We start from the raw sequence: 40452 nt of genomic DNA, 5'->3' as shown, positions 1-40452 counted from the left end.
GGCCAGATGCCGCCGTCACTTCACACCGAAAGCCCTGAGCGCACAGTCAAAGCGCTGACCGTTTCGGGCGCTTGGCGGCTGTCTACCGCTGCCCGCCTGAGCGCACACCGAGCAGCACGTCCTCCCAGGCGGGGATGACCGGCTTGCCGCGCCGGGTGTGCACCGGCTGTTCGGGCGGGGCGGGCGGCGCCGGCTTCGGCTCTTCTTCGCGTTCGAGTTGGGCAACCCGTGCGAGCGGCCGCAGGGGACGCTCGAAGTTCGGGTCGATGAGCTCGCTGGCCGGGTCGTCGATCGCGGTGACGGTGCCGCCGTGCGCGCCGGGAGTGAAGCAGAAGTGCGCGATGTTGTCGGTGCGGCCGGCCTTCCAGGCGAGCTGCACGGTCCAGCGGCTGTCCTCGTTGCGCCAGGCGTCCCAGCTGAGCCGGTCGGGTTCGAGGCCGCGCGCGACCAGTGCGGTGCTGATGGTCTCCAGCAGGGTCAGCACCGCGGGCCCGTCGGCGAGCATCGGGTGCGCGGCCGTTGCCAGCTCGGCGGCGCGGGCGCGTTCCAGCAACACGGGGTGCGCGAACCTGCGGACGCGCACGATGTCCGAGCCGGACGCGGCGGCCACCTGCTCGACGGACGCGCCGGCGCGGATGCGGGCTTGAATTTCCTTGGGGCTCAGCATGTTTGTGACTTGCATGTCGAGCGCCGGCTGCTCGGGTGGTGGCGACTCGCCGCGCAGGGCGGCGCGGAGTCTGTCGTCGGCCGCCAGCTTGAACCGATCCGCGGGGTCATCACCCTCGCAGATGATGTATTTGCCGTCGTCGTCGAGACCAACCACTTTGAGTACCCGCATGGCTTCTCCTCGCAGGCTCCGTCCCGCTGCGCGACGGACCCGTCAGGTGCGCACTCTAGTGCAGCTAACGCCGGTAACCCGCTCTGACACGCTGGCGGGCTGCAGGCCGATGACCGAGAGGTTAAAGCCGCTCGACCACCCAGTCGACGCAGCGGGTCAGCGCGCTGACGTCCTCGGGGTCGACCGCGGGGAACATCGCGACCCGCAACTGGTTGCGGCCCAGCTTGCGGTAGGGCTCGGTGTCGACGATGCCGTTGGCCCGCAAAGTCTTGGCGACGGCCGCGGCGTCGACGTCGTCGGCGAAGTCGATCGTGCCCACCACCTGAGAGCGCAACGCCGGATCGGTGACGAACGGCGTGGTGTACGGCCGCTCCTGGGCCCAGGAGTACAGCCGCTGCGACGAGTCCGCCGTCCGCTTGACCGCCCAGTCGAGCCCGCCGTTGCCCAGCAGCCAGTCCAGCTGTTCGGCCATCAGCGCAAGGGTGCCGATCGCCGGGGTGTTGTACGTCTGGTTCTTCAGGCTGTTCTCCACCGCGATGGGCAACGACAAGAAGTCGGGAACCCAGCGGCCCGACGCGGCGATCGACTCGACCCGCGCCAGCGCGGCCGGGCTCATGACGGCCAGCCACAGCCCGCCGTCGCTGGCGAAGTTCTTCTGCGGCGAGAAGTAGTAGACGTCCGCCTCGGTGATGTCGACCGGCAGCCCGCCGGCGCCCGAGGTCGCGTCGATGAGGACCAGCGCATCGTCGGCGCCGGCCGGTCGGCGGACCGGCACCGCGACACCGGTCGAGGTCTCGTTGTGCGCCCACCCGATCACATCGACCGACGGGTCGCTCTGAGGTTCGGGGGCGCTGCCGGAGTCCGACTTGATGATGATCGGGTCGCCGACGAACGGGTTCTTGGCGACGCAGGACGCGAACTTCGAGCTGAACTCGCCGAACGACAGGTGCAGCGAGCGCTTGTCGATCAGCCCGAACGCCGCGGCGTCCCAGAACGCCGTCGCGCCGCCGTTGCCCAGGATGACCTCGTAGCCGTCGGGCACCGAGAACAGCTCACTGACGCCCGACCGGACCCGGCCCACCAGATCCTTGACGGGCGCCTGCCGGTGCGACGTGCCGAACAGCGGCGCCGCGGTGGTGGTCAACGCCTTGAGTTGTTCGGGCCGGACCTTCGAGGGACCGGAGCCGAAGCGGCCGTCGCGGGGTTTGATGTCGGAGGGGATCTCGAGCTGGTCAGCCATGCCAGCCAGCCTAGTGAGCGCTCCGAGGGTGGCGACGCCGTGGGCCGAACTAGCCGGCCGAGCCCTTGACGTGTGTGAGCCACGCCACACCGCTGGCGTGACCACCGGTCAGGCCACAGTGCCTCCGACCGCTCTAGAAAAATACCCGGTACCTGCGGTACTGTCTGGACATTGCACGTCCGAATGTAAACCTCGTTGGGGAGGCTTGGAATGGACAGGACGCGAATGGTCCGGCGTTGGCGGCGCAACATGGAGGTCCGCGACGACGCCGAGTACGTGAACATGCTTGCCACACTGTCCGAGGGGTCGGTGCGGCGTAACTTTAACCCGTACACCGACATCGACTGGGACTCACCGGAATTCGCGGTCACCGAAAACGACCCCCGCTGGATCCTGCCGCTGACGGACCCGCTGGGCCGCCATCCCTGGTACCAGGCCCAGTCCGAGGAACGCAAGATCAAGATCGGGATGTGGCGGCAGGCCAACGTCGCCAAGGTGGGCCTGCACTTTGAGTCGATCTTGATCCGCGGGCTGATGAACTACACGTTCTGGGTTCCCAACGGGTCACCGGAATACCGTTATTGCCTGCACGAATCGGTCGAAGAGTGCAACCACACCATGATGTTCCAGGAGATGGTGAACCGCGTCGGCGCCGACGTTCCCGGCATGCCGCGGATGCTCAAGTGGCTCTCGCCGCTGGTTCCGCTGGTCGCCGGCCCGTTGCCGGTGGCGTTCTTCATCGGGGTGCTGGCCGGCGAGGAGCCCATCGACCACACGCAGAAAAACGTTCTGCGCGAAGGCAAGTCGCTGCACCCCATCATGGAGCGAGTGATGGCCATTCACGTGGCCGAGGAGGCCCGGCACATCTCGTTCGCGCACGAGTTCCTGCGCAAGCGGCTGCCGGAGTTGTCTAAGCGGCAGCGCTTCTGGACGGCGTTGTATCTGCCGTTGACGATGCGGGTGTTGTGCCAGGCGATCACGGTGCCGCCCAAGGCGTTCTGGCGGGAGTTCGACATCCCACGCGAGGTCAAGAAGGAACTCTTCTTCCGGTCGCCGGAATCGCGAAAGTGGTTGAGCGACATGTTCGCCGACGTTCGGATGCTCGCCTACGACACCGGTCTGATGGAAACGCGTTCCGCGCGGCTGATGTGGCGGCTCTGCAAGATCAACGGCAAGCCGTCGCGCTACCGCAGCGAGCCGCAGCGCCGGCACCTGGCCGCCGCGCCGGCCGCGTAGCGCCGCCCGGGTTTATCCATGCCGCACGTTATTACCCAGTCGTGCTGCAACGACGGGTCCTGTGTCTTCGCCTGTCCGGTGAACTGCATTCACCCCACACCGGACGAGCCGGGTTTCGCGACGTCGGAGATGCTCTACATCGATCCGGTGGCCTGCGTGGACTGCGGTGCGTGCGTGAGCGCGTGCCCGGTCGGCGCGATCGCGCCGGACACCCGGCTGGAGCCCAAGCAGCTGCCTTTCGTCGAGATCAACGCCTCGTTCTACCCCGAGCGACCCGCCGACGTGAAGCTGCCGCCGACGTCGAAGCTGGCCCCGGTGATCCCGGCCGCCGAGGTGCGCGCGCGCCGTCGGCCGTTGACGGTGGCCATCGTGGGATCCGGGCCGGCGGCGATGTATGCGGCCGACGAACTGCTCACCCAAGACGGGGTGCGGGTCAACGTCTTTGAGAAGCTGCCCACGCCCTACGGGTTGGTGCGCGCCGGGGTGGCGCCCGACCACCAGAACACCAAGAGGGTCACCCGGCTCTTCGACCGCGTATCGCGCCACCGCCACTTCCGGTTCTACCTCAACGTCGAGATCGGCGAGCATCTCAGCCACGCCGAGCTGTTGGCCCACCATCACGCCGTGCTGTACGCGGTGGGCGCGCCGGACGATCGCCGGTTGGACATCGACGGGATGGGCCTGCCGGGCACTGGCACCGCCACCGAGTTCGTCGCGTGGATCAACGGGCATCCCGACTTCACCGATTTGCCGGTCGATCTCGGTCACGAACGCGTGGTGATCATCGGCAACGGCAACGTCGCCCTCGACGTGGCCCGAGTGCTGACGGCGGACCCGGAGGACCTCGCCCGAACCGACATCTCGGACCACGCGCTGGAAGCGCTTCGCCGCTCGGCCGTGCGGGAAGTGGTGATCGCGGCCCGGCGCGGGCCCGCCCATTCGGCGTTCACCCTGCCCGAATTGATCGGGCTGACCGGCACATCCGAGGTCGTGCTCGACGCCGCCGACCACCAGCGCGTGGCGCGCGATCTGGAGATCGTTTCGGATCCGCTAACCCAGAGCAAGCTGGAGATCCTGAGCAAGCTGGGCGACGCTTCGGCACCCTTGTCGCGCAAGCGAATCCGGCTGGCCTATCAGCTCACGCCCGAGCGCGTGCTGGGTGAGCGGCGCGCGACCGGCGTGGAATTCTCCGTCACCGGCACCGACGAGGCGCGCCGGCTCGAGGCCGGACTGGTGCTGACGTCGATCGGCTACCGCGGCAAGGCGATTCGCGACCTTCCGTTCGACGAATCCGCGGCCGTCGTGCCCAACGAGGGTGGTCGCGTCGTCGAACCCGGCTCCGGACTACCGGTGCCCGGCGCATATGTGGCGGGCTGGATCAAGCGTGGGCCGACGGGGTTCATCGGCACCAACAAGTCCTGCTCGATCCAGACCGTCCACGCCTTGGTGGCCGATTTCAACGCCGGCCGGCTCACCGAGCCGGTGGCCAAGCCGGAGGCCCTGGGCCGGCTGGTGCGGGCGCGCCGGCCCGCCGTCGTCGACTCGGCGGGGTGGCGCGCCATCGACGCTGCGGAAATCGAGCGCGGCGGCCGCGACGGCCGGCCACGCAACAAGTTCACCGCCGTCGCCGACATGCTCGCCGCGGCGGCCGCCGCGCAACCGGCGCCGCCGATGCGACGCCGGCTGCTGGCCCGGCTGCGGGACTCTTAGCCCGCCTGCCCGGCCATCGCGGCTGCGATCTCCTCGGGGCTGACCTCGCGCACCGGCTGTCCCAGCGACCAGTGGTGGCCGAACGGGTCGGCGACCACGCCGTAGCGGTCTCCCCAGAACTGGTCGTCCAACGGGGCCACCACGGTGGCGCCCGCGTCCAGCGCCCGCTGGAACTTGGCGTCGACGTCGGTGACCGTCAGGTGAATGGTGACCGGGGTCCCGCCAAGCGACTTGGGCGTCATCGACTTGCCGCCGCAGGTCTCCGGGAAGTCGTCGTTGAGCATCACCGTGAAGCCGTTGATGCGCAGCGCGGCGTGGACGAGCCTGCCGTCGGGACCGGGTACGCGGCCGAGCTCCTCGGCGCCAAAAGCCTTGACGTAAAAGTCGATCGCCGCGGCGGCGTTGTCGACCACGAGGTGCGGGGACAGTGCCGGTTCGATGTTGATCGCCATGGTGGCCTCCTTGTTGTCGGTCTGGATACCAGCCCAGGCGGAGGCTGGCTCACGGTTATTGACTTGGCCCGCGACTCCAACTCATCGCGGCCGGAACCATTCAACCGCCGGGCACCGACAACTAACGGACGCCTGCGTGACGCCAGCGCGAAGATCAGGCAGAGGTGAGAACCCGGTCCCAGCCCTCGACCTCTTCCGGGCTGCGCGGGCCCGGTCCGACATAGATGGCCGACGGGCGCACCAGCTTCCCGAGCCGCTTCTGCTCGAGGATGTGGGCGCACCATCCCGCGGTGCGACCACACGTGAACATCGCCGGCATCATGTTGGCCGGCACCCGGGCGAAGTCCAGGATGACGGCGGCCCAAAACTCGACGTTGGTTTCGATGGCCCGGTCCGGGCGCCGCTCCCGCAGTTCGGCCAGCGCTGCCTGTTCCAACGCGACCGCGACCTCGTGCCGCGGGGCGCCGAGCCGTTCCGCGGCCGCCCGCAGCACCCGCGCCCGCGGGTCCTCGGCGCGGTAAACCCGGTGGCCGAATCCCATCAGTTTGTCGCCGCGGTCCAGGATCGACTTGACCAGGCCGCGGGCGTCGCCGGTGCGCTCGACTTCCTCGATCATCGGCAGCACCCGCGCCGGCGCACCACCGTGCAGGGGGCCGCTCATCGCCCCGATCGCCCCCGACAGCGATGCCGCGACGTCGGCGCCGGTCGAGGCGATCACCCGCGCGGTGAACGTCGACGCGTTCATGCCGTGCTCGGCGGCCGACACCCAGTAGGCGTCGATGGCCTCGACGTGCCGCGGGTCCGGCTCGCCCTGCCATCGGGTCATGAAGCGCGCTGTGACGGTGGGGCATTCGTCGATTACTCGCTGCGGAACGGCCGGCTGATAGATCCCGCGCGCCGACTGTGCGACGTAGGACAGGGCCATCACCGAGGCCCGGGCCAGCTGGTCGCGGGCGGTGGCCTCGTCGGTGTCGAGCAAGGGCTTGTAGCCCCAAATGGGGGCCAGCATCGCCAGGCCCGCCTGCACGTCGACCCGGACGTCGCCGGTGTGGATGGGCAGCGGGAACGGCTCGGCGGGCGGCAGACCGTGGCCGAACTTTCCGTCGACCAGGAGCGCCCAGACGTCGCCGAACGTGACCTGCTGAGTCACCAGGTCTTCGATGTCGACGCCGCGGTAGCGCAGTGCGCCGCCGTCTTTATCCGGTTCGGCAATTTCGGTGGTGAAGGCCACCACGCCTTCCAGGCCGGGGACAAAGTTTTCGGGGACAACAGTCATGGGAGAAATTCTCGCACCCCACCTACGGGCGGACGCTACCGGCCGGTAGCTACCGCCGGTAGCGTGGGCGCAATGGCTGGACCAGCGGAGGAACACCTGCAGAGGATGCGCGTCGAGTACGGGTCGGTCGAGAAGGACGGCAGCCCGGACCTGGATGCGGATTGGTTGGCCGACGGGTGGCTTGCCTTGTTCCGCAAGTGGATTGAGGACGCCGAGCGCGCCGGGGTGGCCGAGCCCAACGCGTTCGTGTTGGCCACCATCGCGGAGGGCCGGCCGGTCAGCCGATCGGTGTTGTGCAAGAGCGCCGACGAGACCGGAATCACTTTTTTCACCAACTACGACTCGGCCAAGGGCGTCGAGCTGGCGGCGACGCCGTACGCGTCGGCCACCTTCCCCTGGTACCTGCTGGGCCGGCAGGTACACATCCGCGGCCCGGTCAGCAGGGTCGACTCGCAGGTCACGCAGGACTACTGGGCCCAGCGGCCGCGCGGCTCACAACTGGGCGCGTGGGCGTCGCACCAGTCGCGGCCGATCGCCTCGCGCGCGGCGCTGCTCGAGCAGCTGAACGAGGTCACCGAGCGCTTCGCCGACTCGGAGCGCGTCCCGGTTCCGCCCAACTGGGGCGGCTACCTCCTGGCGCCCGAGGTGGTCGAGTTCTGGCAGGGCCGAGAAAACCGGGTGCACAACCGGATTCGCGTCGTGGGCGGGCGGGTCGAGCGCCTGCAGCCCTGAACGCTGACGCGCGCTATGAGGCCCGTCACACCCCGAGTTCACCTCGGCTTAACCGCCGGACGGGCGCACGACCAGCGGACTCGACCCCGGGCAGGCGCGCCGCCGCCGCAACGACTACCTTCAGCAGTAAGCACCTAGTCAGGGCAGCCATACCAGCCAGAGCGCAAAGGGGTTCTCGTGGCCGACACCGACGACACCGCAACTCTGAAGTACCCGGGGGGCGAGATCGACCTGGAGGTCGTTCACGCCACCGAAGGAGCTGACGGCATCGCGCTTGGCCCGCTTTTGTCCAAGACCGGTTACACGACGTTCGACAACGGCTTCGTCAACACCGCGTCTTGCAAAAGCTCCATCACCTACATCGACGGCGACGCCGGGATCCTGCGCTACCGCGGCTACCCGATCGAGCAGCTCGCCGAGAAGTCGACGTTCATCGAGGTCAGCTACCTGCTGATCTACGGCGAGCTGCCGAACAAGCAGCAGCTGGACGAGTTCACCAACCGGATCCAGCGGCACACCATGCTGCACGAGGACCTGAAGCGCTTCTTCGACGGCTTCCCGCCCAACGCGCACCCCATGCCGGTGCTGTCGAGCGTGGTGAACGCCCTGAGCTCGTACTACCCCGACGCCCTGGACCCGGTGGACAACGGGCAGGTCGAGCTGTCCACCACCCGCCTATTGGCGAAGCTGCCCACCATCGCCGCGTACGCCTACAAGAAGTCGATCGGGCAACCGTTCCTCTACCCGGACAACTCGCTTTCCCTGGTGGAGAACTTCCTGCGGATGACGTTCGGGTTGCCGGCCGAGCCCTACCACGCCGATCCGGAAATTGTCCGGGCGCTGGACATGCTGTTCATCCTGCACGCCGACCACGAGCAGAACTGCTCGACGTCCACGGTTCGTCTGGTCGGCTCGTCGCGGGCCAACCTGTTCACCTCCATCTCCGGCGGCATCAACGCGCTGTGGGGCCCGCTGCACGGCGGCGCCAACCAGGCGGTGCTCGAGATGCTCGAAGAGATCCGCCAGAGCGACGACGACGTCACTGAATTCGTCCGCAAGGTGAAGAACCGCGAGGCCGGCGTGAAGCTGATGGGCTTCGGCCACCGCGTCTACAAGAACTACGACCCGCGGGCGCGGATCGTCAAGGAACAGGCCGACAAGATCCTGTCCAAGCTCGGCGGCGACGACGACCTGCTCAGCATCGCCAAGGAACTCGAAGAGGCGGCACTCACCGATGACTACTTCGTCGAGCGCAAGCTCTACCCCAACGTCGACTTCTACACCGGCCTGATCTATCGGGCGCTCGGGTTCCCGACCCGCATGTTCACCGTGCTGTTCGCATTGGGCCGGCTGCCCGGCTGGATCGCGCACTGGCGCGAGATGCACGACGAGGGCGACAGCAAGATCGGGCGTCCGCGCCAGATCTACACCGGCTACACCGAGCGCGACTACGCGACCATCAACGACCGCTAGTTCCGGCCACCAGACGCAAAAGCCCCCTTTTCGGCGCGGAAATCAGGGGCTTTTACGTCTGCTCGCGACGGAAGCCAGCACGGCCATCGCGGCGTTGTGGCCGCCGATGCCCGACACCGCCCCGCCGCGGCGGGCGCCCGAGCCGCACAACATGATTCGGTCGTGGGCCGTCGCGACGCCCCATTGCCGCGCGGGGGTGTCCAGCGGGTCGTCGTCGGCGGCGAATGGCCACGACAGCCCGCCGTGAAAGATGTTGCCCGCGGTCATGCCGAGCGTGCGGTGCAGGTCCAGGGTGGTCGTCGTCTCGATGCAGGGCCGTCCGCGCGCGTCGTTCATGAGGACGTCCTGAATCGGTTCGGCCAGAACGGAATTCAGCGACTCCAGCACCGAGTCGGTCAGCCGGTCGCGCAGCGCGCCGGAGTAGCTGCCGTCGAACAGCGAGTGCGGGGTGTGCAGGCCGAAAACCGTCATCGTGTGGGCGCCCGAGTCGCGCAGGGCTTCCGACACAATGCTGGGATCGGTCAGCGAATGGCAATAGGCCTCGCACGGCAGCGGATTCGGGATCTGCCCGCCGGCCGCGTGCTGGTACGCGCCGTCCAGTTGGGTCCACGTCTCGTTGACGTGAAACGTCCCGGCGAACGCCTCCTCGGGTGTGACGGCGGCGTCACGCAACCGTGGTAGCCGCCGCAGCACCATGTTCACCTTGACCTGCGCGCCCTGGGCCGGCGCGGCGGGCCGTTCGCCGAGCAGGCCGGCCAGGATTGTCGGTGTCACGCCGGCCAGAACGAACCTTCCCCGGACCACGTGCTCGTCGTCGGCGCGGCGGTAGCACACCTGGCCGTCCGGGTCGACGCCGAAAACCTCGGCGCCGGTGACTATTTCGGCGCCATGTCCGGTGGCCGCAGCCGCAAGTGCCGTGGTCAGCGCGCCCATCCCGCCGACAGGGACGTCCCAGTCGCCGGTGCCGCCGCCGAGCACGTGGTAGAGGAAGCAGACGTTCTGCCGCAGCGACGGGTCGTCGAGGCGGGCGAAGGTGCCGATGAGTGCGTCGGTCGCGATCACGCCGCGCACCAGGTCGTTGCCGACCGCCTCGGCGATGGCGTGGCCGATCGGCTCGTCGATCATGGCGCGCCACGCGTCCGCCGCGCCGGGATCGCCGGCGTCGGTGACGTGCCGGCGGGCCTGCTCGCGGGTGCACAGCGGCTCGAGCAGCGTCGGCCAGAGCCGCTGGGTGACCAGCCGGCAGCGCCGGTAGAACGCGGCGAATCGGGGCTCGTCCTCGGCGGCGCCAATGGCGGCGAACTGGCCGGGCCGCCCGATCAGCAACCCGGTGCGGCCGCCGGTCGCGGGGTCGGGGGTGTACGACGAGAATTTCCGGCCGGCCAACCGCACACCGACCCCGAGGTCCTCGAGGATGCGGGACGGCAACAGGCTGACCAAATACGAGTACCGGGAGAGCCGAACGTCGACGCCCTCGAAGGCCTGCACGGACACCGCGGCCCCGCCGACCTGCGCCAGCCGTTCCAGCAGCCGCACCCGAAGGCCGGCCTGGGCCAGGTAGCCGGCCGCGACCAACCCATTGTGACCCCCGCCGACGATGACGACGTCGACCTCCGAAGGGGACACGCTCAGCCCAGGTAGTCCTCGACCTCGTCGGGCGGACGTACCTGCGCCTCGCGCGGGTCACCGCCGGTTTCGCGCAGCGCCCGGCGCTGCCGCAGCAGGTCCCAGCACTGGTCGAGTTCGACCTCCAGCCGGCGCAGGCGATCGTGCTCCTCGTCCGTGCTGATCTCACCGTGCTGCAGCTGTGCCCGCAGGGTCTTCTCCTCGGCGACCAGTCCCTGGATGCGTGCCAGGGTCTCGCTGTCGGTCGGTTTGTTGCCGTTGGCCATGGGTCCAGTGTGCCCGACTTGGCAGGCGTTGCCGCGCCGACTCGGTAGGCTGCATATCGCCTGGAAGATGCAAACGTCGGGGGAGCTAACCGAGGGGAGACGCAGAAGTGGGGGTAGGCACGGGTTTGCGGCATCCGGCCGCAAGCACCGACTCGGTGCCGGTGCCGGAGATTCACCGGCCCTCGGCCGGCCTGCCCTGGCTGATCGCGGTGGCGGTAATTCCGTTGCTGATAGCGGCGATCGGCTACGGCGCGTTCGATCAACCGCGGCCTGCCCACCGGGCGGGCGGCCCGATGCCGGGGACGTCGAGCACGTCCGCCGCTCCGAAGTTATCCCTGGCACCCCTGTCGATCACCCGCAACGGCAACGACTTGACGCTCGCCGGCGACTTCCCCGACGACTCCGCCAAGGCGGCCCTGCTGACGGCCGTCAAGGGCTCGCTGCCGGGCGTCAACGTCATCGACCAGATCCACATCAACCCCAACATCGACGCGCTCGATTTCGCAAGGGCCGCACCGATATTCAAAGACAGCGCCTCGATTCCCGATTTCAGCCTCGTGGCCGGCGGGGACACGATCACGCTGGCGGGCACCGCGGCATCGCCAGACCAAAAGAACGCCGTCAGCCAGGACGCCGCGCGCACCTGGTCCACTTTGAAGGTCGTTGACAAGCTTGTGGTCAGCGGGCCGGTTCCGCCGCCGGCGCCGCCCGCCGCGGGACAATGCAACGATCTGCAATCGGCGATCAATGCGGTGACGGGCGGGCCGATCACGTTCGCGAACGACGGGTTCAGCCTCACCCCGGCCGACAACCAGATCCTGATTCAGGTGTCGGGCAGGCTCAAGGCCTGCCCCACCGCGCACGCGACGATCAACGGCTTCAGCGACAACTCCGGCGTCGAGGCGATCAACATCGCATTGAGCAGCCAGCGGGCCCAGCGCGTGGCCGACTTCCTGGTTGCCAACGGCGTCGCGGGCACGGTGCTGATCGTCAAGGGTTTGGGTTCGGTCAATCCCGTCGCCTCCAACGACACGGTCGATGGTCGTGCCAAGAACCGTCGCGTCGAAATCGTTGTGAGCTAAGGAGATCCGGCATGGATTTCGTGATCCAGTGGTTGTGGTACCTGCTCGCATTCGTGGCGGGCTCGGCCGTTGCCCGCGTGATCGCCAACATCTTGAACAAGCGCGTCGTCGTTGAGGAAGTCCCCGCCGTTGCGAACCGGCACGAGGGGGATGACGAGTGATGGACCACGTGCACTGGTGGCTGTTCGCCCTGTCCTTCGTGACGGGGTTGGTGTTGACGCTCGCGCTGCGGGTGCGTCCGGTCAAACGTCAAGTGCCAGTGGGGTCGCCGAATGCCGGCGGGGCTGCCGCGGACGCCGAGCCGGATCGGCCCACGACCGTGATACCCGTCGAGCAAGAGACGATTCCGATTGCCGAGGAGCGGCCGACGACGGTTCGCGCCCAGCTCGATTTGTTGACGCCGAAGCCTCCCACCGCGGAAGAGCTTGCGCCGACGAAGGTTCCGGCCACGGAAGAGCCGCCGACGGCGATGATTCCCGCCGAGCAACCGACCGAGGCGACGGATAATTCGCCCGCCGACGAGCCGCCGACCGCGACTCCGGCCGAACAACCGACCGAGGCGACGGAGAATCCGCCCGCGGACGAGCCGCCGACCACGACTCTGGCCGCGGAAGAATCGCCGAAGGCCGGCCGATCCTTCCGGAGATTCCGGCCGAAGCGGGCGCGGACCGCGGAAGACCCGCCGACGGAAATTCTCCCGATCGATCGCCTGGCCGAGCTCGTGGAGCCTCCCGTCGAGCCGGAGTCCGCGGCGACGGAGATTCCCGCCGATCAAGAGCCGACCGCCATGATCCCGGTCGAGCCGGAGCCCGAGACGACCCGGATTCCCGTCGACCAAGAACCGCCGACGACCATGCTCCCCGTCGAGCCCGAGCCTGAGACCACGGAGATTCCCGTCGCTCCCGAGCCGCCGCCGGCGGAACAGCCACGAAAGGCCGGGTTTTCGTTCCTTCGAAGATTCTTTTCCAAGCCGGAGCCGACCGCCGAAAAGCCGTCGAGGGGCAAGCGACCGGCGGCGAAGAAAGCTCCCCCGAAGAAGGCCCGCCCAGGCGCTAAGGGATCCCCGACGAAGAAGACTCCCGCCGGCAAAAAGCCGCCGCCGCGAAAGGTTCCGCCGGGCAAGAAGCCGCATGGCGCCAAGGCGCGCCCGGCGAAGCCGACGCCGGTCGCCAAGCAGCCGGCGACCAAGTGGACCCCGGTGTTGCCGTACGAGCCCTACGGCCCGGGCTCCGCGCGCGCCACCCCGGATGGCGGCGGCCCGGCGGGATGGCTGGTGAAGGGCCGGTCGGATACCCGGCTCTACTACACCCCCGACGATGCGGCCTACGACCCGACCGTCGCGCAGGTCTGGTTCAAGGACGAGGCGGCCGCCGCGCGGGCCTGTTTCACGCCGTGGTGCAAGAGCTCGAGGAAGTAAACGCCAGGACCTACGTCGGCGCGGGGATGTGCAGCAGCAAGCGCGCCCCACCCAGCGGGCTGTCCTCCAGCGACGCCGTCCCACCGTGCAGGTGCGCCTGCTGGGCCACCAACGCCAGGCCCAGGCCCGACCCCGAATGCGACGCCGTCGACCCGCGCGAGAACCGCTCGAACACCACCTGGCGCTCGGACTCCGGGACCCCGCTGCCGTTGTCGTCGACGGCGATATCCACCCCGGCGCGCGAGCTCACCGCCGACAGCTGGACCCGGGTGGCGCCGCCGTGTTTGACGGCGTTGGCGATCGCGTTGTCGACGGCGAGGCGCAAGCCCGCGGGCAGCCCCACGATGATGCAGGTCGGCGAGGGTGCCAGGGAGACGTCGAGGTCGGGGTAGACCCGCATGGCGTCATGCGCCGCACGGTCGAGCAACTCGGTGATGTCGACCGGCACGTGATCGTCGGACGTCGACAGTTCGCCCTGGGCCAACCGCTCCAGCGCGCTCAGGGTGGCCTCGATGCGCGCCTGAGTGCGGATGACGTCGCTGACCACCTCTTTGCGTTGGTCGTCGGACAGGTCCAGGGTCGAGAGCACCTCGAGGTTGGTGCGCATCGCCGTCAGCGGGGTGCGCAACTCGTGGGAGGACACCGCGGCGAAGTCGCGGGCCGAGGCGAGCGCCTCCTTGGTCCGGTTCTGCTCGTCCCAGATCCGCTGCAGCATGCCTCGCATCGCCTCGGCGATCTCGACGGCCTCGCTGGCGCCGTGCACTTCGACCCGCGGCGCCTCGTCGCCCGCGTCGATCGATCGGGTCTGCTGGGCGAGCTGTTTGAACGGGCGCACCGCGAACGCGGCCAGCAGCCACGCGAAAACCGCGGAAGCGCCGATGGCGAACCCGCAGATCAGCATCACCCGGCGGTGCAGGTTGTTGGTCTCGGCGAGGGTGGCGTCGTAGGTGGCGCCGACGGCGAGCGAACTCGGTCCCGGCCCGGGTATCTCCACCGTCCGGACCCGGTAGCGCACCCCGTTGACGTAGGCGTCGCCGTAGTCGACGTCGAGTTTGGGCAGCGTGACGTCCGAATTCGACTTGACGAGGTTTCCGCGCCGGATCGTCATGATCGCGTCTCGGTCGTTCGGTGAGCGCGGGATTTCGTCGAGACCGCGCGGCAGGAAGGGAATCGCGAAACCGGCGGCCTCGTCGAGGCGGCGGTCCAGCCGTTCCTTGCGGTCGTTGGTGATCCCGACCCAGACGACGGCGCCGACGATCAGCACCGGAATCGCCGCGCCGATGGCCGTCGCGAGCACCACCCGGGTTCGCAGCGAGGGCGTGCGGGCAAAGATGCGGGACAGGAGGTTCATGACTGTGCGATCTGGTTACTGCATGGCTACTGCATTCGCAGCACGAACCCGACTCCGCGGACCGTGTGCAGCAGTCGGGGACCGCCGTTGGCCTCCAGCTTGCGACGCAGATACCCGATGAACACGTCGACGACATTGGTGTCGGCGGCGAAGTCGTAGCCCCACACCAGCTCCAGCAGTTGCGCCCGGGACAGCACCGCGGTCTTGTGCTCGGCCAGGACCGCGAGCAGGTCGAACTCGCGCTTGGTCAGGTCGACGTCGACGCCGTTGACCCGAGCCCGGCGACCGGGGATGTCGACCTCCAGCGGACCGACCGTGATGGTTTCGGAGGAAGAGGTCGCGGTCGAGCCGCGCCGGCGCAGCAGCGCCTTGACCCGCGCGACCAGCTCGGCCAGCACGAACGGCTTGACGAGGTAATCGTCGGCGCCGGCCTCCAGCCCCGCCACCCGGTCGTCGACCGAGCTGCGCGCGGACAGCACGCAGACCGGCACGTCGTTGTCCATTGCCCGCAGCGCCGTGACGACGCTGACGCCGTCCAGCACGGGCATGTTGATGTCGAGGACGATCGCGTCCGGGCGCGTCTCGGTGGCGCTGCGCAACGCCTCGGCGCCGTCGACGGCCGTCGACACCTCGAACCCGGACAAGCGCAGGCCACGTTCCAGCGAGGCGAGTACGTCGGAGTCGTCGTCGACGACCAAGACCCGGGGTGAGGTGGGACCAGTGTCCATGCCGCCCATCTTGCCTGATTGTCCGCGGCGGCGGTGGGAGGCGCGGCTCAGCCGCGAGCACCCGCAATCACCGGCGGCTCAGGCCGCTGAGCTGGACCGCGAGCTGCCGACGCACGGCGGGGACTTGCGCGGCCAGCCGTATCCCCGAGTTGCGGATCGGGCGCAACGGGCGCGGCAGGGTGGACATCCGGGTCAGCCGTCCGGTCAGTGTCAGCACCTGCTCGGCCCATCGCCGCTGGGTGGTGACGTAGGCGTCCAAGGCCGTGTCGGGGCCGCCGCCCAGCACCTCGGTGAGCGCCCCGGCCAGTGCGATGGCGTCGGTGATACCCAGGTTCATGCCCTGGCCCCCAGCGGGGCTGTGCACGTGGGCGGCGTCGCCGGCCAGCAACACGCGGCCGGCCCGGTAGGTGTCGGCAACTCGGTGGTGGATGTGGAACCGCGTCCCCCACAGCAGCTCGGTGACCACCAACTCGCCGGGTCCGAAGGTGCGGGAATCGAGCAGCGCCTGCACGAATTCGACCGACGGCGTCTTCGGTGCGTCCGCGGCCGGCGCGACGATGCGGAAGATGCCGGCGGGCAGCGGCGCCACCACCGTCAGGCCTTCCTTGGCGTAGAACAGGATCACCTCGTCGCGGGGCGCCGGGCCGGCCAGCCGGACGTCGGCCAGCGTGAAGGACTCGGCGAATTCACTTCCGGCGAATCCGATTCCGGCCTGTTCACGCACCGTGCTGTGCATCCCGTCGGCCCCGACGACGTAGCCGGCCCGGATGGTGTCGCCGTCGTCGAAGACGGCGGTGACGCCGTTCGCGTCGGGGGTGAGGCGGCTCAGGGTCTTCGGCCGGATCACCCGGCCGCCCAGTTCGTGCAGCCGCTCCAGCAGCAGGCGTTCGGTGTCGGCCTGGGAGAGCATCAAGCTGTACGGATATTTCGTCGGTAGCGCGCTGAAGTCGACCGGGATCAGGATCCGTCGGCCCGCGCGCATGGTGAATCGCGGCGCGATCAGGCCCGCCTTGACCATCCGCCGGGCCACGTCGAGATCTTCGAGCACCTCGAGCGTGCGGGCGTTCACGACGGCCGCACGGGTGGTGTTCTGGCCCTCGGCCAACGCGTCCACGACGACGGCGCGGACCCCCTTGGCGGTCAGGGAAGCGCCCAATGCCAGGCCGGTCGGTCCGGCGCCTACCACCAGGACGTCGGTGTCGTTCATGGTCGGCTCCTCTCATTTCGTTAGTCAACGCTTGTTGGCATAACTCCATGCTGGCGCGCCGGATGTAGTGTGTCAACACTTGTTGGCCTACAATTGTTGACATGCGGAGATCCTCGGAGCAGACCAAGGCCGCGATCCTGGCGGCCGCCCGCGAGCGCTTCGGCGCGTCCGGTTTTCAGGCGGCCACCATTCGGGCGATCGCCGCGGACGCCGGGGTGGATCCCGCGATGGTGATGCGCTACTACGGCAGCAAGGACAAGCTGTTCGCCGCGGCGGCGGACTTCGACCTCAGGTTCCCGGAGTTCGCGGAAGGCGAGCGCTCGCAGGTCGGGCGGTCGGTGGTCCGTCACTTCCTCGAACGGTGGGAGGGTGACGAGGCGCTGGTCATCCTGCTACGGTCCAGCGCCACCAATGGCGAAGCGGCGCAACGCATGCAGGAGATTTTCGGGACCCAGCTGCAGCCGCTGGTCGCCACCTTGGTGCCGGCCGGGGAATCCGGGGTGCGGGCGGGCCTGATCGCCACCCAGATCTTGGGTATGGCGTTGTGTCGCTTCGTATTACGCCTGCCGCCGGTCGTCGCGATGTCGCGCGACGAGATCGTCGACTGGCTCGGGCCGACGATCCAGCGGTATCTCTCCGAGGCGGCTGGCGGGTAGGCCGATGTTGCGGTAGCGGCGCAGCCGCGCGGACAGCCGCTCGGCGGACGGTATTTCGCGCAGCGTGCATACTTCGGCGGCGATGGCGCGGGACAGCCGTTGGGAAAATTCGGCCGGCTCGTCCGCGGCGTCGGGATGCTCGGGGACGATGGCGTCGACAATTCCGGACTCCAAAAGATCAACTGACCGAATGCCTTGGGCCCCAGCGAGTTCCGGGGCGTGGACGGTGTCACGGTACACGATCGCGCTGGCGCCCTCCGGCGGCAGGGGTGCCAGCCAGCCGTGCAGCGCGGCCAGCACCCGGTCGGCGGGGACCATCGCCAGCGCCGGTCCGCCGCTGCCCTGGCCCAGAAGCACCGACACCGTGGGCGTCTCCAGCGTGACGAGCTCGGCCAGGCACTGGGCGATCTGGCCGGCCAGGCCGCCCTCCTCGGCCTCGGCCGACAACGCCGGTCCGGCCGCGTCGATGAGCAGCACCAGCGGCAGTCGCAGTTCGGCAGCCAGCGCCATGCCGCGCCGGGCCTCGCGCAGCGACGCGGGTCCGACGAGCCCGCCGCTGATTCGCTGCTGGCCCAGCACCACCGCGGGCTGGCCGTTGAAGCGGGCCAGCGCCAGCAGGGTGGTCGCAGCTTCGCCGCGGCCGGTGCCGGACAGCAGCACGCAGTCGGTGGCGCCGTGGCGCAGCAGGTGTCCGACGCCCGGCCGGTCCGGCCGTCGCGAGGCCGCGACGGAGTCCCAGGCGGGCACGTCGGGCGTCGGTTCCGATGGCGCCGCCCCGGGCGGCGCGTCGGGCGGATCGGCGATCACCCGCAGGGCGCGATCCAGCATCGGGCGCAGCTCCTCGAGCGCGACCACGCCGTCGATCACCCCGTGCCGCTGCAGGTTCTCCGCGGTTTGGACGCCGGCCGGGAACGGCTCGCCGTAGAGCAGCTGGTAGACGCGGGGGCCGAGGAAGCCGATCAGGGCGCCGGGCTCGGCGACCGTGATGTGGCCCAGCGAGCCCCAGGAGGCGAACACCCCGCCGGTGGTCGGGTGGCGCAGGTAGACCAGGTAGGGCAGGTGTTCCCGCTTGTGCAGCGTGACGGCCGCGGCGATCTTCACCATTTGCAGGAACGCGACCGTGCCCTCCTGCATGCGGGTGCCGCCGGAGCTCGGGGAGGCCAGCAGCGGCAGCCGCTCGGCGGTGGCGCGTTCCACCGCGGCGGTGATCCGTTCGGCCGCGGCGACGCCGATCGAGCCGCCGAGGAAGTCGAACTCGCACACCACAAGAGCGACGCGGCGCCCGAATATGCGGCCCTCGCCGGTCAGCACCGCCTCGTCCCGGCCGGTGGCGGCGCGGGCGTCGGCGAGCTCGCGCGCATAGGACTCGGACACCGGCACGGCCATCGGATCGCTGTCCCAGCTCACGTAGGAGCCCTCGTCGAGCACGGCATCCCGCAGTTGTTCGGTCGTGATACGAGTCACCAGACGAGGCTATATAGGCTGGGTGAATGATCGGCGTCACCCAGACCGAAGCCGTTATGACCATCGAGCTGCAGCGTCCCGAGCGCCGCAATGCCCTGAATTCCCAGCTCGTCGACGAGTTGCGGGAGTCCATCCAGAAGGCGGGCGACGACGGGTCGACGCGCGTGATCGTGCTGACCGGCCAGGGCACCGTGTTCTGCGCCGGCGCGGACCTGTCCGGCGACGTATTCGCCGCCGACTACCCCGACCGGCTCATCGAGCTGCACAAGGTCATGGACGCGGTTCCCGTACCGGTGATCGGGGCGATCAACGGCCCCGCCATCGGCGCAGGCCTGCAGCTGGCCATGCGATGCGATCTGCGGGTCGCCACACCGGACGCGTTCTTCCAGTTTCCGACCTCGAAATACGGCTTGGCCCTTGACAACTGGAGCATTCGCCGGTTGTCTTCGCTGGTCGGGCACGGACGGGCCCGGGCGATGCTGCTCACCGCGGAGAAGCTCACCGCCGAGGAGGCGCTGCAAACCGGGATGGTCAACCGCATCGGGACGCTGGCCGACGCCCAGGCCTGGGCCGAGGAGGTCGCGGGTCTGGCGCCGCTGGCAATACAGCACGCCAAGCGGGTGCTCAACGACGACGGCGCCTACGAAGAGCAGTGGCCGGAGCACAAGGAGCTCTTCGACAGAGCCTGGGCCAGCCAGGACGTGATCGAGGCGCAGGTCGCGCGGATCGAGAAGCGGCCACCGAAGTTCCAGGGAGCCTGACAGTCATGCCGCGGGGGGCGCTGCGACTGGCCGCCGGCACGGCCTCGCTGGCGGTCGGCAGTTGGTTGGTGCGTGCGCTGCACGGTGCGCCGGCCGCCCTCGGTGCGTCACCCGCCTCCATCCGCGCGGTGGCCGAGGGGTCGCCGCACTATTCCGACGGCGAATTCGTCAACCTCGACCCGGCGTCCATCTACAAGATGGACCGCGAGGAACTGCGCCTCATCGTGTGGGAGTTCCTGGGTAACCGCGGCGGCAGCCGTCCGCGCGCACCGATCCCGCTGGCCGCCCCGGAAATCTTCGACGGGGACGCCGCCCGGCTGGCCGTCAGCTGGTTCGGTCACTCGACGGCGTTGCTGGAGATCGACGGCTACCGCGTGCTGACCGATCCCGTGTGGAGCAATCGATGCTCGCCGTCGGACACCGTCGGACCCCAACGGCTACACCCGCCGCCGGTGCAACTGGAGGGGCTGCCCGCCGTCGACGCCGTGGTGATCAGTCACGACCACTATGACCACCTCGACATCGACACCGTCATGACGCTGGCGCACACGCAGCGGGCCCCGTTCTTCGTGCCGCTCGGGGTCGGCGCCCACCTGCGTGCGTGGGGGATTCCCGAGCACCGCATCATCGAACTCGACTGGCATCAAGGCGCCAAGCTCGACGAGCTCACGGTGATTTGCATGCCGGCGCGGCACTTTTCAGGCCGCTTCTTCGACCGCAACACCACGCTGTGGGCGTCCTGGGCCTTTCTTGGTCCCCGCCACCGCGCGTATTTCGGCGGCGACACGGGCTACACCAAGAGCTTCACGCAGATCGGGGCCGACCACGGCCCGTTCGACCTGACCCTGCTGCCGATCGGCGCCTACAACACCGCGTGGCCGGACATCCACATGAACCCCGAGGAGGCGGTCCGCGCGCACCTCGACGTCACCGACGCGGGCTCGGGCCTGCTCGTGCCCATCCACTGGGGGACCTTCCGGCTGGCCCCCCACCCGTGGGCTGAGCCCGTCGAGCGCTTGCTGGCGGCGGCGGACCCCGCCCGGGTCGAGGTGGCCGTGCCGTTGCCCGGCCAGCGCATCGATCCCGCCGCACCGCGGAGGTTCAACCCGTGGTGGCGACTGTGACCCGCTAGGGCTCGGGTTGGCGGCGCTCGTACACCGTCACGCGATCGTGTTGGCCCCACCATTGCACCGGCTGACGGGATTCGACTTCGGTCCAGTCGGTTTCGAGTATTTGGTGCATGCGATCGTCGCCGGTGGCGCCGCCCTGGCCGTCGCCGACGTAGATGACACGATTTCCCTTGTAGGCCAGCAGGATTCGAGCGCCGACGTCCTGGCCGTGGGGCGGCCACGAGAGGAACAGCGTCCGGTCGGGGTGCAGCGCGGCCGCTTCGGCGCAGTCCTTCGCGACGACTCCGACGTGCAGGACTTCGTCGTGCCAACCGTTGGTGGCCAGATCCGCGCCGGGGTTGAGGTCGTAGCAGATGACGCCGACGCCCATCTGCGCGAGCAGGTAGGCCCAGTAGCCCGTCCCTGCGAGCGGATCGACGAGGCCCCCGTGGGCGTGTTTCGCGACGAACGTCACGGTGTCGGGGTCGGGGATGGTCCAGCAGTATTTCCTGACGAGCAGCTGCCGGTTCGGCGTGCGCGCCATGCTTTCTTCCACGCTTCGGTCCAAGCGGAACTCACCGACCACGGGGTTACCCCGAAAGCTGTCGGCCTCGACGCAATCCCTGACGGCCTCCCAATAGGGATTGTCGATGTCCGAATCGTCCGTGTCGAAGACCTCTCGTGCGCTGTCTTGCAGACAAATGTTGCGCCGCATCGTGTCCGCGGGGGGTCCGGAATGTTAAATCGGATGTCGTTCCGGCGGCCATCGTCGCCAGGCTAAAGTGTGCGGCCATGACGAAACGCGCGGCGGCGGCGGCCGCGTCGCTGGCTTTGCTCGCGTTGACGGGGTGTGGGCCTGCGCGTCCGGTGTCCAGCCCGCCGCCTGCGGTGTCCGGCGCGCCGCCCAACGAGGTGTCGGGCCTGGCGATCCCTGCCGGTCGGATCGACGAGGCCGTGGCGAAGGTCGACGGCCTGGTCGGCGACCTGATGAAGAGCACCGGCATCCCAGGCATGGCCGTCGCCATCATTCATGGCGGTAAGACCATATACGCCAAGGGTTTTGGGGTAAGGGATACCAGCAAGGGCGATGCGCAGGGCAACAAGGTGGACACCGACACGGTCTTCCAATTGGCGTCGGTGTCCAAGTCGGTCGGTGCGACGGTGGTGGCGCACCAGGTCGCCGACAACGCCGTCACCTGGGACACGCCCACGGTGTCCAAGCTGCCGTGGTTCGCGCTGAGCGACCCGTATGTCACCGGCCACGTGACCATCGCCGACCTCTACTCGCACCATTCCGGGCTGCCCGACCACGCCGGTGACAAGCTGGAGGCCCTGGGCTACGACCGCCGGCAGGTGCTCGAGCGGCTGAAGTACCTGCCGCTGGCGCCCTTCCGGAACAGCTACGCCTACACGAACTTCGGGGTGACCGCGGCCGCTGAGGCTGTCGCGGCCGCGGCGGGCAAGCCGTGGGAGGACCTGTCCGCCGACGCGCTGTACCGCCCGCTGGGGATGACGGCGACGAGTTCGCGGTTCGCCGACTTCATCGCCAGGCCCGACCACGCCGTCAACCACGTCAAGGTCGGCGACAAGTGGGAGCCGCGCTTCCAGCGCGATCCGGATCAGCAGTCGCCCGCGGGCGGGGTGAGCTCCTCGGTCAACGACATGGCGCACTGGCTGATCATGTTGCTGGGCAACGGGACCTACCAGGGCCAGCGGATCACCTCGCCGGAAGCCCTGCTGCCCGCCACCACCGCGCAGGTGATCTCGTCTCCCGCGGCGACGCCGAAGGCCCGCTCCGGCTTCTACGGCTACGGATTCAACGTGTCGGTGACCTCATCGGGCCGCACCGAGTACAGCCATTCCGGCGCGTTCTCGTTGGGGGCGGCGACGAATTTCGTGGTGCTGCCATCGGAGGATGTGGGCATCATCGCGCTGACGAACGCGGCGCCCATCGGGGTGCCGGAGACGCTGACCGCCGAGTTCATGGATCTGGTTCAGTACGGCGAGGTTCGGGAAAACTGGGCCGAGCTGTACAAGCAGCTGATCGGCTGGATGAACAACCCGGAAGGATCGCTGGTCGGAAAGCAGCCCCCGCCCAACCCGGCCCCGGCGCGACCGCCGCGCGACTACGCCGGCGTCTATGCCAGCGACTACTGGGGCCCGGCCGTCGTGACCGAGCGCGATGGCGCGCTGCAGCTGTCGCTGGGGCCGAAGAATCGGACGTTCACGTTGACACACTGGGACGGCGACACCTTCACCTTCCCGGTGACGGACGAAAACGCCCCGCCGGGAACGATTTCCAAAGCTACATTTTTTGGTTCGCCGGCAACCACCGTGAACCTGGAGTACTTCGACTCCGACAAGTTGGGGACGTTCACCCGATGATCTCGGGCCTCACCGATGCCGAGGTGGCACAGCGGGTAGCCGAGGGCAAGAGCAACGCCGTCCCCGAACGCGCCACCCGCAGCGTCGCGGCCATCGTTCGGGCGAACGTCTTCACCCGCATCAATGCGATCCTCGGCGTCCTGCTGGTCATCGTGCTGGCGACGGGTTCGGTGATCAACGGGCTGTTCGGCCTGCTCATCATTGCCAACAGCGTCATCGGCATGGTGCAGGAGATCCGGGCCAAACAGACGCTGGACAAGCTCGCCATCGTCGGGCAGGCGAAACCGTTGGTGCGCAGGCAATCCGGTACCACCACGCTGATGCCGGGTGAGGTCGTGCTCGACGACATCATCGAGCTCGGCCCCGGCGACCAGGTCGTCGTCGACGGCGAGGTCGTGGAGGAGGAGAACCTCGAGGTCGACGAATCGCTGCTGACCGGTGAGGCCGACCCGATCACCAAGGCCCCGGGGGACGCGGTGATGTCCGGCAGCTTCGTCGTCACCGGCTTCGGCGCGTACCGCGCCACCAAGGTCGGCCCGGAGGCCTACGCCGCCAAGCTCGCCGAGGAGGCCAGCAAGTTCAGCCTGGTGAAATCCGAACTGCGCAACGGGATCAACCGGATCCTGCAGTTCGTCACCTATTTGCTGGTGCCGGCCGGTCTGCTGACCATCTACACCCAGTTCTTCACCACGCACGCCGGGTGGCGGCCATCGGTGCTGCGGACCGTGGGCGCGCTGGTGCCCATGGTGCCCGAGGGCCTGGTTCTGCTGACGTCGGTCGCGTTCGCGGTTGGGGTCATTCGGCTCGGCCAACGCCAATGCCTGGTGCAGGAACTGCCCGCGATCGAGGGACTGGCGCGCGTCGACGTGGTGTGCGCCGACAAGACCGGCACCCTGACCGAAAGCGGCATGCGGGTTTCCCAGGTCGTGCAGGTCGCGCCGTCCGAACCAGTCGGCGACGCGCTGGCCTCGCTGGCCGCGGCCGACCCGCGCCCCAACGCAAGCATGCGGGCGATCGCCGAAACCTATGACCGGCCCCCGGGGTGGATCCCCACTGCGACAGCGCCTTTCAAATCGGCCACCAAATGGAGTGGGGTGTCCTTCGGCGACCGCGGCGACTGGGTGATCGGCGCGCCCGACGTGCTGCTGGATCCGGCTTCGGAGGCCGCCGAACGGGCAGAGGGCATCGGGGCCCAAGGGCTGCGGGTGCTGCTGTTGGGTCGAGCCGAGATGGCCGTCGACTACCCCGACGCGCCGGGACGGGTCACGCCGGTCGCGCTGGTGGTGCTCGAACAAAGGGTGCGCCCCGACGCCCGCGACACCCTGGAGTACTTCGCGGCCCAGGATGTTTCGGTCAAGGTGATCTCGGGCGACAACGCGGTGTCGGTCGGGGCCGTCGCCGGCAAGCTCGGGCTGCACGGCGACACGATGGATGCGCGTCAACTACCTACGGACCCGGCCGAATTGGCCGACGCGCTGGATAGCTATACCACGTTCGGGCGGGTGCGGCCGGATCAGAAGCGGGCCATCGTGCAGGCGCTGCAATCGCACGGCCACAGCGTGGCGATGACCGGCGACGGCGTCAACGACGTGCTGGCGCTTAAGGACGCCGACATAGGCGTCGCGATGGGCGCCGGCAGCCCGGCGTCGCGGGCGGTCGCGCAGATCGTCTTGCTGGACAACAGGTTTGCCACGTTGCCGTATGTCGTGGGGGAGGGCCGGCGGGTGATCGGCAACATCGAGCGGGTCGCCAACCTGTTCTTGACCAAGACGGTGTACTCGGTGCTGCTGGCACTGTTCGTGGGCATCGAGTGCCTGCTCGCCAAGCCGCTCAAGGCCGACCCGTTGCTGTACCCCTTTCAGCCGATCCACGTCACCATCGCGGCGTGGTTCACCATCGGCATCCCGTCGTTCATCCTGTCGCTGGCACCCAACAACGAACGCGCGTACCCGGGCTTCGTGCGCCGGGTGGTGTCGTCGGCGCTGCCGTCGGGACTTCTCGTCGGCGCGGCGACGTTCGCCTCCTACCTGGTCGCCTACCACGGGCGTCATGCCACGTTCCGCCAGCAGGAGCAGGCGTCGACGGCCGCGCTGATCACGCTGCTGGTGACCGCGCTGTGGGTCCTCGCGGTGGCGGCGCGGCCCTACCAGTGGTGGCGGGTGGCACTGGTCGCGTTCTCCGGCGTGGCGTACGTGGTGATCTTCAGCCTCCCGCTGGCGCAGGAGAAGTTCCTGCTCGACCCGTCGAACGCGGTGGTGACCTCGACCGCGCTCGGCATCGGCGCGCTGGGCGCCGCGGCGATCGAGGCGGCGTGGTGGATCCGGGCCCGGATGTTGGGGGTGCGGCCGCGGCTGTGGCGGGAGCCGGTGACGGCCGCCAAGTAAAATTCCGGGCGAATCCTCGGGGAAGGGGAGCGAGATGGGATTCCTGGACAAGGCGAAGGACCTGTTGGCGCAGAACGCCGACAAGGTCGAGATGGCGATCGACAAGGCCGGCGAATTCGTCGACGACAAGACGCAAGGCAAGTACTCCGACACCATCCACAAGGTGCAGGAAGAGGCGAAGAAGGCCGCCGATTCCGCTGCCACCGGCGACCAGAACTAGAGCACATGGCGAAACTCTCCGGATCGATCGACGTGCCGCTGCCGCCCGAGGTGGCCTGGAAGCACGCCTCCGACCTGTCCCGGTACAAGGAATGGCTGACCATCCACCGGGTGTGGCGCAGCACGCTGCCCGACAACATCGAAAAGGGGACGGTCGTCGAGTCGATCGTCGAGGTCAAGGGCATGTACAACCGGATCAAGTGGACGGTCGTGCGCTACAAGCCGCCGGAAGGCATGACGCTGAACGGCGACGGCGTCGGAGGCGTCAAGGTGAAGCTGATGGCCAAGGTGCGGCCCGCGGACGAGGGCTCCACCGTCGGCTTCGACGTGCACCTCGGCGGTCCCGCGCTGTTCGGACCGATCGGCATGATCGTGGCCGCCGCGCTGCGCAGCGACATCAACCAATCGCTGCGGAACTTCGTCAGGGTGTTCACCGCCGCCGACCCGCACACCAACGGCGACGGCGGCGTCCGCCGGTGACCGCGCGATGAGTTTTCTTCTCGGCGGTAGTCGATAGGTGTGAACCCCGAGCACGGGGCCAAGACACCTCAGGAGGAGATCATCGTGCCCATCCGTGACGGCGCGCCGCTGGGCGCTCCCTGCTGGATCGACCTGACCACGTCGGACCTGGACCGCGCCCAGGACTTCTACGGCACGGTGTTCGGCTGGACGTTCGAGTCCGCCGGACCCGAGTACGGCGGATACGTCAACGCCGCGAAGGACGGCCACCCCGTCGCCGGCCTGATGGCCAACAATCCCGAGTTCGGGTCGCCGGACCAATGGGCCACCTACTTCCACACCGGCGACATCAACGCGACCGTTTCCGCGATAACCGCGGCGGGCGGCACGCTGTGCATGGGACCCCATGAGGTGCCGGCCAAGGGCCACATGGGTGTGGCGACCGACCCGTCGGGGGCCTTCTTCGGGCTGTGGCAACCGCTCGAGCACCGCGGCTTCGAGGTTATCGGGGAGGCCGGCTCCCCCGTGTGGCACCAGCTGACCACGCGCGACTTCCGCGCCGCGCTCGACTTCTACCACGAGGTGTTCGGATGGCGCACTGAGCAGGTATCCGACACGGACGAATTCCGCTACGCCACAGCATCCTTCGACGGTCAGCAATTGCTCGGCGTGATGGACGGCACCAGCTGCCTGCCCGAGGGCGTTCCGTCGAATTGGACCGTTTTCCTCGGCGCCGAGGATGTCGACAAGACGCTGGCGGTGATCACCGACAATGGCGGCGCCGTGGTGCAGGCGGCCGAGGACACCCCGTACGGGCGATTGGCCGCGGCGACCGATCCGACCGGCGTCATCTTCAATCTGTCGTCGCTGCAGAGCTAGCGGGCGTTAATCACACCGGCGCAGCGGCGGGTCGGCTACTCTCCCAACCATGACTCGCCGCCTGCGTCCCGGTTGGCTGGTCGCGCTTTTCGCGTTGCTCATCTCGGCCAGCGCCTGGATGCCGTGGCTGACGACGGCGGCGGGCGGCGGGGGCTGGGCCAACGCCATCGGCGGGACGCACGGCAACTTGATACTGCCGAGGGGCTTCGGCGCGGGGCAGCTCATCGTGTTGCTGTCCTCGACGCTGCTGGTGGCGGGGGCGATGGTGGGCCGAGGCCTGTCGGTGAAGGCCGCTTCGGTTGCGGCGCTGGTCATTTCGTTGCTGATCGTCGGGCTGACGGTGTGGTACTACAAGCTCAACGTCAACCCGCCGGTATCGGCGGAATACGGTCTTTACGTCGGCGCCGTCGCCGCGGCCTTCGCGGTGGCCTGTTCGCTCATGGCGGTGATCACGGCGCTGGCTTCGAGCCGGTGACGTTCAGCCCGACGGGAACTCGTGCGTGCCCGAGGCGGCGCTGCCCTCGGGCTCGTTGACGCCGAACACGAAGGGCGCGAACACGATTTCACGCCCGTCGGGGTCGCGATAGGTGACCGCGCCAGTGGCCTCCCAGTACGGGTGCTGCTGCACGGGCGCCAGGCCTGCAGCCTGAAGCCGCGCGATCGCGGCCTGCTGCGCCTCCCGGTCGGGGAAGTACAGGCACAGCTGCTCGTGGGGGTCGACGGCGACGGGCTCGGCCGACTCGACGATCTCCAGCGTCAGGTTCCAGCTGGGCAGGCCGAAGATCGCGCCGTTGCTGCCGTAGCTGGCCTCGAACGTCTCGTAGAGCGGCAGCCCCACCAGCTCACGGTAAAACCGCACTGTCTCTTCGAAGTTCGACGAGCGCCGGGCGAAGCGGAGGCCGCCGAGCGGCGCCAACTGCGGGGGCCAGTGCGTGTGCCGGCGGCGGGATCCGTGGGACATCGTCACAGCCCCACCGCGCTTGCCGCCGAATCCGCGGTATGCCAGCGCCGCAGCTGATCACCGGGCGCCCACGTCGAATGCGTGCCGCTGGAAATGCGTTCGGGGAGTTGGAGTTTGCACACCGGGCCGTCGCCGATGCGGGCGGCGTCGAAGACCACGCAGTAGGAGGCGTCGGCATTCATGTCGGTGGTCAGTGTCACCAGGTAGCCGTCGTCCTCACCGGTCGAACCGACCCGCGGCGCCATCGCGGTCTCGCTTCCGTAGACACCGTCGCCGAAGGAGATGCCCTCTTGCTCCCCGGTGAGCACGTCGTGTTTGACCAGGCCGTCGAACAGGAACCGGCCCGGTTTGCCGGTGGCGGCGTAGGTGTACCGGTAGGCGCTCGTGGCGTGGTCGGGGTTGATCGTCCCGAACTCGGTGATCGATTCCGACAGCTGCTCTTCGATGACCGCGCCGGTTTTCAGGTTGAAGCGCCACCGGTGCAGCCGGGCCTGCAACCGATCCAGAGCCAGGAACCGAAAGAGCTTCTCCCACTTGGTTCCCCCGGTGTCGAGCGGTTGGGGATCGCCCTCGAAGAAGCCGTCGAGCACGATCTCGTCGCCGTCCTCGTAGGCGTTGACGAAGTGCAGCACGAAGGTCGGGTCCGCCTCGAACCATCGAATGTCGCCCGTCGAGCCCCGGCGGGGGAGCACAGCGAAGCGCGACGGGATGTCCGGGTAGAAGCGCGGCAGGTGCACGTCGTGCTCGAGCAGGCGCGGATCCCAGAACAACGGGAAATCGTTGAGTATCACGTAGTTTTCGGTGAACGCCATGTCGTGCGGGAGGCGCGGTCCCGGCAGCGGGATGTCGACGTAGTGGACCAGTTCGTCGCTCTGGTCGACCACGCCGTAACGCATGTACGGCTCCTGCTTGCTGTAGTTGAAGAACAGCAGTTCGCCGGTCTTGCTGTCGACCTTGGGATGCGCCGACACGCCCCAGTCAGTGGGGAAGCGGCCGTTCCAGGTCTCCTTGCCGATCGTGTTGGCCGAGTACGGGTCGACCCGGTACAGGTCGCCGCACTGATAAAAACTGGTCAGCGCGATTCCCCGGTGCACGATCACGTCGGTGCTCGACGCGTCCTTCATCCGGGTGCGAGCACCCCAGCCGTCCTCCCGCTTGGTCAGTTGCACGGCCTCGGCTAAACCCGGCCACAGCGGCTCGCCGGCCTCGTTCTCCGCGAGGAAGCCGTCCGTGCGAATAAAACGGTTGCGGTAGAAGGCTTTTCCATCCCGGAAGCCGACCACGTGCAGCATGCCGTCGCCGTCGAACGGGTGGTAGGTCTTCAGCGCCGGGTGCAGCGGATTCTCGGTGTTGCGCAGGTAGACGCCGTCCAGGTCGCGCGGAATTTCCCCCTCCACGGCCGTCAGGTCGTCGGCGTCCCACTCCGTCGTCTGCGGCCGCCAGGGGCCGGTCCGGTAGGGGTGGTCGTCGTCTTCGGGCAGGGTGGACAGGTACTTGCCGACGATCTCGACATCCATGGTCATGATCCCTCGGTTGCGCTCACGACGAAGCTGACGGTGGTGGCGGTGCTGCCGCCGAAGTTCAGGGTGCCGAAGGTCTTCGCGTCCTCGACCTGATAGTCGCCGGCCGCGCCGCTGACCTGTCTGGCCGCGTCGAGCAGCATCCGAACGCCGGACGCACCGACGGGGTGGCCGCCGCCGATCAGTCCGCCGCTGGGGTTGATGGGCAGCCGGCCGCCGATCTCGATCTCGCCGTTTTCGATGGCCTTCCAGGATTCGCCCGGTCCGGTGAGCCCAATGTGGTCGATGGCCAGGTACTCGCTGGGCGTGAAGCAGTCGTGCACCTCGAACCCGTCGAGGTCGTCGAGCGTCACGCGGGCCCGGCGCAGGGCGTCGAGGACCGCCGCCCGCACATGGGGAACCACATAAGGGTCGTCTACGGCGCGGTCGAGCTTCTGCCGCAGACCCAGCCCGACGGTGCGGTGTCCCCACCCGTCGATGCGGCCGATCGGGCGTGCGTCCGGGTGGTCGCGCAGGTATGCGTCGTTGACCAAGACCACTCCCGCGCCGCCGTCGGTCATCTGGCTGCAGTCGAACCGGCGCAACCGGCCCTCGGTGATCGGGTTGGTCGCGTCGTCGTCGGGGATCGGGTCGGGCACCGTCCAGCCGCGCGTTTGGGCGTTGGGGTTGCGCCGCGCGTTGGCGAAGTTCAGCTGCGCGATCGCCCGCAGGTACGTGTCGTCCAGGCCGTACCGCCGGTCGTACTCGTCGGCGATCTCGGCGAACATCGACGGCCACAGGTAGCGAGCGCCGGCGCCCTCGTGCCCGGTCCATGCGGCGGCGCCGAGATGCTGGGCCGCGGTGTCACCCGGCACCGTCTTCTCCAGCTCGATGCCCACCACCAGCGCGGTGTGGTAGGCGCCCGACCGCAGATCGGCCATCGCCGACAACGCGGCGACGCTGCCCGACGCGCACGCGGCCTCGTGCCGCGAGGCCGGGGTGTCCCAGAGTTCGTCGCACACCGTGGCCGGCATCGCCCCGAGGTGACCCTGGCCGGCGAACATCTCGCCGAACGCGTTCCCGACGTGCACGACGTTGATATCGGCGGCGTCGACTTTCGCCGCGGTGAGCGTTCCGTCGACGACCTCGGCGGTCAACGAGGCGAAGTCGCGGCCCTCCCTGGTGAGGTTGCGAGCGAAATCGCTTTGGTAGCCGCCCAGTATCCACACGCCCGTCGAGCCGTCCATATGCCGCACGCTACTCCTGGACGGTTCGGCCGAGTGGCCAAAAAGGGACGGCCCCGTCGGCTCTCGGGCTGAACCGACGGGACCTAGACGAACGCGAAGGCCGGCCGACGCATTCGCCTCTTTTGGAACATTGCCGCCCAGCGTGATCGACAAACAAATTGGCTCAACCTGGCAGCCGATAGTCAGAACCGGCGCTGGCCTGGGGCAATTTGGCTTTGCGCTGTTCAGGGCGCTGCGGCGTCTCGCGCGGGCTCGGTCGGCCGCTGCTGGAGGGCTTGGGCGTCGGCGCGGTCGAGGGTCGCCAGGTCGATGCCCTTGGTCTCGCGGGCGGCCAGCGCGGACACGGCGCTCACCGCCGCGGTGGCTGCCAGGTACCAGGAAATGGGCACCGAGGATTTGTAGGTCTCGAGCAGGCGCACGGCGATGATCGGTGCCAGCGAACCGGCGACGATCGAGGTGACCTGGTAGCCGAGCGACACCCCCGAGTAGCGCATCCGGGTCGGGAACATCTCCGCCATGGCCGCCGGCTGGACGGCGTACATGACGCCGTGGAACACCAGACCGATGATGACGGCCGCCAGGATGATCGCGTTGCGGCGGGTGTCCATCATCGGGAAGGCGAAGAATCCCCAGGTGCACGCGCAGACCGCGCCCACGAAATAGATTGGGCGCCTGCCGAATCGGTCGCTGAGGCTTCCGGCCAGCGGGATGACCATGAAGTGCACGGCGTGCGCGATCAGCAGCCACGACAGGATCGCCTTGGTGTTGGTGTGCACGTGGACTTTGAGGTAGGTGATGGTGAAGGTGACGACGAGGTAGTACATGGTGTTCTCACCGAAGCGCAGGCCCATGGCGGTGAAAACGCCGCGCGGGTAACGCCTTAAGACCTCGATAGCGCCCAACTGCCTGGCCTTGGTGCGGTCGACCTCCCGTTGCGCCTCAAGAAAGATGGGCGCGTCGGTCACCTTCGTGCGGATGTAGTAGCCGATCAGCACGACGACCGCGGACAACCAGAACGCGACGCGCCAGCCCCAGCTCAAAAACGCCGCGTCAGACAGCGTCCAGGTGAGACAAAGCAGCACGATGGTGGCCAGCATGTTGCCGCCGGGCACGGCCGCCTGGGGCCAGCTCGCCCAGAAGCCGCGGCTCTCCTTCGGGCTGTGCTCGGCGACGAGCAGGACGGCGCCGCCCCATTCGCCGCCGACGGCGAAGCCCTGGAGGAAGCGCAGCACCACCAACAGGGTGGGCGCCCAATAACCGACCTGGGCGAAGGTCGGCAGGCAGCCCATCAGCACGGTCACGGCGCCCACCAGCAGCAGGCTGAACTGCAGCAGCTTCTTGCGGCCGTACCGATCGCCCAGTTGGCCGAAGACGAGGCCGCCGAGCGGGCGGGCGGCGAAGCCGACGGCGTAGGTCACAAAGGAGGCGAGGATCGCGTCGAGCTCGTTGCCGCCGCGCGGAAAGAACACCTTGCTGAACACCAGCGTGGCCGCGGTCCCGTAGAGGAAGAATTCGTACCATTCGACGACGGTGCCGGCCATCGACGCGGCGACCACGCGGCGAAGAAAGGTCCGGCTCTGGAATGGGTCCTGCTGCAACTGATTAGGGACACTCACCGGATGTCCTCCTAGGTGGACCGCCCGCGAGGGCGCCGACCGCGTGGGCTGGCGGAAGGGAGCGTACCCGGCCCGGGTTACGGATCCCATACGGCGAGCAGACGCAGAATCGCACGCACGCGGCTCGTACAGTGCGATTCTGCGTCTGCTCGGCAGAAAGCGCTGCGCCGGAGAAACCGGTGAGTTGCGACACGGTCACGGATGCATACCTATCCGCTGATCGCTGGTCACATTAGCCCCGTGAATCACTATCGTCACATGAGCCAGCTGCGGACGTCAATTGCGACGGCCCGCTCCCGGGAAAGGTGTGACATTGACGGCGATTCCCCGGATCGTGTCGTTATCGATGGCGTCGGCGACCGCCCTCGGTTTCTTCGTCGTGGTCGGCCCCGCGCCGACGGCGAACGCCACTCCCTGCAGCGCGCCCGAGGCGAACGCCGACCCTCCGGCCGCGCCGCCCCCGATGCCGGCCCCCCAACCCGTCGTCCAACCGCCGACCGGACGTCGGCCGACTCACGCGAACGACCAGGCGCCGTTGCCCAAGCTGGGTCCGCTGATCTCCTCGTTGCTCAAGCCGGGAACGACGGGCGGCCAGCGCTACTCCGCGCCGATACAGCCCCAGGCCGGCGTCGTTCCGCCGCCCGGGCCCAACCCGCCCGCGCCGGGCTTCCCGCAAGTGCCGAACGCGGCCCCGGTCCAGCCGCAGCCGGCCCCACAGCCGGCGGCGCAGCCGGCGCCCCCGCCCCCGGCCAATATCGCGGGGGCACCGACGTCGCTGGTCGACTGGGTGACCGGACCAAACGGCCCGAACAAGACCCTCGAGCGATTTAGCATCTCGGGGACCGACCTCGGGATCATGTGGGACAACGGCGACCCCGTCAACCGCCAGGTGCTCATGGCCTTCGGTGACACGTTCGGCTATTGCAAGGTCCGCGGCCAGCAATGGCGATACAACACGCTGTTCCGCAGTTCGGACCGCGACCTGTCGCACGGAATCCACATCGCCGACGGGGTGCCCAACGATAGGTATTCCGGCTCACCGGTGTGGGCGTCCAATCTTTCCAAGCAGGTCGTCAACACCATCCACAAGGCGCCGCACGAAACCGGCATCATCCCGACCACCGCCATGTCCCTGGGGCGAACCCAGTACATGAGCTACATGTCCATCCGGCAGTGGGGCCGGGACGGGGAATGGCAGACGAACTACTCCGCGATCGCGAGATCCGTTGACAACGGCCAGAACTGGGGGATCTTTCCCAGCAGCATTCGCACCGCCTCGGCGGACGCCATCCCCGGGGTCCCCTTCACGCCGGGCAATGAGAATTTCCAAATGGGCGCGTTCATGAAGGGGAACGACGGTTACATCTACCAGTTCGGCACCCCGTCGGGGCGCGGCGGCGCGGCGTTTTTGTCGCGGGTTCCCCCGAACTATCTGCCCGACCTGAGCAAGTACCAGTACTGGAACGGCGACAACGGCGGACATTGGGTCGCCGCCAATCCCGGGGCGGCGACGCCGCTGTGGCCCGGGCCGGTCGGGGAGATGTCGGCGCAGTACAACAGCTACCTCAAGCAGTACCTGGTGCTCTACACCAACGGTGGTAGTAACGACGTCGTGGCGCGGACCGCGCCGACGCCGACCGGACCGTGGAGCGGGGAGCAACCGCTGGTGTCGTCCTTCCAGATGCCCGGCGGCATCTACGCGCCGATGATCCATCCGTGGTCGTCGGGCCGGGATCTCTACTTCAACCTGTCGCTGTGGTCGGCATACGACGTGATGCTGATGCACACTGTTCTGCCATAGTGGCGATCGCAAGCGCGGCGTAGCCGGGCGTAGCGGGTCGCCACCATGATCAAGGTGGCGATCGCAAGCGCGGCGTAGCCGGGCGTAGCGGGTCGCCACCATGATCAAGCGCACACGCGTTGTCAGCGGTCACCGGGGCTTGCCGCAACGTCGTGACACCCTCAGACTGGTTGATATGCGCGATCGGGAGGCGATCGACCAAGAGCTGAGGCGCATGGCCCTTGGGCGCCAATCGATGGGTGAGCACGGTGGTCGGCCGTCGATCAGAGACATCGACGCGCTGCTCGACGAGCGCCTGGGCCACCCCGTCGAGGTCGTGGAACCCGAGGCGGTTGACGAGGTTCCGGTCCCGGCAGACTCCTCATCGCCGCGCAGCGCACCTCTTGGGCGCAAGCGTCGGCGTCGCCGCTCCCTTCCCCTCGCGGCGTTGCCGCTGTCCCTACTGGCCGTCGCCGCCGCCGCGGTGGCGGTCATGTTCGCGGCGCATAAATCCGACCCGGCGCCGTCGGCCGACCCAGCATCACCGTCGGCCGCCCCGCCCCCGGCGGCCGTCCCGCCGCCGCCGGCCGCTGCACCCAGTCCGGCCGCGCCGGCAGCACACGCCCCCACGCTGGAGATCGTCGACAGGGCGTTCATCGGCGCGCTCAAGCAGGATGGCGTGCCGGTTCCCAGCAACGAGTACGTGACGACCCATGGGCACGCGGTCTGCGAGTTCCTGGCGAACCAGCCAGACTTCGCCGAGGCCGTCCGCGTCCTGCAGCAATCGTCGGTGTGGGATGCGAATCAAAGCGCCAGCGTCGCGGCCGGCGCCGTCGTCGCGTATTGCCCTCAGTACCAGCCGTCCGGCCAGGAGCACCTCCAGACCGGCTTCCAAGATGCCCTCTCCGGACTGCAGGCCATCGAACGTGATCTGCAGGGCATCAATGGCAATTTGCAAGACATCCGGGATGGCCTGCCGCCAATCCCGGGCCAGCAGTAGCGTTCGCTATCACCTGCGCGAAACCACATCCGATGTGTTGCAGCAGTTCATATTTGGCTCGACCAGACTCAGCGCGGCGGTACGCGTCGGGATGCGCCGCCTAGCTTCGTGAAGGGTCTGTCGAGGTCGCCCCGATCGCAGCCGCGCCTTAGTGGGTCGGCGAGGCTGTCTACGGCGCCATCCGCGACGAAATCTCGCGACCGCGTCTCCTGTGGCGACGCGGAAGAACCGCCCTTACGATCCGACGACCGACATCGTCCTAGTCACTCGAGCCGAAAAGGAACCTGTCAGCGATCGCATGCTCGTTGCGAATTGACATCTCTTGCGCGGTGTTGAGCCAAAGCCCGTCAAACCCGGCCGAGTGCATGCCGGCGTGGATAGCGCCGATGTTTCTCAGGTCCTGCGACGGCAGCTCACCCCAGCCGTCGTGGTCCTGCCACCGCTCGAAGACCTGCCATTGCGTCTCGGGCACCGCGCCGGGCGCAAAATGCTCAAGAGAGAACATTTCGAACGTGCACCGATTCGGATCCTCCGCGTCGGGCAGCATGCGGTATCCGAGCAGGCAGGACTTCTCGACCAGGATGACCATGGTAGGAAACACGTGCCAGTCGCCGTTCCCGGCGAAGTACTGCTCCGTCGACATCTGTGGAAAGTCAACGCCTTCGGCGCGTGCGAGTTCCTCGCACATCTGGTGGTACAGAACAAACGGCGGGACGTCGCTGGGTTCCATCGCGGCCAGCTTCTGCGCGGCCCGATAGTCACGTTCGGTGACCAGCGAGCCCACTTCCAGGTATTGGTACTTCATCGAATTGGCGAACACCTCGGGTCGGGCTGCCTGTTCTTGGCGGCCCCTGTCGCGACCGGCATGCTCGGGGCGTTGCGTATAGACGAACCGGGAGTGGTTCTTATAGGTGATGGTTGGGGTGTAGGGGGCGTAGACATACTCCTGCGGCGATGCGGGCTCGGCCGACGGCCGCGGGCCCTCCGCCGATCGCATGGTCTGCGGATGGGTGCCGGGAGTGTGGTAGCCCTCGATGAACGCGTCGATAACGGTCTTGTAGTTCGCCGGCAAGAAGGTGCGCTTGCGCCAGCGGTAGCGCATGTCCTGCAACCGAAACGGCGCCAGCGCGGTCGGCAGCGGGTCAAGCCACTCGAGGAGATCGGGTGGATTCTCCGCCATGCTTACGAACACCCATCCACCCCACACGCCGACAGCGACCGGACGTAAGCCCCACTGCTCGCGTGGGCGGGGAGCGAATTCGTCACGACATGGGACGAAGGACGACCGGCCGTCTAACCCGTAGCGCCATCCGTGAAACTCACAGCGCAAGTCCCTATCGCCCGAGCAGCCGCTGCCCCGAATAACTTTCATCCCGCGGTGGGCGCAGGTGTTGTGGAACGCCTTGACGGTGCCGTCCTTCTGGCGCACGACGGCGATGGACTGCCGGCCGATCGTGTACTCGTAGAAGCAGCCGGCGTCCGGGACTTCTTCTTCGCGACACGCGGGCTGCCAGACCCGGGTGAACAATCGCTCGAGCTCGAGGTTCAAGAATTCCGGGTCGATGTACCGGCTCTTGGGCACGAAAGTCTCGCGGCAGGCGAACTTCTGGGGCACCCGCTCGGTGGCAAGCTCGGTCATTGTCACACTCTTCGTCGGCTCAGCTGGACGGTGGCTTGTCGAAGATGTTGGGATACAGCACCGCTTCCTTGAACGACGTCTCGATCTCGGCGAATGCGGTCGCGATGTCCCACGTCCCAGATGCCGACACGATCTCCCGTTCGACGACGGGATTGGACATCAGGCTGATCCGGCCATTGCCGGCGAAGATGACGCGGCGATTGAGCCATTCGGACTGCTCGCTGGCCAGATATACGACCGGCGGCACACAATTCTTGGGCGACAGGCGAACGTTGGCGTCCGAGTAATCCATGCTGCCGCCGCCCTTGATGCCCTGCGTCATCCGGGTGCCCGCGATCGGCGCGATGGCGTTGCAGCGCACCCCATAGTTGCGCAGCGCGTTGGCGCACGAGAACATCAGGCCGACGATGCCCATCTTGGCCGCGGCATAGTTCGGCTGGCTCGGCGCGCCCTGCAACCCGGACATCGATGTGAAGGTAATCAGCCGGTACTGCCCGCCCCGGTTCTCCCGCCACCAGGCCGCCGCGTGGCGCGTGACGTTGAACGTTCCTTTGAGGTGCACGGACACCACTGCGTCCCAGTCCTGCTCGCTCATCTTGAAGACCATGCCGTCCCGAAGGATCCCCGCGGCGTTCACCACGACGTCCAAGCCGCCGAGCGTCTCGGCGGCGCGGCCGACGAGGTCCGCGCACGCGTTGAAGTCGGTGATGTCGGTGGTATCGGCGAACGCCTTTCCGCCACGGCTCGTTATTGCCGCCGCGACGCTTTCCGCCGGGGTGGAGTCGTGTCCGGTCCCGTCAACGCTGACGCCCGCATCGGACACCAGGACCGTAGCGCCCTCGGCGGCCAGGCCCTCCGCGACCGCGGCGCCGATACCTCTCCCGGCGCCGGTGACCAGCGCGGTACGTCCGTCAAGCACACCCATCGTCACTCAGCTCCCATCCCGTCTGGCTAGCATACAGAACACCCACACAATATTTGTATAGCTGTTTAGTCCAGACTACTCGAACCCCCACTCCGCATAGCGGCGCTCCAACTCGGCCATCGCCTCCCGGCCGCCGCGGGCGCCGCGTTCCTTCATGAAGTTGAACTCGTCCTCGCGCCACATCAGGTTGCTGAACACCGTGTGGCCCATAGGAACCCAATCGCCGAATTGCGCCATACCTACGGCGTGCCAGAACGCGATCAAGGCGTGCTTTCCCACCATCAGGCCGTCGGCCGAGTGGTGAGCGATTGCGCGGGCGTAGCGCAACGCTTCGTCGCGGAGTCGCCCGGCGGGCACCACCGACGCGGCCACCCCCCACTCACGTAGTTCGTTCGCGGTCACCTTGCGGCCGGTGATCATCGCCTCGTAGCCGCGGTTGGGTCCCATCTTGAGCAGCGCGAGCGGCATGGCTGTGGAGAACCCGGCGAACCCGATGCGCGCCTGAGGGCGGGCTAGGTACATGTCGTCGGAGACGAGCAGAATGTCTGCTGCCAGGGCCAGATTCATCCCGGCGCCCAGCGTGGCACCCTGGCAGCCGGCGATCACCGTCTTCGGAAACTCCAGCCAATTGGTCAGGTGCCGGTGCAGGCGTCGGGCGTTGCCCAGGCGCGCGGTCTGCGGCAATCGCTCGCCCTTGCGCAGTCCCGCTTCTTCCACCGGGAGTCGGCGCACGTCGTCGCCGCTACAGAAGTCCTTGCCCTCGGCGAGCAACATGACGACCTTGACTTGGTCGTCGTCTTCGGCGCGGTCTAGTCGCTCCTTGAAGAGTTCATGCATTCCGGGAGACAGGATGGCGTTGCGCCGTTCGGGCCGGTTGATCGTGATCTGCGCGATGTGCGGTTCGACGACCTCATAGCGGATCCAGCCCTCGTCGACCTCGAATTCGCCTTCAGCGGCGGCGTTGGTGCCCATACACCCTCCTTCGCGCAGCGGCGGTACATAAGTACACTAGTCGATCAACTGTCACATCCGGTGATACGGTCAGCGAATGCCAACATTCACGGTCACCAAGCGGCTCGCCGCGCCACCGGACGCGGTGTGGGCCGTTCTCGCCGACTTCGGCAACGTCGACTGGATCCCCGGACCCAGCGATGTCAGGGTCGAGGGCGACGGGCCCGGTATGCGGCGGTTCATCGCCGCGAGCACTGAGAAGCCGGTCATCGAGACCCTCATCTGGATCAAGCCCGACGAACGCGCGCTGTCGTACGAGATCACCAACAATCCGATGCCGGTCAGCCGCTTCGTGGCGGTGAACACCGTGTCCGAGAGCGCGGATGCCCCTGGAGAATCGACCGTCGTCTGGGACATCGACTATGAGCCCATCGGTGACGATGCCGCCGCGCGCGATGCCATGGAGTCTGTCTACGGCCTGATGGCGGGCTGGGTGCAGGATTTCGCCCGAGCGCGAGAATCCACATAGAACACTTAGACAGAAAGTGTCTATTAGTTTAGGATTATTCGAGTGATTGATCCTCTCGATCTGGTACTGATCAGCGTCGACGACCACACCGTGGAACCGCCCGACATGTTCGTCGGCCGGGTGCCCAGCCGCTTCGCCGAGGACGCTCCGCGCATTGTCGAGGACGCCGATGGCGTGTGTTTCTGGGTGTACGACGGCCTGCAGCTGCCGAACATCGGGCTCAACGCGGTTGCGGGCCGGCCCAACGACGAATGGGGATTCGAGCCGTCGCGATTCAGCGACATGCGGGCCGGGTGCTACGACGTCGACGCACGGGTAAACGACATGGACGCCTCCGGTGTGCTTGCCTCCCTGTGCTTTCCGTCGTTCCCCACCATCTCTGGCGCGCTGTTCACCTACCGCGGAGACCGCGACGTGTCCGAGGCGATGGTGCACGCCTACAACGACTGGCACATCGAGGACTGGTGCGGCCGGCATGCAGACCGGTTCATCCCGATGGGGATCCTGCCGTTGTGGGACCCGGCCCTGGCCGCGGCCGAGGTGCGGCGCCTTGCGGGGCGGGGCTGTCGCGCGGTGACGGCTCCGCAGCACATCGGAAGCTACGGGCAGCCACCCTGGCAGGATCCGCACTGGGATCCGCTGTGGGAAGCGATCTGCGAACACAACACGGTGGTGAACATCCACATCGGCACCGGCGGCGGCTTGCCCGTGCCGTCCGACCTGACCACCTACTTGGCCTACAACTCCATGCTGCCGATCGACACCCAGCGCTTCGTGGCCGACCTGTTGTTCTCACCGATCGTGCGGAAATTCCCGTCCATCAAGTTTTCGTTGTCGGAGGGCGGCATCGGGTGGATCCCATTCCTGCTGGAGCGATTCGAGGACATCTACTCGCGCCAGCGAGCCTGGACGGGTGACGACCTGGGTGACGGACTGAGCCCCAGCGACGTGTATCGCCGCAACTTCATGTCGTGCTTCATCCGCGACCGGGTCGGCATCGAGATGCGCGATCGCATCGGGGTGGAGACCATCTGCTGGGAGATGGACTACCCGCATTCGGACAGCAGCTGGCCGGATGCGCCCGAGCAACTCGCCGCCCAGCTGGAGGGCTGCACACCCGACGAGGTCGAGGCCATCACCTGGCGTAATGCCGCCCGCGCCTTCGGCTACACCGGCGTCGAGCGACGCGGCAGGGAAAACTGCACCGTCGCCGCGCTGCGGCGAAGGATCGCCGGCCTCGATCTGTCGGCGCCGAAGGTGGATGCCGGCCGCGCACCGAAAGCTGGCGCCACCGCAATCACCTACGGCGACATGAAGGTACGGATGGCGTCGATCCTTCGCGGTGGGGCGTGACC

Annotated in this window: 38 protein-coding genes and 2 pseudogenes (1 of these 40 only partly in view); 22 read left to right on the top strand and 18 right to left on the bottom strand. The window is 68.0% G+C overall.

The window, feature by feature from the left end:
• Positions 1 to 82: 82 nt before the first annotated feature.
• Positions 83 to 838 (bottom strand): septation protein SepH, encoded by a 756-nt coding sequence (gene sepH, locus AC5Y4S_RS13835; RefSeq protein ID WP_068107543.1) that lies wholly within the window; start codon positions 836 to 838, stop codon positions 83 to 85.
• A 121-nt stretch (positions 839 to 959) separates the two neighbouring features.
• Positions 960 to 2078, bottom strand: coding sequence for a phosphoserine transaminase (gene serC, locus AC5Y4S_RS13830; RefSeq protein ID WP_500033268.1), 1119 nt, complete (start codon positions 2076 to 2078; stop codon positions 960 to 962).
• Between the two features lie 210 nt (positions 2079 to 2288).
• Here serC and AC5Y4S_RS13825 point away from each other — a divergent pair, with 210 nt between their 5' ends.
• Positions 2289 to 3314, top strand: coding sequence for an AurF N-oxygenase family protein (locus tag AC5Y4S_RS13825; protein WP_500033267.1), 1026 nt, complete (start codon positions 2289 to 2291; stop codon positions 3312 to 3314).
• A gap of 18 nt (positions 3315 to 3332) precedes the next feature.
• Positions 3333 to 5024, top strand: coding sequence for an FAD-dependent oxidoreductase (locus AC5Y4S_RS13820; RefSeq protein ID WP_500033266.1), 1692 nt, complete (start codon positions 3333 to 3335; stop codon positions 5022 to 5024).
• Here AC5Y4S_RS13820 and AC5Y4S_RS13815 read toward each other — a convergent pair.
• Both AC5Y4S_RS13815 and AC5Y4S_RS13810 read right to left on the bottom strand, forming a co-directional pair.
• Positions 5021 to 5476 carry a VOC family protein gene (locus AC5Y4S_RS13815; protein WP_500033265.1) on the bottom strand — a complete coding sequence of 152 codons (456 nt, stop codon included), beginning with the start codon at positions 5474 to 5476 and terminating at the stop codon, positions 5021 to 5023. The two genes, AC5Y4S_RS13820 and AC5Y4S_RS13815, sit on opposite strands and share 4 nt — an antisense overlap.
• A gap of 154 nt (positions 5477 to 5630) precedes the next feature.
• Positions 5631 to 6752, bottom strand: coding sequence for a citrate synthase 2 (locus AC5Y4S_RS13810; protein ID WP_068107553.1), 1122 nt, complete (start codon positions 6750 to 6752; stop codon positions 5631 to 5633).
• 72 nt (positions 6753 to 6824) lie between these two features.
• Here AC5Y4S_RS13810 and pdxH point away from each other — a divergent pair, with 72 nt between their 5' ends.
• On the top strand, positions 6825 to 7484 hold the full coding sequence (gene pdxH / locus AC5Y4S_RS13805; protein WP_500033264.1) for a pyridoxamine 5'-phosphate oxidase: 660 nt from the start codon (positions 6825 to 6827) through the stop codon (positions 7482 to 7484).
• A 177-nt stretch (positions 7485 to 7661) separates the two neighbouring features.
• Entirely contained in the window at positions 7662 to 8957 is a 1296-nt protein-coding gene (locus AC5Y4S_RS13800) for a citrate synthase (protein ID WP_067004805.1), read from the top strand.
• A gap of 42 nt (positions 8958 to 8999) precedes the next feature.
• On the opposite strand, the gene AC5Y4S_RS13795 is transcribed toward AC5Y4S_RS13800, so the two are convergent.
• Together AC5Y4S_RS13795 and AC5Y4S_RS13790 are read right to left on the bottom strand one after the other, a co-directional pair.
• The gene (locus tag AC5Y4S_RS13795; RefSeq protein ID WP_500033328.1) at positions 9000 to 10589 is read right to left on the bottom strand and encodes a phytoene desaturase family protein; all 1590 of its coding nucleotides are present in this window, start codon (positions 10587 to 10589) and stop codon (positions 9000 to 9002) included.
• Positions 10586 to 10849 (bottom strand): DUF2630 family protein, encoded by a 264-nt coding sequence (locus AC5Y4S_RS13790; protein ID WP_500033263.1) that lies wholly within the window; start codon positions 10847 to 10849, stop codon positions 10586 to 10588. The genes AC5Y4S_RS13795 and AC5Y4S_RS13790 overlap by 4 nt, the downstream gene beginning before the upstream one ends.
• Positions 10850 to 10956: 107 nt before the next feature.
• On the opposite strand from AC5Y4S_RS13790, the gene arfA reads away from it, so the two are divergent.
• The 4 genes and pseudogenes from arfA (at position 10957) to arfC (AC5Y4S_RS13770) (ending at position 13348) form a co-directional block, all read left to right on the top strand.
• The gene (gene arfA / locus AC5Y4S_RS13785) at positions 10957 to 11931 is read left to right on the top strand and encodes a channel-forming protein ArfA/OmpATb (protein ID WP_500033262.1); all 975 of its coding nucleotides are present in this window, start codon (positions 10957 to 10959) and stop codon (positions 11929 to 11931) included.
• Positions 11932 to 11942: 11 nt separating this feature from the next.
• A complete protein-coding gene (gene arfB, locus AC5Y4S_RS13780) occupies positions 11943 to 12092 on the top strand; it encodes a channel accessory protein ArfB (protein ID WP_500033261.1) in 150 nt (49 codons plus the stop codon).
• Positions 12092 to 12181, top strand: a pseudogene (arfC, locus tag AC5Y4S_RS13775) (channel accessory protein ArfC); the annotation flags it as partial. The gene arfB and the pseudogene arfC (AC5Y4S_RS13775), both read left to right, overlap by 1 nt.
• Positions 12182 to 12400: 219 nt before the next feature.
• Positions 12401 to 13348: a channel accessory protein ArfC, sunset domain variant gene (gene arfC / locus AC5Y4S_RS13770; protein ID WP_500033327.1), complete on the top strand. Its 948-nt coding sequence runs from the start codon at positions 12401 to 12403 to the stop codon at positions 13346 to 13348.
• Positions 13349 to 13358: 10 nt separating this feature from the next.
• Here arfC (AC5Y4S_RS13770) and AC5Y4S_RS13765 read toward each other — a convergent pair whose 3' ends face one another.
• Genes AC5Y4S_RS13765 through AC5Y4S_RS13755 form a run of 3 tightly spaced genes read right to left on the bottom strand, consistent with a single transcriptional unit; the run spans position 13359 to position 16634 of the window.
• Positions 13359 to 14699 carry a sensor histidine kinase gene (locus AC5Y4S_RS13765; protein WP_500033260.1) on the bottom strand — a complete coding sequence of 447 codons (1341 nt, stop codon included), beginning with the start codon at positions 14697 to 14699 and terminating at the stop codon, positions 13359 to 13361.
• 26 nt (positions 14700 to 14725) lie between these two features.
• Positions 14726 to 15436 (bottom strand): two-component system response regulator PrrA, encoded by a 711-nt coding sequence (prrA, locus tag AC5Y4S_RS13760; RefSeq protein ID WP_142276448.1) that lies wholly within the window; start codon positions 15434 to 15436, stop codon positions 14726 to 14728.
• A gap of 58 nt (positions 15437 to 15494) precedes the next feature.
• Positions 15495 to 16634: an FAD-dependent monooxygenase gene (locus AC5Y4S_RS13755; RefSeq protein WP_500033259.1), complete on the bottom strand. Its 1140-nt coding sequence runs from the start codon at positions 16632 to 16634 to the stop codon at positions 15495 to 15497.
• A 101-nt stretch (positions 16635 to 16735) separates the two neighbouring features.
• Here AC5Y4S_RS13755 and AC5Y4S_RS13750 point away from each other — a divergent pair, with 101 nt between their 5' ends.
• A complete protein-coding gene (locus AC5Y4S_RS13750; RefSeq protein ID WP_500033258.1) occupies positions 16736 to 17290 on the top strand; it encodes a TetR/AcrR family transcriptional regulator in 555 nt (184 codons plus the stop codon).
• On the opposite strand, the pseudogene AC5Y4S_RS13745 reads toward AC5Y4S_RS13750, so the two are convergent.
• Positions 17285 to 18754 (bottom strand): annotated as a pseudogene (locus AC5Y4S_RS13745) (carboxyl transferase domain-containing protein); the annotation flags it as partial. The gene AC5Y4S_RS13750 and the pseudogene AC5Y4S_RS13745 sit on opposite strands and share 6 nt — an antisense overlap.
• A 26-nt stretch (positions 18755 to 18780) precedes the next feature.
• Between AC5Y4S_RS13745 and AC5Y4S_RS13740 the strand changes: the two are divergent.
• A complete protein-coding gene (locus tag AC5Y4S_RS13740) occupies positions 18781 to 19515 on the top strand; it encodes an enoyl-CoA hydratase (RefSeq protein WP_500033257.1) in 735 nt (244 codons plus the stop codon).
• A 5-nt stretch (positions 19516 to 19520) separates the two neighbouring features.
• Complete coding sequence (locus tag AC5Y4S_RS13735; RefSeq protein ID WP_500033256.1) at positions 19521 to 20639, top strand: MBL fold metallo-hydrolase; 1119 nt, start codon at positions 19521 to 19523, stop codon at positions 20637 to 20639.
• Positions 20640 to 20643: 4 nt separating this feature from the next.
• Here the strand turns inward: AC5Y4S_RS13735 and AC5Y4S_RS13730 are convergent, their stop codons facing one another.
• Positions 20644 to 21339 (bottom strand): hypothetical protein, encoded by a 696-nt coding sequence (locus tag AC5Y4S_RS13730; RefSeq protein WP_500033255.1) that lies wholly within the window; start codon positions 21337 to 21339, stop codon positions 20644 to 20646.
• Positions 21340 to 21416: 77 nt separating this feature from the next.
• Here AC5Y4S_RS13730 and AC5Y4S_RS13725 point away from each other — a divergent pair, with 77 nt between their 5' ends.
• The 6 genes from AC5Y4S_RS13725 (at position 21417) to AC5Y4S_RS13700 (ending at position 27425) form a co-directional block, all read left to right on the top strand.
• On the top strand, positions 21417 to 23009 hold the full coding sequence (locus AC5Y4S_RS13725; protein ID WP_500033254.1) for a serine hydrolase: 1593 nt from the start codon (positions 21417 to 21419) through the stop codon (positions 23007 to 23009).
• Complete coding sequence (locus tag AC5Y4S_RS13720; RefSeq protein WP_500033253.1) at positions 23006 to 25393, top strand: HAD-IC family P-type ATPase; 2388 nt, start codon at positions 23006 to 23008, stop codon at positions 25391 to 25393. Before AC5Y4S_RS13725 ends, AC5Y4S_RS13720 begins: the two co-directional genes overlap by 4 nt.
• 34 nt (positions 25394 to 25427) lie before the next feature.
• Positions 25428 to 25613: an antitoxin gene (locus AC5Y4S_RS13715; RefSeq protein ID WP_068138600.1), complete on the top strand. Its 186-nt coding sequence runs from the start codon at positions 25428 to 25430 to the stop codon at positions 25611 to 25613.
• Between the two features lie 5 nt (positions 25614 to 25618).
• Entirely contained in the window at positions 25619 to 26092 is a 474-nt protein-coding gene (locus AC5Y4S_RS13710; RefSeq protein WP_500033252.1) for a type II toxin-antitoxin system Rv0910 family toxin, read from the top strand.
• 84 nt (positions 26093 to 26176) lie between these two features.
• On the top strand, positions 26177 to 26950 hold the full coding sequence (locus AC5Y4S_RS13705; RefSeq protein WP_500033251.1) for a VOC family protein: 774 nt from the start codon (positions 26177 to 26179) through the stop codon (positions 26948 to 26950).
• Between the two features lie 49 nt (positions 26951 to 26999).
• Positions 27000 to 27425, top strand: coding sequence for a hypothetical protein (locus tag AC5Y4S_RS13700; RefSeq protein ID WP_500033250.1), 426 nt, complete (start codon positions 27000 to 27002; stop codon positions 27423 to 27425).
• A 3-nt stretch (positions 27426 to 27428) separates the two neighbouring features.
• On the opposite strand, the gene AC5Y4S_RS13695 is transcribed toward AC5Y4S_RS13700, so the two are convergent.
• The 4 genes from AC5Y4S_RS13695 to AC5Y4S_RS13680 form a co-directional block, all read right to left on the bottom strand.
• Positions 27429 to 27911, bottom strand: coding sequence for a VOC family protein (locus AC5Y4S_RS13695; protein WP_500033249.1), 483 nt, complete (start codon positions 27909 to 27911; stop codon positions 27429 to 27431).
• A gap of 2 nt (positions 27912 to 27913) precedes the next feature.
• Positions 27914 to 29428, bottom strand: coding sequence for a carotenoid oxygenase family protein (locus tag AC5Y4S_RS13690; RefSeq protein ID WP_500033248.1), 1515 nt, complete (start codon positions 29426 to 29428; stop codon positions 27914 to 27916).
• A gap of 2 nt (positions 29429 to 29430) precedes the next feature.
• Entirely contained in the window at positions 29431 to 30657 is a 1227-nt protein-coding gene (locus tag AC5Y4S_RS13685; RefSeq protein ID WP_500033247.1) for an acetyl-CoA acetyltransferase, read from the bottom strand.
• Between the two features lie 224 nt (positions 30658 to 30881).
• The gene (locus tag AC5Y4S_RS13680) at positions 30882 to 32198 is read right to left on the bottom strand and encodes an MFS transporter (RefSeq protein WP_500033326.1); all 1317 of its coding nucleotides are present in this window, start codon (positions 32196 to 32198) and stop codon (positions 30882 to 30884) included.
• A 421-nt stretch (positions 32199 to 32619) separates the two neighbouring features.
• On the opposite strand from AC5Y4S_RS13680, the gene AC5Y4S_RS13675 reads away from it, so the two are divergent.
• Together AC5Y4S_RS13675 and AC5Y4S_RS13670 are read left to right on the top strand one after the other, a co-directional pair.
• Entirely contained in the window at positions 32620 to 34074 is a 1455-nt protein-coding gene (locus tag AC5Y4S_RS13675) for a glycoside hydrolase family 183 protein (RefSeq protein ID WP_500033325.1), read from the top strand.
• 175 nt (positions 34075 to 34249) lie between these two features.
• Positions 34250 to 35053 carry a DUF732 domain-containing protein gene (locus tag AC5Y4S_RS13670; protein WP_500033246.1) on the top strand — a complete coding sequence of 268 codons (804 nt, stop codon included), beginning with the start codon at positions 34250 to 34252 and terminating at the stop codon, positions 35051 to 35053.
• Positions 35054 to 35312: 259 nt separating this feature from the next.
• On the opposite strand, the gene AC5Y4S_RS13665 is transcribed toward AC5Y4S_RS13670, so the two are convergent.
• The 3 genes from AC5Y4S_RS13665 to AC5Y4S_RS13655 all read right to left on the bottom strand — a co-directional run bounded on the left by AC5Y4S_RS13665 (position 35313) and on the right by AC5Y4S_RS13655 (position 38589).
• Complete coding sequence (locus tag AC5Y4S_RS13665) at positions 35313 to 36692, bottom strand: aromatic ring-hydroxylating oxygenase subunit alpha (protein ID WP_500033245.1); 1380 nt, start codon at positions 36690 to 36692, stop codon at positions 35313 to 35315.
• 19 nt (positions 36693 to 36711) lie between these two features.
• Entirely contained in the window at positions 36712 to 37617 is a 906-nt protein-coding gene (locus AC5Y4S_RS13660) for an SDR family NAD(P)-dependent oxidoreductase (RefSeq protein WP_500033244.1), read from the bottom strand.
• Positions 37618 to 37692: 75 nt separating this feature from the next.
• On the bottom strand, positions 37693 to 38589 hold the full coding sequence (locus AC5Y4S_RS13655; RefSeq protein WP_500033243.1) for an enoyl-CoA hydratase/isomerase family protein: 897 nt from the start codon (positions 38587 to 38589) through the stop codon (positions 37693 to 37695).
• Positions 38590 to 38665: 76 nt separating this feature from the next.
• Between AC5Y4S_RS13655 and AC5Y4S_RS13650 the strand changes: the two genes are divergently transcribed.
• The 3 genes in view from AC5Y4S_RS13650 to AC5Y4S_RS13640 are tightly spaced (at most 42 nt apart) and all read left to right on the top strand, a layout consistent with a single transcriptional unit that may run on beyond the window.
• Positions 38666 to 39097, top strand: coding sequence for an SRPBCC family protein (locus AC5Y4S_RS13650; RefSeq protein WP_500033242.1), 432 nt, complete (start codon positions 38666 to 38668; stop codon positions 39095 to 39097).
• A gap of 42 nt (positions 39098 to 39139) precedes the next feature.
• On the top strand, positions 39140 to 40450 hold the full coding sequence (locus AC5Y4S_RS13645) for an amidohydrolase family protein (protein WP_500033241.1): 1311 nt from the start codon (positions 39140 to 39142) through the stop codon (positions 40448 to 40450).
• Positions 40447 to 40452: the 5' end (the start) of an acyl-CoA dehydrogenase family protein gene (locus tag AC5Y4S_RS13640; RefSeq protein ID WP_500033240.1), read on the top strand. The gene runs 1191 nt beyond the window's last position; only the first 6 of its 1197 coding nucleotides appear in the window; its start codon is at positions 40447 to 40449; its stop codon lies beyond the right edge, outside the window. The genes AC5Y4S_RS13645 and AC5Y4S_RS13640 overlap by 4 nt, the downstream gene beginning before the upstream one ends.

The organism is Mycobacterium sp. NGS64, from assembly GCF_059812245.1.
Note: the sequence above shows the minus strand (reverse complement) of the source record. Positions and strands in the feature narration are given on the sequence as shown.

Bases quoted from the DNA above. Each gene is read 5' to 3' on its own strand.
- sepH (WP_068107543.1), bottom strand. From the start codon at position 838: ATGCGGGTACTCAAAGTGGTTGGTCTCGACGACGACGGCAAATACATC.
- serC (WP_500033268.1), bottom strand. From the start codon at position 2,078: ATGGCTGACCAGCTCGAGATCCCCTCCGACATCAAACCCCGCGACGGC.
- AC5Y4S_RS13825 (WP_500033267.1), top strand. From the start codon at position 2,289: ATGGACAGGACGCGAATGGTCCGGCGTTGGCGGCGCAACATGGAGGTC.
- AC5Y4S_RS13820 (WP_500033266.1), top strand. From the start codon at position 3,333: ATGCCGCACGTTATTACCCAGTCGTGCTGCAACGACGGGTCCTGTGTC.
- AC5Y4S_RS13815 (WP_500033265.1), bottom strand. From the start codon at position 5,476: ATGGCGATCAACATCGAACCGGCACTGTCCCCGCACCTCGTGGTCGAC.
- AC5Y4S_RS13810 (WP_068107553.1), bottom strand. From the start codon at position 6,752: ATGACTGTTGTCCCCGAAAACTTTGTCCCCGGCCTGGAAGGCGTGGTG.
- pdxH (WP_500033264.1), top strand. From the start codon at position 6,825: ATGGCTGGACCAGCGGAGGAACACCTGCAGAGGATGCGCGTCGAGTAC.
- AC5Y4S_RS13790 (WP_500033263.1), bottom strand. From the start codon at position 10,849: ATGGCCAACGGCAACAAACCGACCGACAGCGAGACCCTGGCACGCATC.
- arfB (WP_500033261.1), top strand. From the start codon at position 11,943: ATGGATTTCGTGATCCAGTGGTTGTGGTACCTGCTCGCATTCGTGGCG.
- arfC (WP_500033327.1), top strand. From the start codon at position 12,401: ATGATTCCCGCCGAGCAACCGACCGAGGCGACGGATAATTCGCCCGCC.
- AC5Y4S_RS13765 (WP_500033260.1), bottom strand. From the start codon at position 14,699: ATGAACCTCCTGTCCCGCATCTTTGCCCGCACGCCCTCGCTGCGAACC.
- prrA (WP_142276448.1), bottom strand. From the start codon at position 15,436: ATGGGCGGCATGGACACTGGTCCCACCTCACCCCGGGTCTTGGTCGTC.
- AC5Y4S_RS13755 (WP_500033259.1), bottom strand. From the start codon at position 16,634: ATGAACGACACCGACGTCCTGGTGGTAGGCGCCGGACCGACCGGCCTG.
- AC5Y4S_RS13750 (WP_500033258.1), top strand. From the start codon at position 16,736: ATGCGGAGATCCTCGGAGCAGACCAAGGCCGCGATCCTGGCGGCCGCC.
- AC5Y4S_RS13740 (WP_500033257.1), top strand. From the start codon at position 18,781: ATGATCGGCGTCACCCAGACCGAAGCCGTTATGACCATCGAGCTGCAG.
- AC5Y4S_RS13735 (WP_500033256.1), top strand. From the start codon at position 19,521: ATGCCGCGGGGGGCGCTGCGACTGGCCGCCGGCACGGCCTCGCTGGCG.
- AC5Y4S_RS13730 (WP_500033255.1), bottom strand. From the start codon at position 21,339: ATGCGGCGCAACATTTGTCTGCAAGACAGCGCACGAGAGGTCTTCGAC.
- AC5Y4S_RS13725 (WP_500033254.1), top strand. From the start codon at position 21,417: ATGACGAAACGCGCGGCGGCGGCGGCCGCGTCGCTGGCTTTGCTCGCG.
- AC5Y4S_RS13720 (WP_500033253.1), top strand. From the start codon at position 23,006: ATGATCTCGGGCCTCACCGATGCCGAGGTGGCACAGCGGGTAGCCGAG.
- AC5Y4S_RS13715 (WP_068138600.1), top strand. From the start codon at position 25,428: ATGGGATTCCTGGACAAGGCGAAGGACCTGTTGGCGCAGAACGCCGAC.
- AC5Y4S_RS13710 (WP_500033252.1), top strand. From the start codon at position 25,619: ATGGCGAAACTCTCCGGATCGATCGACGTGCCGCTGCCGCCCGAGGTG.
- AC5Y4S_RS13700 (WP_500033250.1), top strand. From the start codon at position 27,000: ATGACTCGCCGCCTGCGTCCCGGTTGGCTGGTCGCGCTTTTCGCGTTG.
- AC5Y4S_RS13695 (WP_500033249.1), bottom strand. From the start codon at position 27,911: ATGTCCCACGGATCCCGCCGCCGGCACACGCACTGGCCCCCGCAGTTG.
- AC5Y4S_RS13690 (WP_500033248.1), bottom strand. From the start codon at position 29,428: ATGGATGTCGAGATCGTCGGCAAGTACCTGTCCACCCTGCCCGAAGAC.
- AC5Y4S_RS13685 (WP_500033247.1), bottom strand. From the start codon at position 30,657: ATGGACGGCTCGACGGGCGTGTGGATACTGGGCGGCTACCAAAGCGAT.
- AC5Y4S_RS13680 (WP_500033326.1), bottom strand. From the start codon at position 32,198: ATGGCCGGCACCGTCGTCGAATGGTACGAATTCTTCCTCTACGGGACC.
- AC5Y4S_RS13675 (WP_500033325.1), top strand. From the start codon at position 32,620: ATGGCGTCGGCGACCGCCCTCGGTTTCTTCGTCGTGGTCGGCCCCGCG.
- AC5Y4S_RS13670 (WP_500033246.1), top strand. From the start codon at position 34,250: ATGCGCGATCGGGAGGCGATCGACCAAGAGCTGAGGCGCATGGCCCTT.
- AC5Y4S_RS13665 (WP_500033245.1), bottom strand. From the start codon at position 36,692: ATGACCGAGCTTGCCACCGAGCGGGTGCCCCAGAAGTTCGCCTGCCGC.
- AC5Y4S_RS13660 (WP_500033244.1), bottom strand. From the start codon at position 37,617: ATGGGTGTGCTTGACGGACGTACCGCGCTGGTCACCGGCGCCGGGAGA.
- AC5Y4S_RS13655 (WP_500033243.1), bottom strand. From the start codon at position 38,589: ATGGGCACCAACGCCGCCGCTGAAGGCGAATTCGAGGTCGACGAGGGC.
- AC5Y4S_RS13650 (WP_500033242.1), top strand. From the start codon at position 38,666: ATGCCAACATTCACGGTCACCAAGCGGCTCGCCGCGCCACCGGACGCG.